The organism is Cyanobacterium sp. uoEpiScrs1, from assembly GCF_947331815.1.
GTDB lineage: Bacteria > Cyanobacteriota > Cyanobacteriia > Cyanobacteriales > Microcystaceae > Rippkaea.
Genome location: NZ_OX373462.1, coordinates 1,268,768 through 1,326,438 on the forward strand (window position 1 = coordinate 1,268,768; position 57,671 = coordinate 1,326,438).

The window sequence follows — 57,671 nt, forward strand, 5'->3', positions numbered from 1 at the left end:
CATCGAATTTTGCACAGGAATCCCACAACGATCAATTAAGTCAGAACAGAGGTCTTCAAATTTAGCTCGTGTTAACGTTGTATCAAGATGTTTAGGCCCCTCTTGAGTAGCTGTAATAAAAGGAAGGTTAATTTCAGCTTGGGTAACCCCAGACAGTTCAATTTTTGCTTTCTCCGCGGCCTCCGTTAGACGTTGTAGGGCTTGTTTATCTTGTCTTAAGTCTACCCCCTCATTCGCTTTAAATTCTGCAGCTAAATAATCTACAATTTTCTTATCAAAATCGTCTCCCCCTAGATGAGTATCTCCGGAGGTGGCTAATACTTCAAAAACACCATCTCCTACCTCTAAAATGGAAACGTCAAACGTTCCTCCTCCTAAATCAAATACCAAAATAGTTTCATTACTCTTTTTATCCAATCCATAAGCTAGAGATGCTGCCGTTGGTTCGTTGATAATACGTTTAACTTCAATCCCAGCAATTTTCCCAGCATCTTTAGTTGCCTGGCGTTGAGAGTCATTAAAGTACGCAGGAACGGTGATAACTGCTTCTGTAACTGTTTCTCCTAAATATTTACTTGCGTCATCTACTAATTTACGGAGAACTTGGGCGGAAATTTCTTCGGGGGCAAATTGCTTGCCTTGCGACGGACAATCTAATTTAACGTTACCATTACTGTCTTTGTTAACTTTGTAGGAAACTTCCGTGGTTTCAGTGTTAACTTCGCTGTGTTTACGTCCTATGAAGCGTTTAACGGAATAAAATGTATTTTCGGGGTTCATCACCGCTTGACGTTTAGCAATTTGTCCTACCAAGCGATCATCATTTTTTGCATAAGCTACCACTGAGGGTGTGGTACGAAATCCTTCAGTATTGGCAATGACAGTAGGTTTCCCTCCTTCCATAACCGCCACACACGAGTTGGTGGTTCCTAAGTCAATTCCAACAACTTTGCCCATATTAGATGCAACTCCAAGATAACTATAAGAATAAAATGATACTGAACTTGAATAAAAACCATATGATATTTTGGGGATTACATTGAGTAAGTTCAGTCACCCATATCTATAGTGACGGCAGTAGGTCTGTCTTAGGTAGTGTAGTTTTCCGAACCTAAGATGACGGGTGGAAAATATAAACAAAAGTACAAAAGTACAAAATCAAAAAGTTCAAGTTAACTTAGTATAACGATACAACGTATCTTTATCGTATAGAATGGATAACTTTATTCCCAGTTAATTATACATTTAAATAAAAATCTAATCAACTCTAGTACTTATATTTCCTATTCAAATATTTTAAATAAAAACAATTTTTTATTTAGACTAAAATAGAATAAATTAATAAAATATAAAATTAAAATAGATAAAATTATGGAATTTACAATGTATTTTATTAATCAATATTTGTTCTATAAAAATATATTATTCTAACAAGATTTTTAGCTTGCTTTAACACACTTGCTTTTAATTTATAAATTTAATAGAATATATTATATTTCTGTCTATTTTTGTTTGATTTTAATGGTAGTATGTTTTTTGTATAATCAAATACCTGACACAGCTTATAGCAAAATACATGAAGTTTAATTGACAGAATTAGTTGAGTATATCTAGAAAAAATTCAAATAAATTACAATGTTTAAATAAGTGTTTTGTTCTTAAAAATACTTGTGTATTTAAAGGTTATTTGCTAATCCAACAGGCAAAGCTTTTATATTATTTTTGTTTAAATTGTCTATTCATAATATATTAAATTTTTAAACAACAGTTAAATGTTTTTTGCTATTATATGTTTAATCTAAAATATTCCTAAATTGTTTCTTGTATTAATAAGTTGTATATATAATTCTTCTATACAATTTAATTGTTAATAACTAATGTGAGTTTTTAGTAAATATTTAAACAGTGTTATTTTCTGATAAATAACACTGTTTTTTAAAATTATTTAAACTTAATATGTATAAATTTTAATATATATTTTTTTGTGAAGTTATTTTTTAAACTAAATAAAAATTAGAAGCAGAATTAGTCTTTTTCTAATGTTTATTTTTCTGTATACTTGAGCACTTATTTCTTGTAGAAAAATATAGTCCTCTTAGACTGTATCTATAATATTAAATTATTTTGCCTCAATTAAAGAATAATTACTCTATCCATGAACAAACAATTTTCTATTTTTTATCACTTTATAATGCCTAAATATATAATCAATATAACTATGGCTGACTTGGAAATAATCTACAAATTTATTACAAGTTGCAAATAGCTTATTTTAACTCAAGATAGTGACTAACGCTCAACTGCTGGAATTGTAGATAGAAGTAACTAGTCTAAGTTATTTTTTGATTAAGAGTTTACCCTAAAAACTTCTTATACTTTTTGTACTGTCGTTCTAAGATAAAAACTAAAATCTCTATAAATAAACCTTTAGGATTATTATGATGGTTATATGTTAAGAATAACTAAGAGGACCTCTTCTCACGCGTACTTTAATCCGTGACTATTCTTAATACTTTTAGAGCTCTTGACCGAGATAAACGACGTAACTTCTCACTTTTATTTAGTATAGGACTACTATTTTGGACTAGCTTGACTAGTCTTCTCCCCATCCTGCCTGTTTACATTGAAGATATTGGTGGGACAACGACTCAAATTGGGTTAGTTATGGGAAGTTTTGCTATTGGATTAATTGGCTCTCGTACCTGGTTAGGATACTTAGCTGATGGGCATAGTCGTAAATTAGTAGTTCGCATTGGTATGTTAATCACTGCACTGGCTCCTATCGGCTATCTTTTAGTTAAGTCAGTTTATCTATTGATTGCTATTCGTACCTTTCACGGCATTAGTTTAGCGGCTTTTACTACCGGCTATAGTGCGTTAATCACAGATTTATCTCCCATTAAACAGCGAGGTAAACTTATAGGTTATATGAGTTTAGGGGCTCCAGTTGGCATGGCAGTCGGACCAGCTATGGGAACTTTTTTGAAGGAATATCAGGGATATCAGCTATTCTTCCTAATAAGTGCTGGTATAGGATTTTGGGGTTATTTACTCGCTTCTCAGATTCGGGAGAATCCTCGTCATCGTGACATAAACGTAAACTCAACGATATCCGAGGTACCTCCTCGAAATTTTAAGCAGTTGTTAAGCAGTCCCTCAATTTTGGTTCCGACTATTGTTCTGTTATTGATTGGATTAGTCTTTGGTACACTAATAGTATTTTTACCATTATTTTTACGGGAAACTGCTTTTGGATTAAGTCCTGGATTATTCTATACTACTGTTGCTGTTGCTAGTTTTATCGTGCGGGTTATTTCGGGACAAGCATCTGATCGCTATGGTAGGGGACTATTTATCACTATTAGTTTGGTTAGTTACGTTGTTTCTATGGGTTTTTTAACAAAAGCTCAAAGTGCCAGAGATTTACTCTTAGGAGCTATTTTTGAAGGAATAGGAGCGGGAATGCTAATTCCCATGATGATTTCACTTATTTCTGATAGATCTTTTCCGTCTGAACGAGGTCTAGTCTACTCGGTATGTATGGGAGGATTTGACTTAGGGCTAGCCATAGCAGGTCCAATTTTAGGGATTTTGGGACAAACGATAAGTTATCGTTCCATGTTCGCCTTAGCCGGCAGTTTGGCCATCATCGCCATGATATTATTTATCAGTCAGTCTAATAAGAGTCTTAAACATTCCCTCAGTTTTGCTTTAGGACAAGAAAGGGATTTATATTCCCTGTAAATCTATTGAGTTGATTAATCAACTCAATAGATTTTTTCTATAGATTAATTTCCAAATATCTAGCTTTAAGATAAGTAGATTTCACCTACGACTACTGATGTTATCAAATGCAAATTTGCGGTATATTTAATCTATTTAACTTAATTAAATCTCTTTATCTGAATGCATATTGCTTGGCTAGGGAAAAAATCTCCTTTCTGTGGAAATGTTACCTATGGTCGGGAAGTGACCAATGCCCTTCTAGATCGAGGATACAACGTCAGTTTTCTTCATTTTGCCCAAGAAGAAGTTCATACATCTAATTGGCCAGATTGTCCGGAAGTTTTTCTTCCCTTCTTATATAAGTCTCAGATTTATACGATTCCAACGCCAGGATCAAACAAAATTTTGATAAAGTCTTTAGAGGATCTCAAACCCGATTTGGTTCATGCTTCTTTGACCCTTTCTCCTTTAGATTTTCGACTTCCTGAGATTTGTCAAATTCTCAATTTACCTCTGATAGCAACTTTTCATCCTGCCTTTGATAGTAAACTTCGTAATCTTAAATCAAGTACTCAATTTTTAACCTATCAATTTTATGCACCGTTTTTAGCTCACTATGACAGAGTCATCGTTTTTTCTCAGTCACAACGAGATTTACTAATTAAATTAGGAGTTCCTCCTGAAAAATTAGCGGTAATTCCCAATGGAGTACATACAGACAAATACTCTCCTGGTATTTCTTATCTTAAATCCAGGTTTTTTGCCAAACGTCTTTTTATTTACGTGGGACGTATCGCTACCGAAAAAAATGTTGAGGCATTGCTCAAGGCGTGGAAACACACTAACATGGGGTCGAAAAGTAAATTACTCATGATGGGAGATGGTCCCTTAAAAGCCTCGTTAGAACCGTTTTACGGAACTGAACATGGTATTCATTGGTTAGGTTTTATTGCTGATGAACAACAACGTATCGATATCCTACGGGGAGCTGACGTATTTATCCTTCCCTCGTTAGTAGAAGGGTTGTCTCTGTCCCTTCTTGAAGCTATGTCCTGTGGATTAGCTTGTGTGGCAACAGATGCGGGGGCTGACGGGGAAGTTTTGGCTGATGGGGCGGGTATTGTGCTTAATACCCAAGGGGTAACGACTCAGTTAAAAACGTTACTTCCTCTATTTCAAGATCACCCGGATATTACTCAACTTTTAGGACAGAAAGCACGAAAAAGGGTTTTAGAAAAATATAATCTTAGTGATAATATTAATCAACTGGAACAGTTATATACTCAGGCTCTACAACAATCCAGTGTTACTGTTATGGGTTCTTCCTTTTAAATTTTGATTAAAAAACTCTTTATTTTTTTCTCAGAAAGCAATAGGTTACTATCTTGAGTGTGGCTAGGCTTACTAACCGCAGATATTTTATAAATTAACGCCCTCAAATCTTGTTAATCTTAGTCATTATAACCAACAGCTTCTAATGATTGTATCATTTTAAATGCAATTAGAAGAAAAGATGATATCAGCCCAGTAAGAAGTTAATCTAGACTCGGGAAATATAAGGATAGAGAGAAAATTAAATTTTGAAACTTTAATTTTCAAAAGCTGATATTAAATACTTACCAGTTAAATATATATTAATACTAATATATTACATCCCGAAAGGAATTGGTAAACAAACGGTAATAAACCACTAGTATTAAACTACTAGAAACTAAATAAAAAAATGTCATATCAGAATACGGACACCATGAAGTCTTAGCTATCAATGAGATAGTTTCTTCCGCGGAGTGAGATAAGCGTAAATTATACTGAGATAGAGTTAGAAAAAGCCAATTAAGATACTTACATCCTATCGGATAAAGTCAAGAGAAGAGTTAGATTAACTAAAATATTAACAATTTGGCCAAAGCTATAAAAGAGTTGGTAACATACCTGAATCGTATCATTTAAGTTTGTGCTATTGATGTCCAAATAGTTTAGGGATAAATCAATATAGTTATAGCCGACGGGAGAGAAACTTAAGCTAATCAAGACTTAAAGGAAGTTAAAATTTAGAAAGGTAGTCAGGTTCTAAAGATTTATGTCCATCTGAGTAACAAGTCATTGATACTAATAAAATTCGTGATGGTTGCTAAATTGCATGTTAATGTTATTAACCTCCTTTTAATTAATAAACCAAATAAGGTAAAAAATAAGAATAATATCCTTAGAGTGAGCAAGAGTAATAGGAGCTGAAACTATCAAAAAATTAAATTTTGTGTCTTCCCTAGAAGTTAAAGGATATCTCGTTTGAGATATGGTTGTAGAACATCAGGAACCTTAATAGTTCCATCTGAGTTCTGATAATTCTCTAAAATAGCAGCCATGGTGCGACCAACTGCTAACCCTGAACCATTTAAGGTATGGACATATTGAGTTCCTTTTTCCCCTTTTTCTCTGAAGCGAATATTAGCTCGCCTTCCCTGAAAATCTCCACAATTGGAACAACTTGAGATCTCTCGATAAGTTCCTGATGATGGTAACCAGACCTCTAGATCGTAACATTTATTTGCCCCAAACCCTAAATCCCCTGTACACAGTTCCAAAACTCGATAAGGTAATTTTAAAGCCTGTAAAATGGCTTCAGCATTTTCCACTAAAGTTTGATGTTCTGCTTCAGAAGTTTGAGGATGAACAATCTTTACTAACTCTACCTTATTAAATTGATGAAGGCGAATTAATCCACGGGTATCCTTTCCATAACTCCCTGCTTCTCGTCGAAAACAAGGAGTATAAGCGCAATGCTTTAGGGGAAGCTGTTCCGCTTCCAAGATTTCATCTCTATACAAGTTGGTTAGAGGTACTTCTGCAGTGGGGGTTAACCAGAGGTCATCTTCGCTGCATTTAAAGCTTTCTTCTGCAAATTTTGGTAATTGTCCAGTTCCCTTTAAAGAGGTGCTATTAATCAAGACAGGGGGCATTACCTCAATATAACCGGCTTCTAGTTGGCTATTCAGCATAAAATTGATTAGAGCACGTTCTAAGGCTGCTCCTGTCCCCATCAAAGCAATAAAACGACTTTGGGCTATTTTGACTGCCCTTTCCACCTCCAAAATTCCTAATCTTTCAGCTATTTCCCAGTGAGGTAGAATTTCAATTTTCGGTAAATATTCGTCTCCCCAGCGGCGGACTTCCACATTTTCTGTCTCATTGTTGCCCAGGGGAGTTGAGTCACTTGGAAGGTTAGGAAGTTGGAGTAATAAAGTTTCTATTTCAGTCTTTAATTCTTTTTCTTGGGGTTCTAATACACCTAGTTGTTTTTTTAGGTCATTTCCTTCAGTTTTAAGAATTTTGATTTCTTCCCCTTTGGGTTGACTACCATTTTTAATTTTTTGTCCAATGAGTCTTCCAATTTCATTACTACGAGCTTGTAATTGGGTTCGAGTCACTTCTAATTCTCGCGATGCACGATCACGCTCTAAAATAGAGCTTAAATTATATTCACTGGAACTACTGCGACGATTTAGACGTTCTTGAACGTATTCTGGATTTTCTCGAATTTGTTTTAGATCTAACATAGAATACTCAATCCTTTAACTAGAATTTTTCCTCTGTTAGGATAGCTGATTTTGGGCAACGTATTGAAATGCTCCTTATTTATTCTTTAACTCTAGGTTAAACAAATAAAATAGCTTTTTTTAAAAAAGCCATAGAACGTCTGCCAATATATTAATCGTTATTTTATTAAAATTTTAAGATGGTATTATTGGCAATGGAGATATTGCAAGTTTTGGCATTTTATGAAAATAAAATTAAAAATAAACTTTATTTTCATGAAAATTATTTAGGTGGTCATGGTTTTGATAAAAATACTACTAAAACTTTTCTTCGAAAAGTGTAATTGGTTTACATCAAAAAAATAAAGGTGATTATTGTTAATAACTGAAATAGAGATTGTAGTTTAAATCAGTCGTATTAAAGCTAAAAAAGCTTAATATAGAAAAATAATAATTTTAATTCAACTAAATTGTTTTTTATGAAAATTATTAATAATGTTAGTTAACAGAAAGCACTTATCTAATAATAATTACAATATTTAATTATTTTACTATTTAAATCAACCACTATTTTTAACAATAAAATTTAAATAATTTCTTACTTAATAAGCATCAAGATTCTGGAGTAGTTGATGATAACTATTCAATACACTACATATTTCGTAGCTCTAAATCAGTTGAATTTTATTATTTGTTAATTCAATAAGTTTTTGTAAACTTTTGCTAGCGTTATTAACGCTACTCATTAGAGTTATTAAATAGTCAATGTATTTTGAAGTTTCTTGAGCTAGTACAAAACTGTATGATATGATTCGATTTTTTTATTGATAACTGTACATATTTAGTTGTCAACATTAGAGTAGAAACTATTTTTTTATTATAAAATATACTAATAATCGTATAGTAAAGAATGACACTTATTAAGTATCTCGTATCAACATATTGCTAAAAGACTAGTTTTGCTTAATTTTTTTGTCTATGAAATCTACAATTCTTCCTATCTGTCCAGTATTTTGGAGTGAAGACAAAGTATTGCTTATTGATCAAACGATGTTGCCTCACGAATATGCCTTGGTAGAAATTACCCGTTATGAGGATATGGCTGAAGCCATTAAAACTATGGTTGTCAGAGGTGCGCCGGCTATTGGGATTGCAGCGGCATATGGCATGTACTTAGGAGCAAGAGCAATTCAGACACAACAAGTGGATAAATTTTTAATACATCTTGAAATTGTAGCTCAAAAACTGAGAGAAACTCGCCCAACGGCTGTTAATCTATTCTGGGCAATTTCTCGGATGTTGAGGACAGCCTATAAAAGTGTAGAACCGGTAGAAGAAATTAAGAAGATTCTACTAAAAACAGCTCAAACTATTCAAGCAGAAGATTTGCAAACCTGTCATAAAATTGGTCAATTCAGCTTAAAAGCGTTACCCAATAGCCCTCAGAAATTAACCCTCCTTACTCATTGTAATGCGGGTGCATTAGCAACAGCCGGATATGGAACAGCTTTGGGAGTAGTTCGTTCAGCTTGGACTAGAGGGAGATTAAAAAGAGTCTATGCTGATGAAACTCGGCCCCGTTTTCAGGGAGCTAAATTAACTGCCTGGGAATGTGTACAAGAAGGTATTCCAGTTACTGTTATCAGTGATAATATGGCTGCCTATTGTATGAAATTAGGAAAGATTGATGCAGTAGTAGTGGGAGCTGACAGAATTGCCGCAAATGGGGATACTGCTAATAAAATTGGGACATATGCTTTAGCAGTTGCAGCGAAGATGCACAATATTCCCTTTTTCGTTGCGGCTCCTTTATCTACTATTGATTTTAACTTAGAAAATGGGGACCAAATCCCTGTTGAAGAACGTCATCCATCCGAGATCTATCAGATGTCAGAGACCCGACTTTGTCCTGAAGGGGTCGATTACTATAATCCAGCTTTTGATATCATGCCAGCCAGTTTAATTGATGCTTTTTTTACGGAAAAAGGAGTTATTAAACCGAATAAACTTTTGAGGCTCAAAAATAGTTAATTCTCGCCACTAAGTACACTTATAAGTATTTAGTAATAAATATATAACTATTTTATATATTTATTACTAAAATATTAAGTTGACTCTTACAATTACGATTTACTTAAACTAATTTTCTAATTTAATTTAGATGTGAGCTAAAAATATGGAACAATAAAAAGGATTTGATTAAATTCAAAATAACCAATTATCGTAACGAATCTCTATGTCAACTGTAACTAATACTGATACTACTCAGACCTCTCAAGAATCAAGTAAAAATAAAAAAGAATTAACGGAAAGTTTGTCTATTAAAACAACTTTTACTGTTCAAGAAATTCAAGAATTACTTCCCCATCGCTATCCTTTTGCATTGGTTGATCGCATTATTGATTATGTACCTGGAGAAAAAGCTGTCGGTATTAAAAATGTAACCATTAATGAGCAATTCTTCATGGGACACATTCCTGCTCGTCCTATCATGCCAGGAGTATTAATTGTTGAATCTATGGCGCAAGTTGGAGGGGTTATTTTAACTTTACTTCCTGATATGAAAGGTCAATTTTTTGCTTTTGCAGGTATTGATAAAGTTCGTTTTCGTCTTCCCGTAGTTCCAGGAGATCAGTTAATTATGACGGTAGAATTATTAACATTTAAACGGAATCGCATTGCCAAGATGAAAGGACAAGGTGTAGTTAATAAACATATAGTTGTACAGGCAGATATGTTATTTTCTCGAATTGATTAACTTCTTAAACTATTATTTAGTAATCTGGCTGTTTTAAGATAAATTAAGATCCATTAATATATCTGATTGTCTTGACAAATAATGCAAATTTTAAAACAGGGTCTAAATAGAGAAAATAAACAAAAAAAGTAACTTAGTCCTTGTTGCTATTGTCAGATTACTAAATAATAGTTAATTCAAGATGAATGAACCCCTGAGTTGAGATAATCCCTAAGATTTCTCTAAGTCATTAAATTAATATAAAATAATTTAACGATATTTTCTATTGTTTGATTGATCGATGATCAATATTGATCATTTTCAAAGTAATTTTTATCATCTAATTCTATAGCTGCCATTTCACATAGATAGTATTTTTATACTGCTAAGAAATCAAGTATGTCTTTAAAAGACATTTATATTATAGTGGGATATCTTTGTCTTTGTTAATCTTTATACTTTTTATTGGTATATTTTTTAAATACTAGTTCATAAAATATATCTTACACAACAAGAAATAAGCAAAGAATAAAAAATAAATTGAAAATTTAATAATTAGTATTAAAAACCATGAGAAATCTAAACATATATTCAAGGACTTATATATTATGTTTAATACGAAAATAATAAAATACATTAATGAATGATTGAAATTAATTTAAATTTAATATCTTCTTCGTCAAGAATTAACTTTATTTTTTATATTGTCATGTGTAGAAATTTTAAATTCTTAAAAATAGTCGAGCCAAATTAAGATAGATTAAAAGACCTAAAATATCAACAATAGTAGTAATAAAAGGAGCAGACATTAATGCAGGATCTAAACCAAAAGACTTAAAAATATAGGGAAATGCTGCACCCGTTGTTGCAGCAATTATAGTAATTACTAGTAAACTAATTCCTACAGTCAAACCCACTTCGTGATGTCCCAAAAATAAAAAAATACAAATAATGACTAATGGTCCCAAAATAATCCCCAATAATCCGCCACTAAGTAATTCACGAAGGATAACACTAACTGGTTTTTTGTCTCTTAAAGCTTCTGTACTTAATCCTCTAATGACGACAGTCGAAGATTGTGCTCCTACATTTCCTCCTGCACCGATTAGTAAAGGTGTAAAAAAAGCTAAAGCAACAGCTTCATCTAATACTGTCTCATACTGACTCATAATAATTACAGTTACTGAGTTAGTTATTAACAATAATAACAGCCAAGGAATTCTTTTTTTTACCACCTCAAATAATCCCACTTGAAAGTAGTTATCTCCCTGGGATTCTACTGCTCCCATTTTATAAAAATCTTCGGTTGCCTCTTCTTGTATAATATCAATAACGTCATCAACAGTAATAACTCCTAAAAGATTTTCATCTTTATCTACAATCGGTAAAGCTAATAAATCATAACGTTGAATAAGTCTAGCAACCTCTTCTTGATCAGTATTAGTATAAGTATAAATGACATCCTGTGTCATTATTTCCCCCAAGGTTTGATCTGGTTCAGCGATAATCAAATCTTTAAGAGATAAAATACCAATGAGACGTTTATTAGTGTCCGTTACGTAAATATAATAATTAACTTCTGATTTATGAGCTACTGTCCTTAGTTTCTCTTGTGCTTTTGTTGCTGTCAAATGTTCTTTGAGAGCAATATATTCAGGAGTCATAAGTCGCCCGGCATTGTCACTTTGATACCCTAATAAAAGAGCAGTGAATTCTCGTTCTTTCGGAGCAATCTGAGCAATTAACCTTCGAACTAGTTTAGGTGGTAATTCGTCAAATAATTTAGCCCGATCATCCGGTGACATATCATTAACAATAGCGATAGCTTCTTGATCATGAAATTCTTTAATTAATGACTGTTGTACTATCGGATCAAGATATTCATAAACATCTATTGCTTCTGATTTTGTTAAAAGACGAAAAGCTATAATCTGTAAGGTTTTTGGTAATTCTTCAATCGCCTCAGCAATATCCACAGGTTGAACAGGAACAAGTAAAGTTTTAACACCTTCATAGTTTTTCTGCTCTAGTAAAAGTTGAAGTTGAATACGAACTAACTCTCTAAGTTCACTATGAGAACCAATAGGAGTGGATATATCAGTATTCATCATTATTAATACTCCTTTATATATAAATTTAGACTTTTTTAGACTTTACTTAGTTTAAATGCAAAACAGCTTATTGCTAAAAATTATTTAAGCTATAATTATCAAGTTCTAGAATTGTATTTACATTCTTTGACTAATAAAATAATTATACTTTGTACTATAAATAATGATAATTAGCTGTTTAATTTTTAGAACTCATTAACAGGGAAAATATTTTATATATTACGAATATTGTTGGTTATGGTAATATATTAGTCCAAGGGAAAACTAATCATGTCAGAGTAAGGTGTAAGATACAACCTATATAAAAATGGTTAGTCAAGCCAAACTTTTTAGTAAACTTAATAATGCATTAAACATGAAACATACCCTATCTGTTTTAGTTGAAGACGAAGCCGGAGTTTTGACTCGAATTGCAGGCTTATTTGCCCGTCGTGGCTTTAATATTGAAAGTTTAGCTGTTGGCCCTGCCGAAACAGTAGGAGTGTCCCGTATAATTATGGTCGTGCCTGGAGATAAGGATAGTATTGAGCAGTTGACGAAACAATTGTACAAGCTAATTAATGTCCTTAAAGTTAATGACATTACCCAGACTCCCTGCGTAGAAAGGGAATTGATACTCGTCAAAGTTAATGCATCGGCTTCTAATCGTGCTGAAGTGATTGAACTAGCTCAAGTATTTCGATCCAAAATTGTCGATATTTCGGAAGAGGCAGTTACAATCGAAGTAGTAGGTGACCCTGGTAAAATTGTGGCAATTGTCCAAATGTTAAACAAGTTTGGGCTCAAGGAAATAGCACGAACTGGAAAAGTTGCTCTAGTACGGGAATCTGGTGTTAACACAGAATATCTAAAATCTCTTGAAGCAAAACTTCAAACTTTGTCTTGATAAATTGACTGGAGTAAATTTTCCAATTGTTCCTCTCGACAGAGTTCAATTAAACAATCGAAAGCCTCTAATAATTTTGCGCAACTATCTCCATGCATAGGACTTAACCCCCAAACGTCGTCGACCCAATCTTGTGGATGAGTGTCCTCAAAAATTAAACGTTCTAGAAGTTGTTTAGCTTCAATTTTGGAAATAGTCATTTTTGCTAAAAATCACCAAAATTATTATTTTCATGACTGAAAAATCCGAGAATACAAGCCCCCGGTTTTTAACTATGGGAATAAGCTCGACAGACAATTTATTACAGTCTCACAAAGTCTATACTAGCTTATATCGACGCTGATAAAATTAACATAAAATAATACTCTGCGAATCTAAGGTTAAACAAAAAGAGTATACACCTTAAATCATTGAGGAGACAACAAGAAGATTTCAATTAGTCCAGAATAAACACGGAATATTTCAAAAATATTTAAACTCGAGTTTTGGACATAATTAGTAACATCGGATTAGAAAACTGGTACAAGCATTTGTAGAGATTGCTTCGCAACTACTGGTTATTTACCTAAATGACAGCAAGATGTGTCTAGATACTTGACAAGAAGCTCTCGAGACTAATTCAACTCATATCGGTATTGTTTTAGGTCACTAAAAGAAACTATTTCTAACGCTCTAACATGGGTTGCTTCTAGAATAACTTGGGGAGCAACTCCAGCGTTCAAGGCTTCTTGCCAGCGTGACGCACATAAACACCAATGATCACCTGGTCTTAACCCAGAAAAATTATAATGAGGAATAGGAGTACTAAGATCATTGCCCTGAGATTTAGTAAATTCTAGAAATGCTGAACTTATTTTTGCACAGACAACATGGGCTCCATAATCTTGACTTCCTGTACGACAATAGCCATCTCGATAATATCCTGTCATCGGGGAAGTGCAGCAAGCAATTAATTCGGTCCCTAAGACGTTTTTAGGTTTTGTCATCTCTATACTCCTATTTAAAGAACCAGCTCTCGAGGGTATCCTATCATATTAGTGTCAAAAAATATAACTTTGAACTTAATTTAATTATAATTAAATTAAGTTCAAAGTTATCAGAAGATATCGAATACTATCAATCTATACCAATGAATAAATAGAGAAAACTATGAACTACTTATCCTGAAGTCATTGTATAAGTGGTAGAAGCAGTTTTTCAAAAAAACACTTGTTTTACATAATTTTTGTATCCTGAATAATAAATGATGTTACTTAACACTCAAAACTAAACTTATGTAATTAATATTATAGATGAATCATGAAATTACTATAGTTAGTAAAAAAGATTTAATTACCTATGATTATTCAACCAATTAATTAACTCTTAGATAGTATATTGTAATATCAAGTTATATAATAATATATTATGTTCAAGCAATTAACAATGACATATATTACTCTCATAAATTGGCTTGTTTTTATCAATTTTATTGTTTGTATTTTTATATTTATATCCTGGGCATTTATACAACCTTTAATAAAGAATAGAATATTTTTTATAACTACGGAACTGAAACTTATAGTTGAATGCCAAAAATAATCAAATAGTTTAGCTGACTTCAAAATAAGCTATAATATATAGAAAAATTTTCTATATATTATAGTTAAAGTATATACGAAAATCAGTTTAATAGATTAATATTGTTTAATATTGCCAATCATTGTACATCAGAATAATTTAAGTATAGAATGAAAATATCATATATACAAATATTATTTTTTAAACAATTAATTGGCTACAAACTAAATTGATTTATATAAAAATTGATTGATTATTTTACTGTTAAAGCGTCATCTATTGTTACTCACTTGCTTAAAACATAAAAGCTTATCTAAACTAGACATGATATAGAATTAATAATTTAAATCTTAAAATAATCTTCATTTATATAAAAGTCAATATTATTTATAGATAAGACCTATATTAAGGCAGTATTTCTATTGTAGAATCAGGATGATTCTACAATAGAAATACTTAATTAAATCAATGATACTATCAGAAATGATTTATAATCCTATAGTTAAATAACTAAATATTTTTATATATCAACAACATATTAGATAAAAGATTTTTATATTATTTATTTTTTTATTTATGATTAAAAATTGCTTTAGTTCAAGACAGTTAACTACTAAAAAAATCATAAAAAACATAGATTTAAAAATAAGAGAAGTCAAGTCAAAATAAGGAATAACCTTAAAATAAAAAGATAAAAATTGTTGGATATTAGACACTGATCAATAGTTAACAAATAATTCACAGTAGTATTTTCTAGTTATCCATCATCGACTGATAACTAACGTTAAATTACAAAATATAGCAGATATTGTTACATTAAAGAGTAGACATAATCAATTACTCATAGGAGACGAGTATTATGAACTGGCGTGGGTCTATAGAGATTAAAGAGCGTATTTTTGGAACCTTAGTTTATTGTTTCGCTATTTTCGACACAATATTTTTTAGTAACTTTTTGGTCAACCAATTTCCTATTTTTAGCTTATTTTTATTACCAGGTTTACCCATTGCAGTTGTTTACCAATTCTCTGTTCAATTGTTTGGGATGTTTGGTAGCTTTTTAGTTTTTATAATTCTCTTTTTAGGAATAGTTCGCAATGATAGAATTAGCCACTTTGTCCGCTACAATACTATGCAGAGTATTTTAATTGGAATTCTACTATCGTTAATCAGATTGATTATGCAATGGGTTCTCGTACCCGCTTTCGGAAATGGTGGTCTGCTGATAGAAACTCTATATAATGTCGTATTTTTAGGTTCAATTACAGTTTCCTACTATTCAATGGTTCAATCAGTTCTAGGACGTTACGCTGAAATTCCTACAATTTCTGAGGCGGCATATTCCCAAGTTCGTTACTAGAAATTTGAGGTACAAAAGCAGGCATTACAGGATTTTCTAAACTGCCAATCCCTTCAATTTCAACTCTAATCTTATCTCCTATTTTAACTGGGCCTACCCCTTCTGGAGTACCTGTAAAAACAACATCCCCTGGCATCAAAGTCATAATATGGGAAATATAAGAAACCACAGCTTGCGGTGAAAAAACCATCTCATGAATTAACGCTGACTGTCGAGGCTCAGGGTCGTCATTGACGAAAGTTTGTATTCTAGCTCCCGCACTTAATTCTCTTACAATCCAAGGACCGAGAGGACAAAAGCTGTCAAACCCTTTTGCTCTTGTCCATTGATCATCTTTTCTTTGTAGATCACGAGCGGTGACGTCATTAGCAATTGTATATCCCCAGATTTTTGTACGGGCCTGTTGAGGGGAACAATTTTTAGTGATCTCGCCCATCACTAGGGCCAATTCTCCCTCATAGTCAACCCGTTGAGACTGAGGAGGATAGTAAATTGGTTGACTATCAGGGGTTAGGGTTGAAGGAGGCTTGAGAAATAATAGAGGTTCCTGAGGAACTATATTACCAAGTTCAGCAGTATGGGCACGGTAATTTCTCCCTACTGCTATGATTTTGGAAGGAAAACAAGGGGCTAATAGATGATAATTATCAGCTCCTAAAGTAGTTTCAGTCAGTTGTCCCCCCTGCCAGGGAGCAGTATTTAAAACTGTCACTGTACGATCAGGATTAAGGGAGCCGTAGTGGATTTTTCCTTGAGCCGTTTTGACTCTAACATAGCGTTGCGCCATAGCAGTATAGGGTCAGTTGAATAGATTTAAGTCGATAGGGTAACAGATATACTAGCGCTAAATCTTTTAATCGTAGTATGATTTTATTTGGATTTGTCCAAAAGACTTCCCTTGCTTCTCAGACTTAAAGCTATAGAGAAGCCAACTTGTCCACAAGGAGATTATCGTTATGAATGAAAGTTACGAAATGTTATACATTCTGCGCCCCAGTTTATCAGAAGAGCAGGTGCAGCAAGAAGTAAGTAAATATGAAGATTTTCTAAAGGAGTATGATGTAATTGATCTCCAAACTAAAATTTGGGGTAAGCGGCGACTAGCTTATCCAATTCAACGATACTTTGATGGAATTTATGTTCAAATGAATTACCAAGGGGAGGGACTTCAAGTAGCCCCTTTAGAACGGGCAATGCGCTTAAGTGACGAGGTGATTCGCTATTTAACTATCAAGGTCAATAAAACTAAGTCAAAAGAACTAGATATTAAAGAACTAGATGTTAACGCTGAAGTCCAAGAAGAACTTGAACAAGTTGTTGACACTTAAAAGTTAACAGATTAGCTGTTGGAATAAAATGTATATGGGGGTTACGGGTGGTTTATTCAAAATTTATGATGGACTCTCTCCCCAATACTGCTCTAGTGTTCTAGCCGTAAGTAGTGTCCGTCTTAAAAACCTTGTGTTAGAATTGATACATCTATAAAACTCATTTATAAACTAGTTTGTTGTTGTAAGTATTTAGAAGAAATGGCACAGTTCTTAAGGTAGTTCTGCTGCCTATCTAACAAGCATCACAGAAAACCGATTGAACATATTAATCAGGAGCGGCCTGTACCGATGGACTACTTGGAGAAAGTTTTGGAAAAGCTCAAAGAATGGGCACAAAAATTGATCGAAACGTTACTAGGTCCACAAACCGAACCTGAACCTGAGCCTCTCCCTGTCCCTGTTAACGACCCACGGCACTGCCGCTAAGCATGGTTGATCTTAAGTGTATTCAGAAACTTTTAAGCGACTTAATATTTTGGTTCTTCACGGTCCTAACCTAAATCTGTTAGGAAAACGAGAACCGTCTATTTATGGTTCTGTCACTTTAGAGAGTATAAATTGTCTTTTAAAAAATGAGGCGAGCTCCCTTGTACTTGATCTAGAATGTGTGCAGTCTAACCACGAAGGGGTTTTAGTCGATGTTATCCACGATTCTTTGAATAAGCATCAAGGGATTATCATTAATGCTGGAGCCTATACCCACACTAGTATTGCGATTAGGGATGCCTTGTCTGCAGTTAATATTCCTACTGTTGAGGTTCATATGAGTAATATTTATAAACGGGAGGATTTTCGTAGTTATTCTTATATTTCTGCTGTTGTGGTCGGACAAATTAGTGGTTTTGGTGTACAGAGTTATAAATTAGGATTATATGCTTTAGTTGATTTTCTTAGAAATGGGAAGTAAAGAAAATTTCTTTATGGAATAGCAATAGGATGAACAATTTTTTGTCAGAAAATTAAGAGTAGGACTTATTGAAAATAATAAAGTGTATCTGTTTCGACTATCTTCAACTATCAGATATCTTCAACTATCAGAGATAGTAAACTTCTAAATCTCGAATTGCTGTTAGAATAGCTATATAATTAGCAATTAACCGAACTGTGACCATGCTAACAGACTAATTAGGCATCCGACAAAGAATGATACAGTGATACATCAATAGTGGTATCTTTATTTTCGATGTAAATTGTCTCTCCCCGACTAAGGTCATGTCATAATGGTTCGATAAGAATTATGTTGATTCTTCTGCGTCGATATTTAGAACTAATTTATACATCTAACTGACAATTAACTCTCTAAGGGTTAATATAGATATGGCTGTAGAAATAACATGATTTATTAAGAGCGGAGATCTCTCTCAACTGAATAGCTTGGTAAAAACACTTCAACCTGTTAATTAATGAGGTTCCTTCAGTCTATTATCGATTTATAGTGAATGGTATATCAGTTATAATTAATCTAATAACTAAAAGAATAGTCTTTAGAGCCAGAATAAAAGCAATTAAAATACTATAAATAAATTATTTAAAAGTATTAAACGTACCTCAATATATAGTAACTACAGTAAAAAAGCAATCAATATGAATAAACAGTTGAAAGAGAAAACTAGGTTGGTTATTATTTATTACAAGTAATAACCAACCTAGTTTTTAAGTTTTAATCTTAGAAAACTAGGTTATTGTAGTAGACAAAAGTCTTAATAATTCATCAACAGTTTAACTACCTTCAATTTTTTTTTGTAGACGCTTTAGTGTTTGATATATTTCAGGGAGACGTTTATAGATGGCAGAAGCCTTAAGATATAATTTATTAGGAACTGCCGGGCTGCTAGAAACTATTTCTCCTGAAGAGATATCATGAGGGATGCCTGTTTGAGCTGTAGCAATAACTCCGTCACCGATTTTAGCTTTATTTGCTACCCCAACCTGTCCGGCTAAGATTACATTGTTCCCCAACTTAACGCCTCCAGCTAAACCCACTTGTCCGGCTAAAGCACAATTTTCGCCAATTTGGCAACTATGGGCAACATGGACTAAATTATCTAGCTTGGTATTACGTCCAATATTAGTCGTTCCTACAGCAGGGCGATCAATAGTACTATTACAGCCAACTTCTACTCCGTCTTTGAGAATTACATACCCTGATTGTTCCATCTTAAACCAACCTTGAGGGGTGGGTACAAATCCAAAACCCTCTGACCCGATAACTGCTCCACTATGAATCACACAATTAGAACCAGTTTGTGTACATTCGTGAATAGTACAGTTAGCATGAAGAATAGTATAACTACCAATAGAAACATGTGGATAAATAACTACATTGGGATAAATACAGACATTATCTCCTATAGTCACATCTCGTTCAATGACCACATGGGGACCAATATAAATGTCTTTGCCAAGCTTGACCGAGGGATCAATGACGGCATTTGGATGAATTCCAGGAGCAGGGCGAAAAGGTTGATAAAACAAACTAATCACCTGAGCGAACATTAAACGAGGTTCTTGGGTAGCTATCCAAGCAATTCCTTTTTTACTCGCTTGGTTTTGCAATGTCTCATCAATGGGTAATATTAAGGCACTGGCTGCTGTTTTATCAACCATAGTGGCAAATTTATTTCCATCAATATAGCTAAGTTGTCCTGTTATCGCTTCATCGACAGGGGCAAGTCCAATAATATTAGGGTTATTATGGGGATGTTTAGTTAAGCTAGAATCGATAACTGCAGGATTAAGCTTCTCAGTAATTTCATTGAACTTCATCGTTAATTTTCCTTAAAAACCGATTAAATTTTAGGAAGTTGTTAGTCATTCTTCTGTAAAACTCTGACAACAACAATTATGGCAAAGATTTAAAAAACTTTGGACCAAGTAATTAGACTAAAATGAAACCTTATTATCTAGAGTTACTTTTTAAAAAAAAAGTTAGTTCACTCAGTAGGCTAAGTCTAGAGTAAATGATAAGCTGGTTTAGATATTATCTAAACAATTGCTCACCGCTTATTATCATCGATAATAGATGATTGACAGTAAGCCTTATACCGTTAACCGTACAATTAAGAACACACATGAAAGTTGGCGATCGCGTCCGTGTTATGGCATCTACTATTGTTTACCATTTCCCTCAGCATAAAAAACAGCCCTTCGATCTCAAAGGGATGGAAGGAGAAATCATTAATATTATTACAAATTGGCAAGGAAGGCCGGTTAGCGCCAATTTTCCCATCTTAGTCAAATTTGATAAACGGTTTAAGGCTCATTTTCGGGATCGTGAACTAGAATTGATCGAATCAGAATAAGATTTTACCTAGACTTGGGGAGAATAACTCGTAGAAACTTCCCAAGAGTCAATCGGACATAATTTGTGTCGCAATTAAACTTTACCGACAATTTTCTATCACGGCTTGAACTTAAAAAGAATTTCTTGGTTAGATAAAAATTTTTCTGACTGTTTCTCATCATAGAATAGATTAACTTAAATATAATAATTATGGACATATTAAGATGATTATTGAAACAAATAGCTAAAGTAAATGAAACAGAAAAAATTATTGAATTAAGAGACAATCATTATCCGCAGTTTTGAGTTGATCCAGTATATGGCTATATCTTATCTAGATATATTAAAAACTTCAGTGTATAGTGTCTAAGTTTGTTTATCTCTATAGACTGTTTGAGAATATTTCTGGTATTACTCAGATAATATAATATGGTTTGCTGCCAATCTTGACTATCTAATGAATCTATCCTAATTTAGTTTTTATTTTTTTTGTATCGTTGTTACGATAGCATTCATAGTCGGAATAGTTTTCAATGAAAACGATAAATTTTTTAGCCGATCTCACAGGAAAAGTTAGAGCTAATTGATCCATAAAGTTAAATAACATAATAGATGGATAGAGATTTTAACCTAATTATCGATCCTAATGTTATATATTTATCCTAGTCTATGTGCTGATAACGGTCTCCAATGTCTAATGAGACTAAACCAAAACAGCTGTTGCTTGCTCTTTTCTTTCTTAATTAATTTTAATATTTTCAATCATATTCCAAAGGAAAACTTATATTTTTATCTTACTTAATAAATATAAATTGTTATTGTGTTTTTTTTACAAAAAGGGAAATATAATCAATTCATGAAAAAACTAGATTAATTATCCTGATTGATTTTTATCAAAGTCTCTAATATTATTAATACCTAAGAAAATTTAAAACCATGTATATTATTCCTTATCTTTTTGACATACAGGTTCTTTGTTTAACTTCTAGAAGGCTATAATACTTTTGAAAAATTATTTTTTATAATACCTTTATTTAAGATGGTTACCTTATCATTTCGTGTTCTATTTTTATAGCAAATTTTAACTAAACTGAATTAGATCAAACTACTAAAATAATCTTGCTAAAGAATCGTACTAATGGAACTATAATAATTCTTAAAAATATCAGTTATTTTTTCCTTGATATAGAACGGAGTAAGCTGAATGACTAACTCGTCCATCGGTCATAATTACCTTCGATACTTTTACTACAAAAATATGGCTTTAACAAAATCGCTCTTGCAATAGGTTCCATAAACCCAGATAGTTCTCAAAGTAGCATAGTGATTATTATACTTTTAAACTATTACTGTCTAGTCAAGTTTACTTTAACTATAGATATTAAGGAGATTAGTCGAATTATTTTTCAGACAAGAGGTACGTTTTTACTATCAAAGACTTGTTTTAGACTTTATTAATAAGAGTATAAGCTACAACATTGATGATCATATAAGATTTGATTGCTTGTGTTTCCTTGTAAATACGCTAATGTTGAACTAAATCAATACCTCTAGAGTCTGCTATAATTTTTGACCTTATTGTCCGTCAGCTTCTATTAATACAATGTTTGACATGAGGTTTCTTATAGTAAGAACTATCAAGAGAATGGGGAGCATTATTCTAAAGGGTTAAATATTTCTTCCATCTTCTTAAACAGTCCAATAACTCAATTTCCATTTATTAGTGTGAAAAACCACTGCGCCTTGATAATTAGAGTGCGGTATTAAAAAGGATATATTCCAGTTCAACAGAGACTGATTATTAGGTAACTTAAGAAATTTAGGAAAGGAGTCAAGAGAAACTTCTACTTGATCAAGTCCTCTCCCAATCCCTTCTCCTATAGCTTTTAGATAAGCTTCCTTAGCTGTCCAAAGTTTAAAAAATGTTTTTTCTAGGGTAGGAGGAGTTAGAAGACTAATATGATTATATTCTCGGGAGCAAAAAAAGCGTTTGGCTAATTTCTTGGCTTCTGATACGGAACGAATATATTCAAGATCAACTCCTATGACATGGTTGTAGGTTACACCATAAATTGCTAGTTCGTGGGAGTGCGAAAGGTTGAATTGTAATTTATCCCCCCCTAATTTATTAGTTAATTTTGGTTTTCCCCGTAAACTATAAGTAAATTCAACTGTTGAAGCAGGGATATTTAAGTATCGACTTAAGATTATTTTTAGAGCACCTCTAGCTACAATGAAGCGCCGTTGGTGTTCTTCGAAACAAAACTTTTTAGCTTTAATTTTTTCTTCTCTATCAAGTATCTCAAAGTATCTATTCACTTCTGAATCTGAAACTTTTAGGTGTTGTTTCCATAGGTGGATATCCGATGAATTTAGAGTTAGACGATTGGGAGACTTAAACCACATCAAATATTTATCATAAATTTTATAACTAACAATCTAAGCAACTAAATAGTAAAAGGTGAAGACACTTCCTTTTCTTAATCTTCTGGTGACCTCTATTTTTGCTCTTGTAGTTCTACTAGATGACGAGCAATAGCTAATCTAATCCCTACTTCTCAATCATAACGTGCTCGAGAGTTATATGCATGCCAAAATTTTTCAAAAAGATAGGATAAATTATCAGGTTAAATGCCAACATGAAGATGATTCTTAATTTATGGGTCAAATCGCTCATAAATTTTTCTCTTTTTTGTTAAAAGCTTTCTTTCAACTGATTAAGACAACTAATCTAATTCTATAGAATTACATATTGACAGTTTTTTGTTTTACATCATATTATTAATATATAAACTATAATTTGTTTTGTAAAAAAATAGATTATAGTTTATATATTCCTATAATTTACTTGCACTTGTGTTAAATGAGTTGTGTTGATTACTACTTTGTTGTTACAGTCCAAAATAATTATTCATAACTTTTATACATAACGAAAAAGTTATTTTTTTATTGTTTTCTAATTAATTAACTGTAACTACAAATAAAATTTTAGCACTGTCAAATCAAGTAACTGTTCTGATTTATTTTCCAGCCTGTTAGTAGTCATATGAGGATATAAATCGATTCAAAAGTTTTTGGTGTGATAAACTTAATTAGATTGTTCTCCGTATCGTAAACCACAGCAAAGTCATGTCTCAACCCTTGGTACTGATTTTATGATACTAAAGAGTTAAATAAGATAATTAGTTAATAATATAATAACCAAATCGGTTTCATATCTTTTTTTATTAGTATACATATATGTATTACAATATATATATGTATACTAATAAATTGAAGTTTGATGAATACGCTTAAAAGCTTCTTAGATATATAGTTTAAGTGTTCTTAAATCAAGAATATAACACCTAATTACTCTGTTTTAAGCATCTATAAAAATACCTTGATTGGGATAGATTTTAAAAATAAATGATTATATTTTTAGAGTTTCTCTAATCAGTCATACAATTTAAGAGTCATCTTCAATAATTTAAATATTTATGGATAAATATTTGATACAGAATTATTTTAAAATCGATTAACTATTTAGCGTTCCAATCAAATATAGTAAAGCCATTCGCACAGCAATCCCGTTTGTAACCTGTTGTTGAATTAGACTAAACTCTTGATCTTCCATTAAATCAGAACTAATTTCTACTCCTCGATTAACTGGACCAGGATGAAGAACCTTGACCTGAGACTTACATAGTTTAAGACGATCACGGGTAATGCCATAACATTGATGATATTCCCGTAGACTGGGTAACAAATGATCTGTCATTCGTTCTTGTTGTAAACGTAAAGTAATAACGAAGTCAGCTTCGATTAAGGCTGGTTCAATGTCCCAGTTTAAACATAATTGATCGTTCTCTAATTCCGTTACCATATGGAGAAAAAATTGAGGAACTAATGTAGGAGGTCCAGCTAAATAAACCTGGGCCCCAGCCTTGGTTAAACTCCAAATATTAGAACGAGCAACCCGTGAATGTAAAATATCTCCTACAATGGCAATTTTTTTGCCTTTTAAAAGTTCTATTCTAGGATTATCAGGATCGAGTGAAGAACATAAAGTAAATAAATCTAATAATCCTTGGGAAGGATGTTCATGTTGACCATCTCCTCCATTAAGAACACAGACCCCCGTTTTTAGAAAGTCCATTTCTGCTGCAATCATTTGAGGAACACCAGCTTGTTTGTGGCGAACGACTATAATATCTGTCCCCATCGCCAGATAAGTTTTAGCTGTATCCAAAATAGTCTCTCCTTTGGTTAAAGAAGAACTTCCAGGAGAAAAATTAAGGATATCTGCCGAAAGACGTTTGGCAGCTAGTTCAAAACTACTGCGTGTACGGGTAGAAGGTTCAAAAAACATATTGGTAACCACCTGTCCTTGAAGGGCTGGAACCTTTTTAGTTCGTCGGGATAAAACTTCTCGGAAACTAGAGGCAGTTTGCATAAGGATATCGTATTCTTCGGTCGTCCAATCAGCTAAACCTAAAATATGATGTCGGGTCCAATTCATGTCAGTTAGTCATTAATTTAAATAAGTTGTGATTTTTGACTAAGTTGCGAGGGGCAACCGATCAATAACCATGCTACTGTATCGGCTCCACCAACTCTACCAATTTATCTCAAAAATAATCTTGCAATAGATTTCAGCTAATAATTAATTTTTTTTAATTCTCTACGGACTTTGGCAATCGAAACAGCTAAAATGGCATAAGTCCGGCCTTACTTTTGCATTTCTTATAAAGAATTATCAATAGTCAGCATCTAAATGATAATCACAGATCGCTTCCCCACACTCCTGTTGGCTTTAGTTTTTAGTTGTTTATTCTTGTCACCAGTGTTATCCGAAAACACCGCGGATAACACTGAAATTAAACCAAATAGCCGTTTCTTAACGTCTCCAGAAACAGGGGTAGACTATACTCCTCTACAAAAACGTTTACAAAGACAACAATGGCAGGAGGCTAACGAAACCAGTACTTATCTAATACTTAGGGCTGTTAGCCGAGATGAAGAAGGATGGATGTCTGATGAAGATGTGGCTCAATTAGCTTGTTGGGACTTAAAAACCCTTGATAGGTTATGGAAAGAATATTCCCAAGGAAAATTTGGCTTTAGCGTTCAATTTCCTATTTTCATTAACACTGGAAATCAACCTGGAAAATTAATAGCTGGTGATTTTTATGATGATTTTGGGGCGCGAGTAGGATGGCGTAAAGACGGTCAATGGATCGCCTTCAAATATAATTTAATCTATAATTTGGATGCTCCAATCGGTCATCTCCCAAATCCTCGATCAGAATACCAAGTGACTGGAGGAAGGCTGAATTACACAGCTTTAACCAAAAGAATGGTAGAGTGTAGACTTGTTTTTTCTACTTTTTCAGGAAAACACACTTATGATACTGACTTAACTCACTTTTATTCCAGTCTAGAAAAGTTAAATAAAACATAGACTCAAAAGTTTTGGGAGTCTACAGAGAACTCTATTTTGTTTAAACAATTTTGGAATGAAAATTATCATAGCTAATAGCAGATAGTTTTGTTCATATCCCTTAAAAATCTCTGAACAACTTTCTGGTTATATTTTTGTCAAGAATAGACTCTGGCTTAGAGGAACAACAAACTAAAATTGTTATGGCTTTTTTAACTAGAAACTAAAACCCTACAACAGACTACCCTAACTAATTAGTACAGAGGTATGGTAATTCTTAAAGATAAACAATAGACTCATCTGAATCTCTCCTGGTGTCAATGGATATGTTATCAGCATTCTCTCCCAAGAAAAGAATATCCCCAACGATGGATATTCCTTGGTTGAAATGTAATTTTCCTAAGAGAAAGAAGATGTGAGAACTACTATCGAACAGTAAGTGTTGCTACAGCGTAATTCAGACTGCTGAAGCGTAACTATGGCAACGAAGAACTCAACAAATCTTGCTAAAGCTGACCCAAAAGTCTTAGCTAATTTTAAGACTGGAATACATAAAATTACAAATGATTTAGCTTTAGCCTAGATTGATTATTATCGCTCATAAAATCTATAAGCTAACAATTCGTATGATTCTGGTTCTTAACCCAAGACTTAGACGATAGAATCCGTACTTTAAACGCAATGACAGCTCCATGAGACTCTATAACTTTAGCTTGTGATTTTGATAATAAGTATCTTAATGCTGTTACCTAAGACCTACTGACCTCTGAAAAATACGGGTTGGCTGGGCTTTTTATAAAAATAGAAAGTTTACTATATATTAAGCCTGAATAAAAATTAGAAACAATTTGATCAAACCCTAGTTTGATACCCCATTCACAAGAATGTAAATGGGGTATTAGAAAGTTTAGATTGAAAGAAAAGGAGGATAATGTTGATATTGGATAAATAATTACTATATTTGATTATTATTTATTTTAAGTAAAAAAATTTAGTTCCTTAAATTAAATATTTTGATAGATAGTTAATTCGCATTGTTAACAATCTATGTGAATTAACATAAAACATAAATAGCTATGTTTAGTTACATTGATGCTACTTTAAAACAGTTTGTTCAAAACAACTATAATATTAGGATAGACAAATACTTGTTTCTTAAAATCTTAACAGATAATATTGTATACATAAGTTTAGAAATCAAGATATTTAACAATAGGTAAAGTTCAGCCTAGTTCTCTTTTTTAAGAAATATGATTGCAATTAGTAATTATGATAGTAACAATAATATCTTGACAGATATTATTGTTAATTTTTTAGCAAATAAAATTTGCTCTTATTCCAGAAGATATTGAATATTATTTTTATATCTTTATATTATATGCTTTTCTATATCATTTATTTTGCTATTTTTACTAAAAGTAAATTTAGTCAAAATTTTTAGGTATCTATAACTCTATTTAAGTCAAATTTTACAAATTAAGTATCTTTAAACTTAGAGAGTATTAGTTGTATTCTTGTCGTATCCTTTAAGCTTAAAAACATAATATAGGCGCAGCTAAATAAATTTGGTTAATATTTCTCTTGTTTTGTTGTTCTTTGAATAATTAATTAAAATTAGTCAAATAGATTTGTTGAAACTCAGGAAGATTTATAAATAAAATAAAGAAAAAGATATTATGTATAATAAGTTGAGTTAACTTAAGTTTTTAAATATTTTCTTAATATCTTGAAGTAGCAAAAAAGTAATTTGTATGTCATGATTATTCTTAACCATTTTGATCTCCACGGAACTAAACCGTGGTTTTTTATTAAAGAGATATCACTGAGTCTAACCTCTAACTTCTCATACTAGGTTATATTAAAAATAGTAGAGCTTAGTTTAAACAATCTCACAATAATGAGTGAGCAACCATTACGTATTTGTATTTTAGGGGGAGGTTTTGGTGGTTTATATACTGCCCTACGTCTAAATCAATTTCCTTGGACAGATGGACATTCTCCTGAAATAATCCTAATTGATCAACATGATCACTTTCTGTTTACCCCCCTACTATATGAATTAATTACTGGTGAGATGCAATCTTGGGAAATTGCCCCTCGTTTTGAAGAATTATTTGCCAATACAAGAATTCACTTCCAGCAAGGCTATGTCACTGCAATTAATATCGAAACCAAACGTATAAAATTGGACAATTGTAAGGACTTATCCTACGACAAATTAGTCTTGGCAATGGGGACAAAAACTCCTTTGGATAAAATATTAGGATCAAAAAATTATGGTCTTCCCTTTCGTAGTCTCCAAGACGCCTATTGTATTAAAGAAAGATTACGTGCTCTAGAAATCGCTAAATTTAACAAAATACGTGTCGCTGTAGTAGGCGGTGGAGCTAGTGGAGTAGAACTTGCTTGTAAACTTGCGGACCGTTTAGGAGGAATAGGTAGAATTCGCTTATTGGAACGGGGAAAAAAACTCTTAAGTAATTCATCAGAATTTAACTGTAAGGCTGTTCAATATGCTTTAGAAAAACGACTAGTGAGGATTGATTTAGAAACAGAAGTTAGTAGAATTAATTCTAATAGTCTATCCTTACACTGCAAAGGGAAAACAGATACTATTCCTGTTGATTTAGTAATTTTGACTGTGGGAAATCAAGTGTTAGGCTGGATAAAAGGACTCCCTCTGAAACACAGTGAACAGGGGTTGATTGCGGTTAGCCCAGAATTACAAGTTATAGATCATCCTGAAATCTATGCGCTGGGTGACTTAGCTGACTTTAAAGATATAACTGGGCAACAGGTCCCCCGAACAGCCCAAGCGGCCCTTCAACAATCTTACTACTGTGCTTGGAATCTTTGGGCGTCTATTACCCAACGTCCCTTATTATCTTTCCGTTACCAAGCATTAGGGGAGATGTTAACTTTAGGAGTTGATAATGCCACTCTCAATGGGTTAGGAATAAAATTTGATGGTCCACTAGCTTATTTAACTAGACGGTTAATTTATTTGTATCGTCTTCCCACTTTTAAACATCAATTCAATGTAGGATTGAATTGGGCTATTCGTCCTTTTATGGAAGAGATTACTAAATTAATTAGTTAGCCGGAAAACAAGAGTCAAAGAATTAAAAGTATAAAATTTTCAGATTAACTAAAATTATGGAATCTGCTTGAATATTGATAGTATAAAATTAAGTAAACTGTACTTAATTTGTTCAGCCATATATATAAATATATAGATTAGTAAAATTACTAGATATTTAGATTGTCAGAATCAACTTTCTCCGAACTCTCTAGACAGAGTAGTCCAGACTTCACCTAAAGTATATGAATACTTCCCTCAAATGAAGCAGTAAATTTATTATTCTTTTAATTGCCAAAGATAACATTAGTGATTTGATTATTTACTTATACTCAATACAGATGCTGATGATTGCACAGTTTGATCCTTGAATTGTAATTAGTCATTGGACAGGGTTGTGGAACATCTACAACGAACTTAAATCTTGTTTATTTTATCTGCGCTAAGTCATTACCGGCGAAAAAATTATCAAATGGTTATATATCCTCAATTTTATTGGCAACCTGAACATTATCGAGATCTATATTCTTTGCCTACTTCCAATTTTATAAGTAGGCAAAAAACTTTTATTAACCCTTTAAGGAATAAGCTTAATTCTATGGAAATAAAGAAATTTTTGAAAAAATTTACAAAATAGATGACACAAGTAAGTTAGGTTTTGCTAGAATAACAGGCGGTCATTCAGCTTAAGATAGAATCTTTGAGTAAAGCAATAGAGATTCCCAACCTAGATATATTGGCGCAAGAGCTAGCCGCTATCCAACAAACAGGTTCCAAACGGATTGCCCTGTTGGGTTCGCGCCACGTTCCCATCACTCATCAACAATTGATTGAGATGATGACCTATGCCCTAGTTTTAGGAGGTAATCGTCTTATGACATCCGGGGCTATAGGGACTAACGCAGCCGCTATAAAAGGAGCAATGAGAGCCGACCCGAACCTGTTGACGGTTATTCTCCCCCAAAGTCTTCAACGCCAACCTAAAGAGTCCCGTGATCAGTTGCAGAAGGTTATTCATTTAGTAGAGAATCCGGAAAATGACGGATTATCTTTGAGACAGGCAAGTTCTTTGTGTAATTTAGAGATTATCTCTCGTTGCCAACAGTTGATTTGCTTTGCTTTTCATGATAGCCATACTCTTATCCAAACGTGTCAGGAGGCCGAAGGGCAGCGTAAGTTAGTTACATTATTCTATTTTGATTAACCAAAAGAATACTATTCTGATATGAGACTCACAATATTTTGCCAAATATCTCAATATCCCAACTCTGTTCAGTGTTAAGCTTGGACCAAGCATCTGATAAGAATCCCATGTCTAAGTCGTTCATGAAGGTGTTTGGAGTCTCTCTCTTTAAACAAGAGGTCCTTATTGTGGTGTAGAGAGAATACCCCGTTACTAGAGAGTTAGATGGGGGGATGCGAACATAGAGTTTGGATTATTATCTTAACTATTATTATCGCGATCACTATTAAGTAAGTTGTTACATTAGAATCATATGTTTATTCAACATACTTTATACCTTTTTATCAATTTGATAAAAAGGTAAAAGCTTTTATTAAAAATTAGTGTCGAAATTAGGCGGTAAACTGTGGAAGTTATATGATTTGATTATCATTAACTTGTTAACAAAATAGAAGCCCAGATAAGAATTGAAAAGTTTTGAATTGCTTAAAGATTATTAAACTATTTACTAAATTTTAAAATATTCTAAGTAAATAAACGTTCATTATCACTGAAAGATCGGAAAAATATTAATTATTTAATAATAAATCAAGAAAAACCATGACACTTTGTATTTTAGATGTAGAATTTTATCTAAGTTCAGAAGCATAATATGGTTTTATTTTGCGATTAAATATTTTTTAGGTTAATGGCTGGGGATATTATCTTTATATGATTTTAAAAAGATTATAAGATATCCCAAAAATAAAATTAAAGAACATGAACAAGTTAATAATTTAAATTCTAAAAACTCTAACTTGTTTGCTAACTAGTAAGAATAGTAAGCTTTGGAGGAAATAATATCTTTAATATAAAAATATTAATTATCGATGTCTGGGGGGACGCAACGCGGGAAAAGGACGAATTGGACCTAAAATCTGATTGAGTTCTCGCAATTGTTCAGGAGTTCCCATACAAATCAATAAATCCCCAGCAAGTAAAGGAGTATCTCCTGTTGGACCGCCTAAAAGACCTCCGTCGGACCGCCGAATTGCTAATACTAATGCCCCTGATTTTACTCTTAATCTAGCCTCACTCAAGGTTTTTCCCACACAGGGACAAAATTGAGGATCAAGCAAGAATTCTTCCATGTAGAATGTGCGATCAGTCCCCGTTAAAATTCCATCCACAAAGTCCATCACTTGGGGGCGCAAAGCAGCTGCTGCCAGGCGTTTTCCTCCTGTAATATAGGGAGAAACCACCGCATCGGCTCCAGCCCGTTGTAATTTGAGGACAGCCTCCTCTGTGCTAGCACGAGCAATCGCCCTAATGTTGGGATTTAGAGTTTTTGCTGATAGGACCGTGTAAAGATTTTCTGCATCAGATGTTAAGGCTGACACAATACAAGCAGCTTTATCAATTTTGGCACTGATGAGACACTCATCAAGGGTTGCGTCCCCCTGAATTATTATGTATCCTAGTTGCTTAGCCTCTTCTAATTGTTCAGTACGTGAATCAATAATTACAAAAGGAACGTCCTCTGCTGTAAATTCCACAGCGACCTGACGGGCGGTACGGCCATAACCGCAGACTATACAATGATGTTCTAGCGTATCAATCAAGCGTTTCTCCTGTCGTTGTTTAATTCCTTCTTGAAAATACCCTTGAATTAATGCTTCTGTCAGACGATTAACAATATAACCAATAGTGATTAATCCCATCAAGATCAGAACAATGGTAAATAGTCGTGAGCGATCCTGAAGAGGGTGAATTTCTGAGAATCCCACTGTAGATAAGGTAATCATGGTCATATAGGCTGAATCAATAACAGACCACTGTTCGACTAATGAATACCAAATGGTTCCCAGTCCAAATACTCCTCCTAACGCCAAGGCTCCAAACAATAACTCCTTTCGTAAGCGTCTATATTTATCTTGAAATGAGTATAGTGTCATGGCTGTTTTACCTAATTATTTATCATATTTTATTCCTGCTTGTTAAAATCACACGTGTGTTGCTTAATTAAAAATTAAAATAATTAATTTGTCTCTAAGGTATGCTCTTTTGAACTATCTTTACTTATTGAAAATCAAGATTGAGTTATCTTCAAAAATTTTGACTAATTTTATTAATAAGTTGACAATTATTAAAGTTTAATTTATGATATCTGTCTTTACCAATTTTACCATTTTATTTTAAGGGTTGAGAACATATCCTTTAAAAGGATGACAAGTATTGCAAAAAAATATAAAAGTAAGATAAATTACTGATTTTTAATCTTTTAACCACATCAGATTATGAGTGCCCTTCCTAATTTTGTTTATATTAAGTAACATATTATTAAAATATTTGCCTGAATAAACTAGAAAGTTAAAACTTCTATTATATGGAATTAACTAAGACTATAAATGTATTGGTCTTGTTATTTTTTATTTTATTGAAATTTTAATTTTTTTATAATGAACAGACACAAATAATTGAATCATATTTATTTTTAGTAAAAAGTTAAGTAACTGTACATCAAAATCATTAGTTTTTTCAAAAAAACATTAGGGTAAGTTGTAAAATCATGAAAAGAGTCAAGATTAGATAGAAATGGAAATTATTGGACTATAAAGACAAAAAGTATATTAATAAACTTAATAATTAAATTTTGACCTAGGATATTGATAAGAATAAATGTATTTTGATTATGTACTCTTCTTTTTAAAGGGACATAGATAAGACGAAAGTATTAATTTAATCAGAGTGTTAGTCTCGTAAAAATTTGATATCATCTTAGTAAATTTAGTGTTTTATGACTAAATATATAAAAAACAATTATATTTAATAGTTAAAGTTCTTAATAGAAAATAACAGAAAAATACTCAATAAATAATTTTATACTTACTCCAATTGTTTTTTGTCTGATTGTAATATTTATTTTTTAAAACCCTAATAATTTATTTTCAGTTTATACATCTCATGATACTTCTGACAGTCAAATACATTGAAATAAAAAATAATTAGTATAAAATATTTGATTATTTAGAAAAACTACAAGCTGAGTCAACAATAATTATATTTGGAAAATTATCTATTTTTGTATTCAATATAATTTAGTTTAAACTTTATATAACTTGCTTTAGCTTAGCCAATAGATAACATTTGTCACACTTATTTTGCAATGAAATTTGATATATTGGCCTTGATATTCAAGATTAAATCAATTATGCTTATCTCTTATAATCTAAACTCAATACCATTAGCTCAACCAAAAGACCAACTAAACTGATTTCAATGACTACAATAAAACAATCAGTTTCTTCTAGAAAAGTAGACTTTGTTTTATTGTTTTTTGAAAGTGTTTGACTAATTTTAACTTGAATACTATGAAACAGTAGAGATGACATCAAGTACAGTCGAAAACAGAACTGATTATTAGTGAATCGGAAGCCGAGACGAATCAAAATACTGTAGAAAAAAATCTAGATATTTGAGGAAATTCTGTCAGAGACAATATCGCTAGTAGTAGATATCATTGCTGCTAATAATTGTTCAGATGAAACATCAAAAGGAAGACGATGAATGTCTGACTCAGGACGACAAATGATCTCTGCTACTCGACGCAAATCATCTAATGTCACCCTAGATAATCCTAATTCTTCTAAAGTTTTTGGTAGACCGATTTCTTCATAGAATTTTAGCAATTGTTGTCGAGAGGCAATTGCCAATTGATTACCTTGGATCATTTCCTCTAGACGTAATTGAACTAGAATGCCATAGGCAACTTTTTCCCCGTGTAAAATACTATGAGCTGCCTCAATATGTGTTAATCCATTGTGGACTGCATGAGCAGCTACAGTGCGACAATTAGCTCCACCTAACCCTCCAATCACTCCGGCTAGTAACACGCAAGCATCAACTACTTCTCTCCATACTTCCTCTCCGGGACTTTTCAGAGCAGCTACTGATTTTTGAAATAGTAGATCCCGCAATACTCGTGCTTGTTGAACGGCAGAAATAGTAAGGGTAGCAGTAGAATTACCACTACTGACAGAAGCTTCATACCATTTAGCGATTGCATCACCTATTCCTGCCACTAGAGTCCGTTCTGAGGCAGTTTTGATAATAGTGTAATCTAAAATCAGTAAATCAGGGCATCTCAATAATGGAACGTCGTATTGAAATACTCCCTCATTGGAATAAATATTTGATAAAGCCGTCCACGCTGCACAGGTAGCGGCTGAAGTGGGGACAGTAATAATGGGCAACTGATGTTTATGGGCGAGTAATTTGGCTGTATCGAGAGCTTTACCCCCTCCAACCCCGATGATAAAATCGGACTGATGTTCCTTAAATGTTATTGTAAGAGCATCTAAAGAGCTTTCTGAACAGTCTGGTAGGTAGACACTATATGCTGGGTTTAATTTACATTTGCTAAAAATAGGGTCAAAATGAGGAGAAATTACTTTGAGAGTTTGTTGTCCCCCAATAAGCAAAGGACGTCGGCCAAAACTAGCGATTACATTGCGAGCTTGAGATAGAATCCTTTCTCCCTTGAGTATTTGACTAGGGGAAACTAATAAAGGGGCCAAGGTTGTAGATACACAAGAATGGATAGTAGATGTTTCTGAGGGCATTGCTACTAATTAATTTAGTTTTATTAAAGTGAATACACTTAATGATTTAACTGAGCAAATCGATTAAGTTAATCACACTCTAACTCAAAAATATAGATCTCTCCTAAATTTAGAGGAAAGTCGAGGAGAGAAAGAGGACTAAACAAGAGAAAATTTTTAACTTTATGTCTTACTGAAGATTAGGGAATAATCAACACTGGACAAGGGGATAGGTTGATTACACGGTTAGTAACGCTTTCAGATGTGCCTTCCATTGTTAAACCCAATCCTTGACACCCCATAACGATTAAATCTGCGTTAATCTCGTCAGCCACGTCGCAGATGGCAAATGAGGGTATTCCTTCCCGTTCAAGAATATCTGCCTCAATTCCTTTGTTAGCAAAAAGTGTCTGAGCCCCTTGCAATAATTTTGCTACTGCATTGGCAACTTCCATAATCCTTCTTTGCTCATTTTTTTGTTCTGCCGATGGTTCTTCTACGATTGATAGTAATACGAGACGACTATTGTAAGTTTTTACAATATTAGCTACAGTTTACACAGCCTCGCGAGTCTCCCGACTTTGATCCACAGGGAATAAAACGGTAGTAAACATGACTTATCTATCTCCTGTACATACATCCCAAGTTAATCAGTAACATCAAATATTGCCCGATTTCTTGATTGTACTCCTATTATTTTAGGAATTATTCGATATCAATCTCGAGGAAAGAAAAATTTCGAGTCATTATTTTAGTTAATATCAATGATAATCTTTTTTGAATTACCAAACAATTATTAAGGGGATTGAGCATGTCTAAAAAGACTATTTCAGACTTATCGTTGGACGAAGTAGCTGGGAGAAGGGTTTTAGTGCGCGTTGATTTTAATGTTCCCCTCGATGGAAAGACCATTGTTGATGGTACTCGAATTCAAGCCGCCCTACCAACTATCAAGGATTTAATAGAAAAAGGGGCTAAGGTAATTCTCTGTAGTCACATGGGTCGCCCCAATGGTAGAGTTATGAATAGTATGCGTCTTACCCCTGTCGCAGAACTTTTATCTGAATTATTAAAACAAGAAATAGTAGTATGTCACGACTGTGTGGGGGAGTCTGTAGCTTTTGAGCTTAGTAAGCTCAAAAGCGGTCAAGTTGCTTTACTCGAAAACCTCCGTTTTCATGCAGAGGAAGAAGAAAATGACCCAGAGTTTGCCAGAAAATTGGCTTCTAATGCAGAATTATACGTTAACGATGCTTTTGGAACTGCTCACCGCGCTCATGCTTCCACAGAGGGGGTTACTCATTACCTTAGCCCCTGTGTTGCGGGCTATTTAATTGAGAAGGAACTTAATTACCTTCAAGCAGCATTTAAAAAACCTCAACGCCCCTTAGCAGCAATTATCGGCGGTTCTAAAATCTCTGACAAAATCGGAGTAATTGAAACCCTGTTAGAAAAATGTGATAAGTTGCTCATTGGAGGGGGAATGATTTTTACCTTTTACAAAGCTCGGGGTTTGGGAGTCGGCAAGTCTTTAGTCGAAGATGATGAACTAGAATCAGCTAAATTGCTCGAAGCTAAGGCTAAAGAAAAAGGTGTAGATTTTTTATTACCTTCTGATGTGGTTTTAGCTGATAGTTTCGCTTCAAATGCTAATGATAAAACTGTTAGCATTGATAGAATTGAAGATGGTTGGATGGGGTTAGATATCGGACCTGATTCCATCAAGTCATTCCAAGAGGCTTTAGCTGATTGTAAAGTAGTGATTTGGAATGGACCTATGGGGGTTTTTGAATTTGATAAATTTTCTGTTGGAACCGAAGCAATAGCTAAAACTTTAGCTAATTTAACTGAAACTGGAACCACTACGATTATTGGGGGCGGCGACTCTGTTGCTGCGGTAGAAAAAATTGGAGTTGCTGAAAGAATGAGTCACATTTCTACTGGCGGTGGTGCAAGTCTAGAGTTTTTAGAAGGTAAAAACTTACCCGGTATTACTGCTTTAGATGAAGCTTTATTTTTGGCTTAGTTTATTTTCATAAATCGGTAGAATTGAGTTATTGGCAATAATGATGAATATTGAATAGCGAATTTTGGTTTTCGTCGTATGAAAAACTTCCTTATTTAAAGACACTTGAAACGGTAATAATACCCACGAATTAATACTATCCGTGGGCTTGATTTTTCTAAATAATTAACTAATTCCCAATCTATTTAGAGTCAAAACTACTTGACAATTATTTTACCAACCATGCCAGCACCACGATGTGGTTCACACCAGTAAGTATATTCTCCAGGTTCATTAAAGGTAGCTTCGAAAGATTCTCCAGGAGAAAAGACAAGTCCTTCATGATTGTACTCACTTGCCTTATCAAAAACAACGTTGTGGGGAGGTAGTTTATTGTTTACCCACTTAACGGTATCCCCAGCACTGATTTTAACTTGCTTAGGTTGAAACGCAAGCATTCCGTTATCTGCACCCATTTTTACCGTAACAGTTTCAGCAGAAACAGGGCTAACAGCTAAAAAGAAGCTAGAGACGATAAGCACAACAGCAGCAAAAAATAAACCTAATTTTTTTGACATTCGGTTAATCCTGTAATGTAAATAGTTTAATGACCTTAACGGTTTAGCTTTTCACTCATTCTACTATGTTTACTGGAATATGACTACCAACTTTGACAGTTTGTCTTTTGACAAATGTCTCAAACTTTGCTGTTTACTCTTTATGGCTGGTAACAAATTCCTGCTCGTTGAAGACGGAGTAAAGCCTCTTCTAGGCGATCACAATCAGCGATTAAACTAATACGAACATACCCCTCACCCCCTTCTCCAAAAGCATTACCGGGAGTAAATACAATTCCTGTTTTTTGTAACACATCGAGAGCAAAATCTGTTGAATTTGTTCTTAACGGACAGGGAACCCAAAGATACATAGTTGCCCTGGAAGGAGTTATTTCCCAACCCAATTTTCTTAAGCCATTAATCAAAAAATCTCGCCGTTTTTGGTAGCGTTTTTGGACACGTTTGATATAGATATCTGGCAGTTGTAAGGCTGTCTGGGCCGCAGTTTGAACAGCAGAAAAGATTCCATAATCCAAATTAGTTTTTAAGGTTCGTAGTCCCTGAATAATGTCGGCATTACCTACGACAAACCCTACACGCCATCCTGCCATGTTGTAAGTCTTCGAAAGAGTATGAAATTCGACCCCAATTTTCTTAGCCTCTGGTATCTCCAATAGACTAGTAGGTTGATAACCATCAAAAGCCAGTTCTGCGTAACATAAATCATGGACTAAAATAATTTCGTAGTGACTAGCCCAGTCAACAATTTCCTCAAAGAATTCTCTTGGAGCGGTTGCTGTAGTTGGATTATTAGGATAATTAAAATAAATTAGTTTAGCTCGTTGAGCTATGGTTTCAGGGATCTTAGTCAAATCGATCAACCAATCTTGTTGCACTGACAACATGAGCTGGTATAGTTCGCCTCCAGCAATTAACGGGCCGCGAAAATGAGCAGGATATGCAGGACTAGGAACTAATACCACATCGCCAGGGTTCACATAAGCTAAAGCTAAATGAGCTAAACCTTCTTTAGAACCAATTAAAGGCAGTACTTCACAACTGGGATCGAGATCCACATTGTAACATTTTTGGTACCAGTTTGTAATAGATTGGCGGAAACTAGCAGTTCCTTCGAAAGGAGGATATCCATGGGTTTGAGGTTCAGCTAAAGAAGTAATCGCTGCATTAATGACAGGTTGAGGTGCACAACCATCAGGATTGCCCATTCCTAAGTCAATTAAATCTAATCCTTGTTCAGTTGCCCGTGCTTTTAGTTCATCTAAACGAGCAAAAACGTATGGGGGCAAAGCTTTTAAGCGATCGGCACGGCGAATCCAATTGACACTCATCGTTACGGAAGCTTAGCAAAATATACACAGGTTCTCATTCTCCCATTAATGAGGTCATTTTAACTATCTATCTATCGACAATATCTCACTTTTACAGTTTTCTCGATAAATGGTGTTGGTTTGGGTAATGCTCCCTAAGATTGATTCCACCTAATAAATAATTGGGTAATATTATCGAGACAATAGAGAATTCAAAACCCCCTATACTGTTGATAACCTTTCAAGATCCAGTGTCTTTGGATAATCAAATCAGAAACAATCCAACCAGAAACAATCCAACCTTGTTTTGAACAGTTACTATAGTATCTAGGCTCTATTAATAATTTATCAAACCTATTTATTCTCTCTGATTACCCTATTTTTGGATAATTATTTATATGATGATAACCTCTACTTTAACTTTCTATCCCAAAGATTGAGAATTAAGATTGTTTTTTTTTCGATTAATAGGTAAATTAATTTCTCCTAATAGCATGGGATGCTTTGCACCTGTTACTTGAGGTAAGTTCCCCGATATACAACAGACAAACCGCCAGTAAGCTAAAACACTAAAAGCAATGGATTCTTTAAAGTCTGTATTCATACCAAAATCGTTAGTGGTCAAAATTTTAGAGTTAAGTAAGTGCTTCTGTAATCGTTGGGTTAAATATTGATTACGATTTCCTCCACCACACAATAGAATCTCATCAATAGGTTGATCAATAAATCTATGATAACTATCGGCAATTGAGGCGGCTGTTAATTCTGTTATGGTGGCTAACCAGTCTTCATCTGTGAGATAGTACATTTGTGCGTCTTGCCAACATTGTTCTAGATAAACAGCACCAAATAATTCTCGTCCCGTTGATTTAGGCGGCGGTTGTCGGAAAAACTCTTGTTTTAACCATCGTTGGACTAAAAGTTCATGGGGAATTCCCTGAGATGCCCATTGGCCATTATTGTCGTAGCTTTGTCGGCCATCGGTCAATTTTTGAACAGCCAAGTCAATTAAAATGTTTCCCGGTCCTGTATCCCACCCACGAATTTCTTGTTCCCAATGGAGTTGTTGATGGGGAGGGAGGTAAGTAACATTTCCAATTCCCCCAATATTTTGAACACAGCGATGACGAGTGGTATGGCTTAATAAATAGGCATCAACCTTAGACACCAAGGGTGCACCCTGCCCTCCAACGGCTATATCGGCAACCCGAAAATTGCTGACTGTAGGAACCCCTGTCAAGTTAGCTATAACTGACCCTCGCCCCAGTTGTATACTATATCCTAATTCAGTTTCTTTGTTATTTCTTTCTTTAAGAGGCCGGTGAAAAACAGTTTGTCCATGAGATCCAATTAATTCCACTTGAGGGTGCCCTTCTTGAATCGTTTTAGCTGCCTGGGCAAAACAATAGGCAATTGCGTCATCTAATTGAGCAAATTCTTCAATAGAAATTGGTTTTCCTCCACAGACTTCTATTATTTTAGATTTGAGATCTTTAGGATAAGGATAAACCTTTCCCGAAAGTAAATTAGTTTTCAAGTCTAGCTCTGTTCCGGTAATTTCAACTAAAGCAGCATCAATTCCATCTACAGATGTGCCACTCATTAAACCAATGCAATACATTATTTTACTCCCAACTTTTAATAGATTAAGTTAATTATTTTTAAAATTAGTTATCTAATAGTATTTATCGTTCATGATGACCATTTATAGTCTCTCTGTATATCATGTTTTTTATATATTATATATGCCTTATACATGTACAATCTTTCAAGAGTTTATTTAGTTTATTAATATATTTAAGATCAATAACTTTAATAACTTCAATTTAATCTTTGGTTTATTCCAAAGTATGACTAATTATTATATGGTGATCTACTTTTTAAAATATTTATTTCTATATTTATAAATTAAACTTGAATTAAATAAACTGGCTTTTGTTGTAGAAAATTAATTTGTTAGACTTAAAAATTTATTTTTATAAAACCTATTATATCTTATAAGCAATAGAATAACACCAAGGATATGCCTATCATAAGCTACTTTTAGTGCATAAATAGTTTATGACTATTACGTTTATTTTTTATGGCAAAGAATATTATTGCCAATACTTTTATTTAACCTATACTTAAGGTGTACAATTAAAACACTCAAATAAGTTTAACAAAAATCAATAAAGAGATTAATTTGTAATAATTTTGGTCAGAGAAGTTAGGTTTGACTTGATTAATAATACAGATTTTATTACATATTATTTTTTGATAAATGTAAATTATTTTTGATACTATCTAAAACAAAAAAGTAAGATTAATTATTATTAATAATAATTAATCTTATTCAAGTAAAGGTAATAATAAAGTCACAAAATAATAGACCAAAGGAGCAGTAAAAACATAACTATCAGTACGATCTAAAATCCCTCCGTGACCAGGAATTAATTGACCAGAATCTTTGACCCCTGCATCTCTTTTCATCATTGATTCAGTTAAGTCACCTAATAAGCTAACAATTCCAATTAGTGTCCCTAATAAGAGTCCAGTTAAATATCTATAGGGCCAAGTTAAATACCAAGCTCCTAATTCAGCAACAATAATACTTCCTAAGAGTCCAAAAATTGCTCCTTCAACTGTTTTCTTAGGGCTAATGTAGGACAAGCGCGTTTTCCCTAACCATTTCCCCATAACATAAGCTCCAATATCTGCCGCCCAAATACAGCCAAAAGCAAGAAAAGTGACCATTAATGCCGATGGCAATAAATTGGGTTCAGTCCATGATTTGGTCCAAAAACCCATAAATGAAAAATTATTACTAGCAAGACTTACCGTGGGAACCGTATCGGTCAACCCAACCCGTAATCTTATCCAATAACTTGGTAAGTATCCCCCATAAAATAGCCCTAAGATGGAAGTTGAAATATCAGCAATAGTAGCTAATTTAGATTGGAATAACAAATAAAAACAAATTAAAGCTCCTGTCAAAGGAAATAGCGCATCGGTGAGGGGAGGAGCCACAGCGGCAGTAATCAGTAATACTTGAGATACTACTAAGGTGGTTTTAGTAGCGGGAACAATACCCTTCGCCCAAACTAACTGAAAATATTCTAGTTGTCCTAAGAAAACGATTAGGCAGAGTCCTAGGGTAAAATACCACCCTCCAACAATGAGCATTATTAAGGCAAGGGTAATGGCAACGATAGTACTGATAATCCGAGTCCAAGGCATAAGCTAGAGTGATATTTGGGTAGAAATATTAAGAAACTTTTACAAAGAGAAAACGAATTTCTATAAAAAATTAACAAGTTATTTTGTTTTCAATCATCTAAATTCTCTGAGGATGAATGTAGTCTACTTAAATTATAGAAAATGTTTTCATATTGCCTACTTTTTCTCTTAGAAATTACAATTTTTCTCCACTCAAAATAAAACTAGGATCGACAGCAGCAAAAACCTGATGGAGTCCCCTTGTTTCTAGACGGTTTACTCCTGATTGAACAACTTCTATATTACGCGCTTGTAGTGAAGCTAATCCTTCTGAAATCAAATATAGAGTTTCTAGATTGCTGGCGGTAGCTATTAATCTGCCTTTAGGCTTTAAAAATTGCCAAGCCTCTGTAACGATGTTTTTAATTGGTCGGCCCCCTTCAATACAGATGCGATCAGGTAAGGGTTGTAATTGATCGAAACATTCAGGTGCACTACTTTCAAAAATCGTTACATTTCTAACTCCAAAACGATCACAGTTATTACGAATTAATTTTACTACATCTTCATCTCGTTCTACAGCAATAATAGTACTTTCAGGACAGAGTAAACCCATTTCCACGGGGATTGTACCTGTTCCTGCACCAATATCCCAAAGAATTGAGTTGGCATTTAATCGTAGAGCAGAAATTAACAATAGGCGAACTTCTCGTTTGCTTAGGGGAATTCCCGGGAAGCATTCAAAAAGGTGATCTGGAATACCAGGAGTTTTGTAAGGCCAAAGCATACAAGTAGTAGTGTATTGTGACAATAACAATTAATTCCATTATCAGAGGAAATGGACGATTATAAACACTAAAATAAAGTCTTATTTTTTAAGCTTTTAATCCAACCAATAACAAAACTCTTCTGCAAACTTATCACTTAAAATAGCTTCTCGAATTCGTTGAGTAAACCTAACTAACTCCGTGACGTTGTGTAAGGATAAGAGAGTATATCCCAACATTTCTTTTGTTCGTACTAAGTGATTCAAATATGCTCTAGTGAAGGTCTGACAAGTATAACAAGGACAATCTACATCAAGAGGACTAAAATCCTCGCGGAACCGAGAGTTTTTTAGATTCCAACGTTCTCCTCTCACTAATGCAGTTCCGTGGCGGCCAAAACGAGTAGGAATTACACAGTCAAATAGATCAATGCCGGACGCGATTGCTACAGCTATCTCTCGATAAGTTCCTACTCCCATTAAATAACGAGGTTTATTAGCTGGAAGCAAGGGAGCAGTGATTTGTACGATTTCTCGAACTAAGGTAAGATCTTCTCCAACACTAACTCCCCCAATAGCATATCCTGGTAGATCAAAATCCACCAATGATTTAACCGCTGCTTTTCTTAATTCGGGATAGCTCCCCCCTTGAACAATACCAAACAAAGCTTGATCCTGAGGACGCTGATGGGCATTAATACATCGTTCTAACCAACGATAGGTCCGTTCAGTAGCGGCTGCAACCGTTGAATAATCTGCTTGACCTGGGGGACATTCATCAAATGCCATAATCACATCAGCTCCCAAAGTATTTTGAATATGTATCGAGCGTTCAGGAGTCAATTCAATAATTCGTCCATCCCTAGGAGAACGGAAAGTAACGCCAATTTCTCGGGTTTTACACAATTCACTGAGACTAAATACTTGAAATCCACCAGAATCAGTTAGAATTGGACCATTCCATCCCATAAACTGATGTAGTCCACCCGCTTTTTTAATTAGGATTTCTCCAGGTTGCAAATGTAGGTGATAAGCATTAGCTAAAATCATTTGGGCCCCTGTGGTTTCTAATTGAGCGGGGGTTAGTCCTTTAACTGTCGCTAAAGTCCCCACAGGCATAAATCTAGGGGTTTCCACTGGTCCATGAGGAGTGTACAAAACCCCGACCCTAGCGTGAGTTTTACAACATTTTTTTTGAGTTTGAAAAGAGAATCCCAAAATAACTATATAACCTAAAGTTAACAGACTTATCCTATTGTAACTAAGTTGATTATATTAAATACGAATTCAATATTTTAGATATACAAATTGTCCACAAAAAGTTGACTAATGAAATATTTAAAAAAATCAATTAAAAAAAACAAAAATTGTGTATAGTACGAAAAGTATAAACGAACTTAGATACTATTGTTTTCATTAATGCCATTGAGATTTTTAATAAAACAAACTTTAGGGATAAACAGAGGTATTCTTATATCAAGGACTATATCATGTTTCTTCAATATAGGAGACATCTTAATTCGAAGCTGCAAATCTTCTATTAGGAAATCGACATGTAGTGTATTACATGCTAATGTAATATTACAAACAATTTTTTCTGAAAATTTGCTTACAAACGTGATAATATCCTAATGCAAAATATACGATATAGAATATTTATTACTATTCCCTAAATAATCAGAAAACATATACTTCGTCCGAGGTATATGTTTTCTGATTAAAGAAATCAAATGTCAATCTGTCAGTTTTATTGTTTAATTTAACCCATCGATGAATTCCTTACTTGATATGATAATAAAATTAGTTTTTTTGGTAAAATTAAGGTTGAAGACTAAATAAAATTAATAAACTATTATCGTTAATACTTAATTTTGTAAGCATATATACAAATATAAATAAATATCAAGAAAAAATCTTTTTATATTTGTTAAAAGTAATTGTTGGCTAACTTATATTGCTGTAGTCTTTTTTCTATAACAGCCATTTTAAGTAGTATTTGTTTTAACTATTTTTATATACTTAATCATTGTTAAAAATAAATGTAGCATCTACTTTTATTTTGCCTGAGCTTACTAAATAGTTTAAGTAATGAGCTATCAATAGAATGAATCTAGATTAATGTATAGTACAGGACATTCTGCAATGCTGTAAAAAATAGTTTAAAATATCTATGTAAATCTAACTTATATATATGAACTTATTTAAAGTTTTCATATATAATAAAAGGACAAAGAAAATATATATACTATCAAAAATAAGAAAAGTAATACATACAGATTATTATAAATAGAGCAACTATCTAAAATTAAATTAATTTCAAAAAGTATAAACATTACTGTTCGTGTTCTTTCTTTTTACAATTTAAGGCAAGAACAATTTTTATCATATAAAACACTATGTATAAATTAAAATATTGAGAAAATAAATAAATGCTATATAGATAAAATTTATCTATATTTTGTACCGTAGTTTAAATAGTTGATTTAGCTTTATAAATATACTTGTTAATAGACAAAAAATAACTTTAAATTTAAGATAGAATAATTTATAGATATAAATATTTCTTATCAAGAATTACATAAATAAGAAAATTGATTTACTAATAACTGATTTGGCTAGTTTTAAAATTGGTATCAAATTTTAGTTTTGTTTTAGCTTCTTCAAGAAATTTTTTCTTACAGTATGAATTTATAGCGTATCCATTTCTTTATATAGTATTGTTTGTTTAGGCTCAACTACTTAGTAGTTTTTACAAATGTCTCCCCTACAGAAGATTTATTTAAACTGCAATTAGTTTAAATAAATTCCCTAATCCGTATTTAATAGTTACTAAATTAGGGAAGTACCTGAAATATGACATAAGTTAAATCAACTAAATTAGATCAACTAAGTTTAGAATTTGAAGGTAGTTCGTAAAGCTCCAACCCAAATACTATTATTGTCATTATTGCCCTCAGGTTGAAGAACAACATAAAAACCAGGAGTCAGTAAAATGCTTTTTGTAAGAGGGTATTGATATTGAGCTTCAATAATATAAGGAGTATCCTGATCAGGAACTTGCAAATCGCCATTAATGGCATCAACTCGTTTTGTATGAGTAAAAGCACCACCTGCAAGAGAAAAAACCGCTCCCTCTTTAAAGACATCGATGACGTTAAGGGCTGCCATCCAAGACCACAAGTCAGCACCAAAACCACGACGAGCATTTTCTTCTTCATCAAGTCCTTGGGCTCGCCCTAATCCATAACCCACCCAACCGGTTAAGTTAAACATATTATTGATACGCCAGTTAGCATTAGCTCCATAGGCATCAAGAATCGTTGGTGTTTTCAAAAAAGGATCACTAGATAATTTACTACCGGTACTAGCTGTCAAGTTGACATGATTTTTTTTGTAGTAATTATGTAGGTAGTGGAAGTTGAAGGCAAGATTGTCAGTAGGATAAAATCCAAGTTGACCTCCTGTACTAAAGTTTCCATTAAACAAACCACTCCCCAGTTCGGGATTAGCACCGTCATTATCAGGGGTTAGATAAAGCCCTCGAATGGTCAATATATCATTTAATTCGTAGGCAAAACCGGCGCCAATGCCTTCTTCCCCCCGCATAGTTATAGGATCACGGCGGATAAATCGTGACAATGCTCCAGTCCCTGAACTTTTTAAGAATGGGTTTCCTTCATCGAAAATATCATCTATATCTAGGGAGTCGCCTCCAATATAACCAGTGAAATTACCGATGGGAAAACGGTAGTATAAATTATCCATTTTAAGATCGGCATTACTATTAGCATCGTGTCCTAACCGTGCCATGTTAGTCTCCGTAGCATGACTTAAGTTAAAGAGACTTCCCGCTTGAAGACGAGCATTAAGTCGATCCCTTCCATTAAAGCTAGTATTGAAGTTAAGACGAGCCCGATAACCAAAGGTCGCGTTGTCGTCAATGCGTCGTCGTACGTCTGTGAATTTACCGTTTTGCAAGTCTTGGTTAAACTTGTCTTGGTTACGAGCGTCTAAAGCCCGCTCTCCCGATGTAGAGGAAATAGTAAATAGCACTTCCCCTTTTAACGTAGTGGTAGTAGAAAATTGATAATTTTCGAGAAACGCTATTCTACTTTCTAGGTTATTAACCCTTTTACCTAAGGCAATTAATTCCTTTTCGAATTCTTTGGCTAGTCGTTTAAGTTTTTCAATATCTTCGCGTAAAACAGCAACGTTTTCCTGTAAGAGTCGTTCAATGGTATTCAAGCAAGTATTTAAGCCTGCGGCAAACTCCCAACGACTAATGGTTCGGTCACCTTGGAAAGTTTGATCAGGATAACCGACAATACAACCGTAGCGTTCAATTAGACCCGATAAAGCTTCGTAAGTCCAGTGAGTAAGGGATATATCCTGTAATTCTGAAACTTTAGTAACTTTAGAGGTATAAGCACTGGATTTATGATTATAGAGACTACGATGAACAGGATTTTCTAATTGGGGACGATTTTGCAGAATTACTAGAGCTTCTGTCGGGTTTATTGTATTGGGGTTAGTTGCTTCTGTCTCATTTTCAGAAGATGCAATTCCCCCTTGAGCAACTGAACATAGAATTCCCAAGACCCCTAAGGTTGCTTTGAGCATTTGATTAAAGAATCGTGACATTGGGAATAATCCTCACACCTGAAATAAGAAGTATCAAAACCACCGAGTCTATAGAATGTTCTTTGATACTCAGTTGATCCCATTTTTTTACTTCTAATCTAACAGACAAATTATACAAGATAGATCAAAGTTTAGACGAAAATTAGCTAAGTTTTACTGAAAGTATTAGGAAACAATAATGACAATCTGATAAAGTAGCTATCTCTTTTATGTTTAAAATAATGTTAGGGGGCTATATTTAAAAGTACGTTTATTAACCTGATTGTAAGAATATTCTGATATACTAAATTTAACCTCAATATCCAGTAACGAGATAAAATCTCTGAGCAATATTAGAGAGATGATCTACTGTTCTTTCTAGGTTACAAATAACTAAAGCTAATAAAAGTGGCGGTTAAATAACTCCCTAGGTATCTCATTGCCAAGCTAAAATTTGATAAGATATTTTATAAGTATCATTGAGTGTATTGCCAAGTTGTTAAACTTATTTTTCTTAGTCATTTGAGACATCACTCAAGTTTAGTACCTTGAGGGTAGTTGCCATAATACGATAGGTTCACAAGATTTATTGCATAAGAGGAACAAAAGGTATTTAGACAAAAATAGAAAAGGGTAACAATGACACTCTTCGCATAGTATGCAATTCTTAATATATACTCTGAGTTGTTATCTATCAATGGTCATAACAAAAAACAGTAATTTAGGATTGGTAAAGTCTAAACTATTTTGAGGAAAAATGATTAATTATTAGAATTTTATGAGGCTCTATCCTTGATTTTGTAGTCAATAATTGTTATTGTTACAAATCTATATTTTTTAATTAGATTTAAAAAATCAGAGTATGTCCTAACCTGACTCATTGACTAGAGTCAAACCTATAAATTTTATTTAGAAAACTTAAATTAGTCTCCAGGTTTTTGTAACGTCTATGAATATCCTGAGCAATAAAATAAGAGCTCAAAGAATAGAAACTAAGTCTCTCCAAGAGATTGCCATTATGCGTAAATCATCTCAAATTGTAGCTACGGTCCTCAAAGAGATAGAGATGATTGTAAAACCGGGGATGACAACAGAGCATTTAGATAGATATGCCGAACGCAGAATTAAAGAAATGGGAGCAACTCCTAGTTTCAAAGGATATCATGGCTTTCCTGCTTCTATCTGTGCTTCTATTAACCAGGAAGTTGTTCATGGTATTCCTAGCCCTAAACGGAAAATTCGTGTGGGAGATCTGCTGAAAGTAGATACAGGAGCTTATTTTCAAGGTTATCATGGAGATTCTTGTATTACTATTCCTGTTGGAAAAGTTTCAACGAAAACCGCTCGTCTAATTCATGGAGCTCAAGAAGCATTGAATGCCGGAATTAGTCAAGTAAGAGCAGGAAATTATTTATTAGATATTGCCGGAGCTATCGAAGATAAAGTGAGAGAATATGGTTATAGCGTTGTGGAAGATTATACTGGTCATGGGATAGGACGTAATCTTCATGAAGATCCCTATGTTTTTAATTACCGCACCAAGAAATTACCCAATATTAAACTACGAGCAGGAATGACCTTGGCAATCGAACCGATTGTCAATAAAGGGTCAAAATATACAAGGACACTGCGCGATCATTGGACTGTAGTAACAGTAGATAATTATCTATCTGCACAATTTGAACATACGGTGTTAGTTACACAAACAGGATATGAAATTCTTACGGATCGCACTGCCATCTAACTCCTGGAGTCCATTAGGAATTAACAGCAATTGACTCCTAATGGACTCTAAGAAGAATAATAGTAAGGCGGGCACTACCCACCCTACTTAAGTTAGAGCGAGAAAGCTTAGTAAACTTCAACGTGCCAACGATGGTCTTTTTTCATAGACTTAACAAAGTCAGACCATTCTACCCCTTGCTTTTGAGCAAAGGGGGCAAGTCCTTCTTCCAGTCCGCTTTCCATACCTTTTAGTCCACACATATATAGGTGAGTTTTAGGCTGTTGTAGCATATTCCATAATTCTTCGGCATGTTCCGCAACTCGATGCTGAATATACATCTTGCCACCGTCTTTATTTTGCTGTTCACGGCTGATGGCAGTGCTAAAACGGAAGTTTTTAGGATAGTCTGCCTGCATTTTCTCTAAATCCTCTTTGTAGAGGATATTGGCAGAGTAGGGAACCCCAAAGATTAACCAAGCTAACCCTTTAAATTTATAATCTTCGTGTTGCTCTTTGAACATCCGCCAGAGAAATGAACGGAAGGGAGCAATCCCAGTCCCTGTTGCTAACATGATGATAGTAGCATCTTCATCATCAGGGAGAAGCATTTCTTTACCCACAGGTCCGGTAATGGCGACATCAGATCCGACATCTAGATAACATAGATGAGTCGAACAAACACCATAAACAGTTTCTCCAGTTTCAGGGTGTTTATACTCGAGTTGGCGAACACATAAAGAGACTGTTCCATCGTCAAGCTTATCACCATGACGGGTAGATGCGATGGAATAGAGTCTTAACTTATGGGGTTTGCCATTTTCGTCAGTTCCTGGGGGAATAATCCCAATACTTTGTCCTTCCAGATAGTGTAAGTCTCCGCCGGAGATATCAAAAGTAAGGTGTTGAACAATTCCACTACCGCCTTCGGCGACAAGAGGATAATTTCCGACACACTTTCCAATATAAGGATCTTTGGGTTTGTAAATATTAACAGGAATCTTCGCCTTTGCTTGAGTCATAGACCTACTTGTTGGTTTCTTGTTACTTTGCGATTGTTCTCACGACCTGGGTTTTTGATCAGTTGATGGTAACTTGCAAAGGGGTATCTGCGTTCAGATGTTTGACCTCGATGATGTGAACCCATACGAGCAATGCGGTACATTTATCTAACTCACTCCCTGATAGGGAACAGTAATAGAGAAACCCAACTCCCACTGCAATCAAATGGTAGTCTTGACTACCATTTGATTGCCATTCTGAACCTAACCCCACAACCTCGTGAGTAAACAGTGTCTGGAAGCCACTGTTGCTTTTTTCGAAGTTGTCCCAATCTTGGGATTTTACACGTTATGTCTTGTTTCCAATTCGCCCAAAAAGCAACCACTGTATTCCACCGTTGGTAGACTTTGGGTGCAGTAGCAAATTAGGTTAGGAAATCTAAACCCATACTAAGTCGCAAGTTAATTGTACTTGATTTTAATGTTAAAAACTGTCAACCTTGCCTCCATTTAAGGTTTTTTTAGTAAAAATTTTTATCTAAGGTAAAAAACAAGAAGTATTGCTCTTTAACATTTAAAGTTCGAATGATATTTTTTAGCTTGTAGCTTATAAAGCTTAGTATTTTAACTATACTTACAATACATTATCCAAAAGTTAGCTATTTTTAGGCTGGCAGCCAAATTACCATAAGCAAAGACTATAAGATCAGCATAATTCACCTCAATAGTGATATTTTCTCCATTAATATTGACTAAACTTTCTAATATGAACTTGTCATTATTTATATTATAGTTAAACGTTTTAGCTTGTTAGTATAAGTCTTCTTCTTTTTTTTTTGTTTGTTTTTATTTACTGCTTTAGTGTATTTAAAATTTGCACAAATTGTCAAAATATATTTGGCTTCATAATTGCTAAATAAAAACTTATTAAAATAATATATTATTAAAGACTTAATCAATTCTTGTAAACAAAAGTAAATGTATGGTCAAATAAAATGGTATAAATATTTATTATATCAAAAATAATTAGTGCTTTTTAGTAAAAATAAATTACTAAAAAGCACTAATTATAATATTCGTGTTTTATTTAATTAACACAAATTAGTTGTAATTAATATAGATTGTTTAATTTAATACTTTTCAGGCATGAATTAAATAGACTGTACTCTTAATTTAAAAACAGTGTAAATCAGAATCTAATAGTTGATATCTATTCACAAATTATTTAGGCTTTACTTTTATATTTTTTATTTTAAATGGCAATCATATCACAGATGTTAGCTGCTATGATGTAATATTTAATTTTTAATAACTTGGCTACTATACCTCAAACTATCACAGTAAAAAAGAATGGTAACAATGATAAAATTTATTTGTATAATAATTTTTACTATCAGCTATTTACTGAACATTAACTATAATTTGTAAATTAATCTGATTACTTCGTTATATATTATTAGGGATTATAATCAGCATTCATGTTTTATTTTCAAATAAAAACAATGAAATAATAATCAATATTCATTTATCTATTTTTAGATATAAAATAAATTAGTAAATTTATACATATTACAAAAAGTTATTTTTAATTTATCTTAAATATTACTCAACGGTATTGTGTTATTTATATATAAAAGCTTTCCTTGTCAAAATCACTAAAACATCATTTTTATCCAATAGAAATATTTACCTGATCACCCAGATTAACTTTTAACTTTTGTTGAGCACTACTGCCATTCATCGCAATCTCTACCCAACCATGACTACCGATAAAACTGACCAATTCTTCCTGAGCTACTTCACTATAAGTCAATGCAGTTTTAATCCGTTGCTTTGCTATTTCAACTGACCAGTTATGATCCTTGACTAACTTCTCTGAAATATTAGTAATAATATTACCAAAATTATCAACATATTGAATACAACCATGAATATGGCTAGCTGTTACCATCACTTCTTTAAGGGGTAATTCAATTAAACTATCGAGACTGATAGGAGGTCCCAAAGCAGAGAGAGAGAGCCCACTGGCTAAATGTGCCCCTACAGAAGCAAAAATATCCCTTCCATGAAAAGTCAAACTGGGCTGTCTAACTCGCCAATAATTGGGATTAGTTAACTCTACTGCTGCTGTTGCCTTAGATAAACTCAGAACACCTCCAAATAGTCCATTGTCAGGGCCAACTAAATACCCCTGAGGGCATTGGATTGCTACCCCTCTTCTTTGACTTCCTACTTCTGGATCAACAACTGCAACGTATACAGTTCCATCAGGGAAAAAAGGATAAGCATTCATTAGACAAAAACGTCCAGCGGCAACATTCTGGGGGGGGATATTATGAACAATATCGATAATATTTAAATAGGGGTTGATACAGGCTATTGTCCCCTTGATAATGCTTACATAACTATCTTGTAAACCGAAGTCAGTTAATAAGGCGATCACAGTTGAATTATTCATGGGTTGTATGTAGAAAAAAATCAAGTTGTATCTGTGTTAAATATTGGGCTTAAAAACTATAAGACAGTGAGTAAATACTAATTCGAGAATACATATAAATTATATAATGGCGTCGATAACTCTACAGAATGAAATAATTTAATAACATCTAAAACAAACAGCGCACACTCATTGAAAAATTTTTTATAGGTATTTTTAATCTATTTTATATTTTGCCGTAGTTTCAAATACTAGAATACTAACCTATCCACAATAAGTAGATGATTTATACTTATTGTGGATAGGTTGCTATTGTCTAAGACTAAAAATACTTTTCCTGCCACTTAGCAGAAAAAACTGTTTATATAATACATATTCAGAGAACCTGAAAGTATACCAAGCTACATTGACATACTCTCAAGTTTATTACTGTGGAGCGATAACAATAGTTTGTCTAAAATACCTTGACTTAACACTTTGTTTAAAAGTGGTTTCTAATAATTTTTGTCTTTACATAAGGAGACAATCTGAATAAGAATAGATAAATGTTTATTTATTGCTACCATCTATGTCTAATCCCCAGAAAATTCCTAGCCAGGCTGACGATTCTCTTCTAGAAGCACTTAATAGCTTAATCAAAGTAGTGAACAGACTACGATCACCTGATGAAGGATGTCCCTGGGATTTGGCTCAAACTGCCCAAACCCTCATTCCCTATGTTATTGAAGAAGCCTATGAAGTAGTTTATGCTCTCAAGAGTAGAGATAACCAAGCTATTGTTGAGGAATTAGGGGATTTATTATTACAAGTAATATTACAAGCCCAAATTGCTAGTGAAGAGGAACACTTCAGTTTAAAAGAAGTTGCTCAAGGCATTACTAAAAAACTAATCCGTCGTCATCCCCATGTTTTTGGGGATATAAAAGTCGCAAATCAAGAGGAAATTCGTCAAAACTGGGAAATAATCAAGGCTCAAGAGAAATCAGAAACTCCAGAAACTGCTCAACTACTAAGTCGTAAATTAAGTCGCTATAATCAAACTCTACCCCCTTTAATGGCTAGTGATAAAATCTTGGTTGAAGCTGCATCTGCCGGGTTTCAATGGGGGACTGTAAATGAAGTCTGGGAAAAATTTACTGAAGAGTTAGGGGAATTTAGACAATCTTTAGAGAAAAAAGATATAAAATGCCAAAAATCAGAGTTAGGGAATTTATTATTCATAATACTAAATATTGCTCAATTTTATGGTCTAAATTCTTCAGATGCCTTGCAGGAAACCAATAAAAAATTTATTCAACGGTTATCAGTAATGGAAACTTTTGCTGAAGGCTCCTGAACGGGTTATACTCTAGATGAATTGAAAACCTTGTGGCAAAAAGCGAAAAAATACTTAGACCAATAACAAACTAATTTTTATACAGACCATTGGAATTTTTATGAGCTTAGAAGAAGAAAAGGCAAATAGTTCTGCAGATTGCGAATCAAAAAAAGTAAAGAATCAAATTTGGAAAATACTTTTAGAAAATTTGAAAATTGTTGTTATCGCCTCGATTTTAGCATTCATTATTCGCACTTTCATTGCTGAGCCACGCTACATTCCATCTGAGTCTATGTTACCGACACTACAAGAAGGTGATCGCTTGGTAATAGAAAAAGTTTCTTATTATTTTCATCCTCCCCAAAGAGGTGATGTTGTTGTGTTCGAACCTCCTATACAATTGAGATTACAGGGATATAAAAAAGAACAAGCATTTATTAAAAGAGTTGTTGGAGTCGGAGGAGAAACTATCGCTATTATCGATGGAAAAGTGTATATTGACAATCAATCACTACCAGAAGATTATATTTTAGAATCTCCTCATTATAACTTGAAACCTATTACTATTCCTGATAGCCAATTATTTGTTATGGGAGATAATCGAAATAACAGCAATGATTCCCACATCTGGGGTTTTTTGCCTAGAGAAAATGTAATTGGCCATGCAGTTTTTAGATTTTTCCCTTTTCAGCGAATTGGCAATGTTTGAATCATCAATACCTAGGGGGTTCAGAGGTGATTCATTGATGCGCATAAACTCTAGAAAACTTCATAAATTCTGAGTCTAATATTTCTTTAAATCTTTTTTAGAGTATTTTTTACCCAATCATACCAAGTCGATAAACCCTCTCCTGTAACTGAAGAAACTTGAAAAATGCGAATATTAGGATTAACTTGTTTGGCGTAATTTAAACAACGGTTTATATCAAACTGAAGATAAGGAAGTAAATCAATTTTTGTTAGAATTATTACGTTACTTTTTCGAAACATATGGGGATATTTTATTGGTTTATCTTCTCCTTCCGTTACAGAAAGAATGGCAACTTTAGTATACTCGCCTAAATCGAATAATGCTGGACAAACTAAATTACCTACATTTTCAATCATCAAAACAGAATTAGTAGGAAGATTTAATTCTGTGCAACTTTTTTCTATCATTGCTGCTTCTAGATGACATCCTGTCCCTGTATTAATTTGAATAACCTTACATCCAGTTTTCTGTATTTTACGGGCATCATTTTCCGTTTCTTGATCTCCTTCAACCACACTAATTGTTATCCTGTCTTTTAAATCCTTAATTGTTCTAGTCAGTAAAGTTGTCTTCCCTGAACCTGGAGAACTCACTAAATTTAAAGCCAGAATATTATGTTTTTTAAACCAAATTCGATTCTGTGCTGCGATCGAGTCATTTTTTTTTAGAATGTTTTCTTCTAAGCTAAGGCTTGTACCGTGTACTTGAGAATGAAATTGAGGTGACTTTGTTGTAGGATGAGAGTGATGACTTTGATGATTATGGGAATGGGCAGCTATTGTCTCATCCTCTAAAGCTTTATCGTAATGGTGCTCGTCGAATTTTGTTTTAACTTCCGTTTCGAAACTAGTAAATTGGATTTGAGCATTATCTGAACAACCACATGTTATGCACATTTCCTTTTATACCTCTATTTCCTTAATTTTTAATTCTTGTCCTTGAATAATATCTAACTTGACGCTGTGACAGCAATCACAACTCCCAAAAGGTTGAGAAAGGTTGACTTCTGCCCCACAGTTTTGACATTTTCCTCTCCCTGGCACTTCAATAATCTCTAAAGTTGCACCTTCTAAAACTGTTCCTTGACAGCAAATATCAAAACAAAAATAAATCGAATCAACCATAACTGTTGACAGTTGTCCTATCTCTAGAGTGACACGCTTAACCAGTAATCCTTTAGCGTGTTCAGCCACAATAGCTACAACATTTCGAGTAATTCCTAATTCATGCATAAATATTGATAAAAACAGGAATATGACTATCCTAGTATATTTAACTGTAAATTATTAAAAATAATAGTCTATTTTAAGATTTTGCTTTATTATTAATAGCTATTTAAGATTAGCTTTTCAACAAAAACCACTCTAAAACTCTATTCCATGCCCACCAAACATCAGGATCATTTGCTAATTTCTGTCCTTTTTTACTATTTAAATAATGAACATGTCCACCATATTTAGTTAGCAGTAATTTAACTTGATTATTATCCTTGCAAGCTTTGTGTAAGTCAGAGATGATTGATGGATCAAACATCGGATCATCTGCAGCGTAGATAATCAAAGTAGGTTTAGTTAAATACCTTAAAAAGGGTAAAGGGCTACTCGCTCGATAGTAGTCTTCTACCGAAGGAAAACCTAATGGTTGAATTACTAATTCTTCGTCAAATTTACAAATACTATTAGCTCGCTTAATGGCATTAGGATTGATGCTATAAGGATAGCGTTGATAAATACGCCAAGCTAAATTATTAATATTTTTAGCAATAGATTGTTCGATATATCGTCCTAATGGAGAAAGCATTAAATAGGACAGAGAACGATTAGTATCAAGATTTGGGCAAATTACTGCCGCTCCTCCAATCTCCGAGGCATCTAAAGGTAAATTACCACCCCAGTCGGATAAAGTTTCGGTAGCTTTAACTCCCCATAATGCCAGTTGTCCCCCCAAAGAATAACCTGTAAACCAAAATGGTGCAGGACACCCCATTGCTTTTGCTTGCGCTGCAATCCTTACAAAATCTTCTCCTTCATGTAAACCGTTGGATGTTAGTGATGGAGATAACTCTGCCGTTTTCCCATGAGCTCTCCAATCAAATAAAACCATAGCATAATTTTCTGCCCATCCCTTACGTCCCAACAATCTCAAAAACCATTGATTATCTAAATTTCCTGTAATGCCATAGGTTCCAATAATTGTTCCTTGGGGTTGATCAGAAATAGCAATGCGGCCAAATAAAGGAACGCCATTAGCTCCCTGAAAAATACAGTCTTGATAAGAGGGTTCTTTATGACAAATTGTTTTTGTCCAGTTACTGCCTGATCGCAAGGTTGTATATATAGTCATTGATAGCCCATGTCTCAGTAGAGGCGCGGGATAGAAGCTAGAAGACATAGCTTACAAAATTCGAAATTTTTCAGCTAATCCTAACATTATTCAGGAGATAATCGAAGGTTATATCAGCAAAGACTAACAATCTTAGACTCTCTTTCTCAGAATCATGCTTATAATCGGGACAGGATTCTTTATTTTCCGATCGCATTTCTTAGTTAGCCTTTACAATACACGATAGTAATTACTATCTTATGTTATGCCTCGAATATTAGTAATAGACGACGATGCTGCAATTGCTGAATTAGTCTCCATCAATTTGGAGATGGCCGGTTATGATGTCAATCAAGCAGAAGACGGTATTAAAGGACAAGCTTTAGCCGTTCAATTACAACCAGACTTAATCATGCTTGACCTGATGTTGCCTAAGGTTGATGGTTTCACTGTCTGTCAGCGACTGCGCCGAGACGATCGCACAGCCGATATTCCTGTATTGATGTTAAGTGCTTTAGGGCAAACTCAAGACAAAGTAGAAGGGTTTAATGCTGGAGCTGATGACTATCTCACCAAACCATTTGAGGTAGAAGAAATGTTAGCTAGAGTTCGGGCGTTGTTACGACGGACTGACCGAATTCCGCAAGCAGCTAAACATTCAGAAATTCTCAACTATGGTCCATTGACTTTGATTCCAGAGCGATTTGAAGCTATTTGGTTTGAAAAGACTGTCAAGTTGACCCATTTAGAATTTGAATTACTTCATTGTCTCTTGCAACGTCACGGACAAACTGTCTCTCCAAGTGAAATTCTTAAAGAAGTTTGGGGATACGATCCCGATGACGATATTG

The 57,671-nt window shown here is 33.7% G+C and carries 39 protein-coding genes and 3 pseudogenes (2 of these 42 running past the window's edge); 17 read left to right on the forward strand and 25 right to left on the reverse strand.

Features of this window, described 5'->3' with window-relative positions; translation table 11 throughout:
- Positions 1-957 carry the 5' portion of a molecular chaperone DnaK gene (gene dnaK, locus OXU93_RS04450; protein WP_267382689.1) on the reverse strand. Its footprint begins 969 nt before the window's first position, so the window shows 957 of its 1,926 coding nt (coding positions 1-957); its start codon is at positions 955-957; its stop codon lies beyond the left edge, outside the window.
- Between the two features lie 1,539 nt (positions 958-2,496).
- On the opposite strand from dnaK, the gene OXU93_RS04455 reads away from it, so the two are divergent.
- Both OXU93_RS04455 and OXU93_RS04460 read left to right on the forward strand, forming a co-directional pair.
- Positions 2,497-3,744 carry an MFS transporter gene (locus OXU93_RS04455; protein WP_267382690.1) on the forward strand — a complete coding sequence of 416 codons (1,248 nt, stop codon included), beginning with the start codon at positions 2,497-2,499 and terminating at the stop codon, positions 3,742-3,744.
- A 162-nt stretch (positions 3,745-3,906) separates the two neighbouring features.
- Positions 3,907-5,058 carry a glycosyltransferase family 4 protein gene (locus OXU93_RS04460; RefSeq protein ID WP_267382707.1) on the forward strand — a complete coding sequence of 384 codons (1,152 nt, stop codon included), beginning with the start codon at positions 3,907-3,909 and terminating at the stop codon, positions 5,056-5,058.
- Positions 5,059-5,999: 941 nt separating this feature from the next.
- On the opposite strand, the gene serS is transcribed toward OXU93_RS04460, so the two are convergent.
- The gene (gene serS, locus OXU93_RS04465; RefSeq protein ID WP_267382710.1) at positions 6,000-7,283 is read right to left on the reverse strand and encodes a serine--tRNA ligase; all 1,284 of its coding nucleotides are present in this window, start codon (positions 7,281-7,283) and stop codon (positions 6,000-6,002) included.
- 957 nt (positions 7,284-8,240) lie between these two features.
- Between serS and mtnA the strand changes: the two genes are divergently transcribed.
- Both mtnA and fabZ read left to right on the forward strand, forming a co-directional pair.
- On the forward strand, positions 8,241-9,293 hold the full coding sequence (gene mtnA / locus OXU93_RS04470; RefSeq protein WP_267382712.1) for an S-methyl-5-thioribose-1-phosphate isomerase: 1,053 nt from the start codon (positions 8,241-8,243) through the stop codon (positions 9,291-9,293).
- A 205-nt stretch (positions 9,294-9,498) separates the two neighbouring features.
- Positions 9,499-10,020, forward strand: a complete 522-nt coding sequence (gene fabZ / locus OXU93_RS04475; RefSeq protein ID WP_267382714.1) for a 3-hydroxyacyl-ACP dehydratase FabZ — start codon at positions 9,499-9,501, stop codon at positions 10,018-10,020.
- 701 nt (positions 10,021-10,721) lie between these two features.
- Here fabZ and mgtE read toward each other — a convergent pair.
- Complete coding sequence (gene mgtE / locus OXU93_RS04480; protein WP_416378761.1) at positions 10,722-12,110, reverse strand: magnesium transporter; 1,389 nt, start codon at positions 12,108-12,110, stop codon at positions 10,722-10,724.
- A gap of 355 nt (positions 12,111-12,465) precedes the next feature.
- On the opposite strand from mgtE, the gene ilvN reads away from it, so the two are divergent.
- Positions 12,466-12,996 carry an acetolactate synthase small subunit gene (gene ilvN / locus OXU93_RS04485; protein WP_267382716.1) on the forward strand — a complete coding sequence of 177 codons (531 nt, stop codon included), beginning with the start codon at positions 12,466-12,468 and terminating at the stop codon, positions 12,994-12,996.
- Here ilvN and OXU93_RS04490 read toward each other — a convergent pair.
- The gene (locus OXU93_RS04490) at positions 12,981-13,196 is read right to left on the reverse strand and encodes a hypothetical protein (RefSeq protein ID WP_267382718.1); all 216 of its coding nucleotides are present in this window, start codon (positions 13,194-13,196) and stop codon (positions 12,981-12,983) included. The genes ilvN and OXU93_RS04490 overlap by 16 nt on opposite strands.
- Positions 13,197-13,610: 414 nt before the next feature.
- Positions 13,611-13,982, reverse strand: a complete 372-nt coding sequence (locus OXU93_RS04495) for a DUF2237 family protein (protein ID WP_267382720.1) — start codon at positions 13,980-13,982, stop codon at positions 13,611-13,613.
- Between the two features lie 1,433 nt (positions 13,983-15,415).
- Here OXU93_RS04495 and OXU93_RS04500 point away from each other — a divergent pair.
- Positions 15,416-15,916: a Tic20 family protein gene (locus tag OXU93_RS04500; RefSeq protein WP_267382722.1), complete on the forward strand. Its 501-nt coding sequence runs from the start codon at positions 15,416-15,418 to the stop codon at positions 15,914-15,916.
- On the opposite strand, the gene OXU93_RS04505 is transcribed toward OXU93_RS04500, so the two are convergent.
- Positions 15,876-16,703 carry a fumarylacetoacetate hydrolase family protein gene (locus tag OXU93_RS04505; RefSeq protein WP_267382724.1) on the reverse strand — a complete coding sequence of 276 codons (828 nt, stop codon included), beginning with the start codon at positions 16,701-16,703 and terminating at the stop codon, positions 15,876-15,878. The two genes, OXU93_RS04500 and OXU93_RS04505, sit on opposite strands and share 41 nt — an antisense overlap.
- 169 nt (positions 16,704-16,872) lie before the next feature.
- Between OXU93_RS04505 and rpsF the strand changes: the two genes are divergently transcribed.
- Positions 16,873-17,244 (forward strand): 30S ribosomal protein S6, encoded by a 372-nt coding sequence (gene rpsF, locus OXU93_RS04510; RefSeq protein WP_324126893.1) that lies wholly within the window; start codon positions 16,873-16,875, stop codon positions 17,242-17,244.
- Between the two features lie 445 nt (positions 17,245-17,689).
- Positions 17,690-18,154 carry a type II 3-dehydroquinate dehydratase gene (gene aroQ, locus OXU93_RS04515; RefSeq protein ID WP_267382727.1) on the forward strand — a complete coding sequence of 155 codons (465 nt, stop codon included), beginning with the start codon at positions 17,690-17,692 and terminating at the stop codon, positions 18,152-18,154.
- Positions 18,155-18,966: 812 nt separating this feature from the next.
- On the opposite strand, the gene lpxD is transcribed toward aroQ, so the two are convergent.
- On the reverse strand, positions 18,967-20,013 hold the full coding sequence (gene lpxD / locus OXU93_RS04520; protein ID WP_267382729.1) for a UDP-3-O-(3-hydroxymyristoyl)glucosamine N-acyltransferase: 1,047 nt from the start codon (positions 20,011-20,013) through the stop codon (positions 18,967-18,969).
- A 305-nt stretch (positions 20,014-20,318) separates the two neighbouring features.
- On the opposite strand from lpxD, the gene OXU93_RS04525 reads away from it, so the two are divergent.
- A complete protein-coding gene (locus tag OXU93_RS04525; RefSeq protein ID WP_267382731.1) occupies positions 20,319-20,549 on the forward strand; it encodes a ferredoxin-thioredoxin reductase variable chain in 231 nt (76 codons plus the stop codon).
- Positions 20,550-22,219: 1,670 nt separating this feature from the next.
- Here OXU93_RS04525 and OXU93_RS04530 read toward each other — a convergent pair.
- Both OXU93_RS04530 and OXU93_RS04535 read right to left on the reverse strand, forming a co-directional pair.
- Positions 22,220-22,936, reverse strand: coding sequence for a 4'-phosphopantetheinyl transferase family protein (locus tag OXU93_RS04530; RefSeq protein WP_267382733.1), 717 nt, complete (start codon positions 22,934-22,936; stop codon positions 22,220-22,222).
- 1,111 nt (positions 22,937-24,047) lie between these two features.
- Entirely contained in the window at positions 24,048-25,031 is a 984-nt protein-coding gene (locus tag OXU93_RS04535; RefSeq protein WP_267382736.1) for an aspartate carbamoyltransferase catalytic subunit, read from the reverse strand.
- 255 nt (positions 25,032-25,286) lie between these two features.
- On the opposite strand from OXU93_RS04535, the gene OXU93_RS04540 reads away from it, so the two are divergent.
- The 3 genes from OXU93_RS04540 (at position 25,287) to OXU93_RS04550 (ending at position 30,235) form a co-directional block, all read left to right on the forward strand.
- A complete protein-coding gene (locus tag OXU93_RS04540) occupies positions 25,287-25,973 on the forward strand; it encodes a GUN4 domain-containing protein (RefSeq protein WP_267382738.1) in 687 nt (228 codons plus the stop codon).
- Between the two features lie 1,876 nt (positions 25,974-27,849).
- Positions 27,850-29,052: an NAD(P)/FAD-dependent oxidoreductase gene (locus OXU93_RS04545; protein WP_267382740.1), complete on the forward strand. Its 1,203-nt coding sequence runs from the start codon at positions 27,850-27,852 to the stop codon at positions 29,050-29,052.
- Positions 29,053-29,731: 679 nt separating this feature from the next.
- Positions 29,732-30,235, forward strand: a complete 504-nt coding sequence (locus tag OXU93_RS04550) for a DNA recombination-mediator protein A (protein WP_267382743.1) — start codon at positions 29,732-29,734, stop codon at positions 30,233-30,235.
- Between the two features lie 842 nt (positions 30,236-31,077).
- Here OXU93_RS04550 and OXU93_RS04555 read toward each other — a convergent pair.
- The 3 genes and pseudogenes from OXU93_RS04555 to OXU93_RS04565 form a co-directional block, all read right to left on the reverse strand.
- Positions 31,078-32,148: a potassium channel family protein gene (locus OXU93_RS04555; RefSeq protein WP_267382745.1), complete on the reverse strand. Its 1,071-nt coding sequence runs from the start codon at positions 32,146-32,148 to the stop codon at positions 31,078-31,080.
- Between the two features lie 1,512 nt (positions 32,149-33,660).
- Positions 33,661-34,815 (reverse strand): iron-containing alcohol dehydrogenase family protein, encoded by a 1,155-nt coding sequence (locus OXU93_RS04560; protein ID WP_267382747.1) that lies wholly within the window; start codon positions 34,813-34,815, stop codon positions 33,661-33,663.
- 179 nt (positions 34,816-34,994) lie between these two features.
- Positions 34,995-35,408, reverse strand: a pseudogene (locus OXU93_RS04565) (universal stress protein).
- Between the two features lie 197 nt (positions 35,409-35,605).
- Here OXU93_RS04565 and OXU93_RS04570 point away from each other — a divergent pair.
- A complete protein-coding gene (locus OXU93_RS04570) occupies positions 35,606-36,820 on the forward strand; it encodes a phosphoglycerate kinase (RefSeq protein ID WP_267382749.1) in 1,215 nt (404 codons plus the stop codon).
- Positions 36,821-37,017: 197 nt separating this feature from the next.
- Here OXU93_RS04570 and petE read toward each other — a convergent pair whose 3' ends face one another.
- From petE to OXU93_RS04605, 7 genes are all read right to left on the reverse strand, one after another.
- Positions 37,018-37,377, reverse strand: coding sequence for a plastocyanin (gene petE, locus OXU93_RS04575; RefSeq protein WP_267382751.1), 360 nt, complete (start codon positions 37,375-37,377; stop codon positions 37,018-37,020).
- A gap of 140 nt (positions 37,378-37,517) precedes the next feature.
- Entirely contained in the window at positions 37,518-38,705 is a 1,188-nt protein-coding gene (locus OXU93_RS04580) for an aspartate aminotransferase (RefSeq protein WP_267382753.1), read from the reverse strand.
- A 403-nt stretch (positions 38,706-39,108) separates the two neighbouring features.
- Positions 39,109-40,305: an anhydro-N-acetylmuramic acid kinase gene (locus OXU93_RS04585; protein WP_267382755.1), complete on the reverse strand. Its 1,197-nt coding sequence runs from the start codon at positions 40,303-40,305 to the stop codon at positions 39,109-39,111.
- A 710-nt stretch (positions 40,306-41,015) separates the two neighbouring features.
- On the reverse strand, positions 41,016-41,903 hold the full coding sequence (locus OXU93_RS04590; RefSeq protein ID WP_267382757.1) for a phosphatidate cytidylyltransferase: 888 nt from the start codon (positions 41,901-41,903) through the stop codon (positions 41,016-41,018).
- Positions 41,904-42,078: 175 nt separating this feature from the next.
- Complete coding sequence (gene cbiT / locus OXU93_RS04595) at positions 42,079-42,669, reverse strand: precorrin-6Y C5,15-methyltransferase subunit CbiT (RefSeq protein WP_267382759.1); 591 nt, start codon at positions 42,667-42,669, stop codon at positions 42,079-42,081.
- Between the two features lie 96 nt (positions 42,670-42,765).
- The gene (tgt, locus tag OXU93_RS04600) at positions 42,766-43,866 is read right to left on the reverse strand and encodes a tRNA guanosine(34) transglycosylase Tgt (RefSeq protein WP_267382762.1); all 1,101 of its coding nucleotides are present in this window, start codon (positions 43,864-43,866) and stop codon (positions 42,766-42,768) included.
- Between the two features lie 1,674 nt (positions 43,867-45,540).
- On the reverse strand, positions 45,541-47,289 hold the full coding sequence (locus tag OXU93_RS04605) for an iron uptake porin (RefSeq protein WP_267382765.1): 1,749 nt from the start codon (positions 47,287-47,289) through the stop codon (positions 45,541-45,543).
- A 928-nt stretch (positions 47,290-48,217) separates the two neighbouring features.
- Here OXU93_RS04605 and map point away from each other — a divergent pair.
- Positions 48,218-49,012, forward strand: coding sequence for a type I methionyl aminopeptidase (map, locus tag OXU93_RS04610; RefSeq protein ID WP_267382767.1), 795 nt, complete (start codon positions 48,218-48,220; stop codon positions 49,010-49,012).
- A gap of 107 nt (positions 49,013-49,119) precedes the next feature.
- Here the strand turns inward: map and OXU93_RS04615 are convergent.
- The 3 genes and pseudogenes from OXU93_RS04615 to OXU93_RS04625 all read right to left on the reverse strand — a co-directional run.
- Positions 49,120-50,016, reverse strand: a pseudogene (locus OXU93_RS04615) (ferredoxin-NADP reductase); the annotation flags it as partial.
- A gap of 55 nt (positions 50,017-50,071) precedes the next feature.
- Entirely contained in the window at positions 50,072-50,266 is a 195-nt protein-coding gene (locus OXU93_RS04620; RefSeq protein WP_267382769.1) for a hypothetical protein, read from the reverse strand.
- A gap of 1,395 nt (positions 50,267-51,661) precedes the next feature.
- The gene (locus OXU93_RS04625; protein ID WP_267382771.1) at positions 51,662-52,450 is read right to left on the reverse strand and encodes an SAM hydrolase/SAM-dependent halogenase family protein; all 789 of its coding nucleotides are present in this window, start codon (positions 52,448-52,450) and stop codon (positions 51,662-51,664) included.
- Between the two features lie 547 nt (positions 52,451-52,997).
- On the opposite strand from OXU93_RS04625, the pseudogene mazG reads away from it, so the two are divergent.
- A pseudogene (gene mazG / locus OXU93_RS04630) lies at positions 52,998-53,831 on the forward strand (nucleoside triphosphate pyrophosphohydrolase).
- 34 nt (positions 53,832-53,865) lie between these two features.
- Positions 53,866-54,456, forward strand: a complete 591-nt coding sequence (gene lepB, locus OXU93_RS04635) for a signal peptidase I (protein ID WP_267382773.1) — start codon at positions 53,866-53,868, stop codon at positions 54,454-54,456.
- Between the two features lie 86 nt (positions 54,457-54,542).
- Here the strand turns inward: lepB and hypB are convergent, their stop codons facing one another.
- The 3 genes from hypB to OXU93_RS04650 form a co-directional block, all read right to left on the reverse strand.
- Positions 54,543-55,394 (reverse strand): hydrogenase nickel incorporation protein HypB, encoded by an 852-nt coding sequence (hypB, locus tag OXU93_RS04640; protein WP_267382775.1) that lies wholly within the window; start codon positions 55,392-55,394, stop codon positions 54,543-54,545.
- Positions 55,395-55,400: 6 nt separating this feature from the next.
- Entirely contained in the window at positions 55,401-55,730 is a 330-nt protein-coding gene (hypA, locus tag OXU93_RS04645) for a hydrogenase maturation nickel metallochaperone HypA (protein ID WP_267382778.1), read from the reverse strand.
- A 109-nt stretch (positions 55,731-55,839) separates the two neighbouring features.
- Positions 55,840-56,889, reverse strand: a complete 1,050-nt coding sequence (locus OXU93_RS04650; RefSeq protein WP_267382781.1) for a YheT family hydrolase — start codon at positions 56,887-56,889, stop codon at positions 55,840-55,842.
- A gap of 196 nt (positions 56,890-57,085) precedes the next feature.
- Here OXU93_RS04650 and OXU93_RS04655 point away from each other — a divergent pair, with 196 nt between their 5' ends.
- On the forward strand, positions 57,086-57,671 hold the 5' portion of the coding sequence (locus OXU93_RS04655) for a response regulator transcription factor (protein WP_267382783.1). Its footprint extends 161 nt past the window's final position; the window shows 586 of its 747 coding nt (coding positions 1-586); it begins with the start codon at positions 57,086-57,088; the stop codon falls past the right edge of the window.

What these genes read in the sequence shown, in the direction of transcription:
- OXU93_RS04560 (WP_267382747.1), bottom strand. Translation starts at nt 34,815, where the DNA reads ATGCCCTCAGAAACATCTACTATCCATTCTTGTGTATCTACAACCTTG.
- OXU93_RS04650 (WP_267382781.1), bottom strand. Translation starts at nt 56,889, where the DNA reads ATGTCTTCTAGCTTCTATCCCGCGCCTCTACTGAGACATGGGCTATCA.
- OXU93_RS04545 (WP_267382740.1), top strand. Translation starts at nt 27,850, where the DNA reads ATGAGTGAGCAACCATTACGTATTTGTATTTTAGGGGGAGGTTTTGGT.
- OXU93_RS04495 (WP_267382720.1), bottom strand. Translation starts at nt 13,982, where the DNA reads ATGACAAAACCTAAAAACGTCTTAGGGACCGAATTAATTGCTTGCTGC.
- OXU93_RS04570 (WP_267382749.1), top strand. Translation starts at nt 35,606, where the DNA reads ATGTCTAAAAAGACTATTTCAGACTTATCGTTGGACGAAGTAGCTGGG.
- hypA (WP_267382778.1), bottom strand. Translation starts at nt 55,730, where the DNA reads ATGCATGAATTAGGAATTACTCGAAATGTTGTAGCTATTGTGGCTGAA.
- mgtE (WP_416378761.1), bottom strand. Translation starts at nt 12,110, where the DNA reads ATGATGAATACTGATATATCCACTCCTATTGGTTCTCATAGTGAACTT.
- OXU93_RS04585 (WP_267382755.1), bottom strand. Translation starts at nt 40,305, where the DNA reads ATGTATTGCATTGGTTTAATGAGTGGCACATCTGTAGATGGAATTGAT.
- OXU93_RS04580 (WP_267382753.1), bottom strand. Translation starts at nt 38,705, where the DNA reads ATGAGTGTCAATTGGATTCGCCGTGCCGATCGCTTAAAAGCTTTGCCC.
- lpxD (WP_267382729.1), bottom strand. Translation starts at nt 20,013, where the DNA reads ATGAAGTTCAATGAAATTACTGAGAAGCTTAATCCTGCAGTTATCGAT.
- OXU93_RS04625 (WP_267382771.1), bottom strand. Translation starts at nt 52,450, where the DNA reads ATGAATAATTCAACTGTGATCGCCTTATTAACTGACTTCGGTTTACAA.
- cbiT (WP_267382759.1), bottom strand. Translation starts at nt 42,669, where the DNA reads ATGCTTTGGCCTTACAAAACTCCTGGTATTCCAGATCACCTTTTTGAA.
- lepB (WP_267382773.1), top strand. Translation starts at nt 53,866, where the DNA reads ATGAGCTTAGAAGAAGAAAAGGCAAATAGTTCTGCAGATTGCGAATCA.
- OXU93_RS04555 (WP_267382745.1), bottom strand. Translation starts at nt 32,148, where the DNA reads ATGACACTATACTCATTTCAAGATAAATATAGACGCTTACGAAAGGAG.
- OXU93_RS04530 (WP_267382733.1), bottom strand. Translation starts at nt 22,936, where the DNA reads ATGTGGTTTAAGTCTCCCAATCGTCTAACTCTAAATTCATCGGATATC.
- map (WP_267382767.1), top strand. Translation starts at nt 48,218, where the DNA reads ATGAATATCCTGAGCAATAAAATAAGAGCTCAAAGAATAGAAACTAAG.
- OXU93_RS04525 (WP_267382731.1), top strand. Translation starts at nt 20,319, where the DNA reads ATGAAAGTTGGCGATCGCGTCCGTGTTATGGCATCTACTATTGTTTAC.
- serS (WP_267382710.1), bottom strand. Translation starts at nt 7,283, where the DNA reads ATGTTAGATCTAAAACAAATTCGAGAAAATCCAGAATACGTTCAAGAA.
- OXU93_RS04500 (WP_267382722.1), top strand. Translation starts at nt 15,416, where the DNA reads ATGAACTGGCGTGGGTCTATAGAGATTAAAGAGCGTATTTTTGGAACC.
- petE (WP_267382751.1), bottom strand. Translation starts at nt 37,377, where the DNA reads ATGTCAAAAAAATTAGGTTTATTTTTTGCTGCTGTTGTGCTTATCGTC.
- OXU93_RS04490 (WP_267382718.1), bottom strand. Translation starts at nt 13,196, where the DNA reads ATGACTATTTCCAAAATTGAAGCTAAACAACTTCTAGAACGTTTAATT.
- fabZ (WP_267382714.1), top strand. Translation starts at nt 9,499, where the DNA reads ATGTCAACTGTAACTAATACTGATACTACTCAGACCTCTCAAGAATCA.
- OXU93_RS04460 (WP_267382707.1), top strand. Translation starts at nt 3,907, where the DNA reads ATGCATATTGCTTGGCTAGGGAAAAAATCTCCTTTCTGTGGAAATGTT.
- OXU93_RS04505 (WP_267382724.1), bottom strand. Translation starts at nt 16,703, where the DNA reads ATGGCGCAACGCTATGTTAGAGTCAAAACGGCTCAAGGAAAAATCCAC.
- OXU93_RS04590 (WP_267382757.1), bottom strand. Translation starts at nt 41,903, where the DNA reads ATGCCTTGGACTCGGATTATCAGTACTATCGTTGCCATTACCCTTGCC.
- OXU93_RS04535 (WP_267382736.1), bottom strand. Translation starts at nt 25,031, where the DNA reads ATGAATTGGACCCGACATCATATTTTAGGTTTAGCTGATTGGACGACC.
- OXU93_RS04540 (WP_267382738.1), top strand. Translation starts at nt 25,287, where the DNA reads ATGATAATCACAGATCGCTTCCCCACACTCCTGTTGGCTTTAGTTTTT.
- ilvN (WP_267382716.1), top strand. Translation starts at nt 12,466, where the DNA reads ATGAAACATACCCTATCTGTTTTAGTTGAAGACGAAGCCGGAGTTTTG.
- mtnA (WP_267382712.1), top strand. Translation starts at nt 8,241, where the DNA reads ATGAAATCTACAATTCTTCCTATCTGTCCAGTATTTTGGAGTGAAGAC.
- rpsF (WP_324126893.1), top strand. Translation starts at nt 16,873, where the DNA reads ATGAATGAAAGTTACGAAATGTTATACATTCTGCGCCCCAGTTTATCA.
- OXU93_RS04605 (WP_267382765.1), bottom strand. Translation starts at nt 47,289, where the DNA reads ATGTCACGATTCTTTAATCAAATGCTCAAAGCAACCTTAGGGGTCTTG.
- hypB (WP_267382775.1), bottom strand. Translation starts at nt 55,394, where the DNA reads ATGTGCATAACATGTGGTTGTTCAGATAATGCTCAAATCCAATTTACT.